This is a genomic window from Vibrio sp. TRT 29B02, from assembly GCF_050113655.1.
Classification (GTDB): domain Bacteria; phylum Pseudomonadota; class Gammaproteobacteria; order Enterobacterales; family Vibrionaceae; genus Vibrio.
In genome coordinates, this window is the sequence record NZ_JBNJOJ010000019.1 from 1 (window position 1) to 57,671 (window position 57,671).

Below are 57,671 nucleotides of genomic sequence, written 5' to 3' on the forward strand. Positions count from 1 at the left end.
ACTTAATCCACAGTACGATGCCGACCCGATGTCTCTATCGGTAGGGGATTCTCTGAATGTAGAAAAACAGCAACCGCTAAGCATTGAAAAAGAGCCTGTTTACGCGATACCGCCAGAGAGCCCCAAGCGATTTAATCAACCGTTAAACACTTTCTATAACTACACCGAGCGATGCTTAGTCGATACCTCAATCGCATCGATCAATCGTCCTGAGTTGATTGAAAAAGACATTCCCGTTGTAAACACCAAAATAATTTCTGATGTTGCAACAGAGTTTGAACTTGGCTTTACCCAAGTAGAGCAAACCCAACCGCTAAAGGATTTTTGGCAAAGCTTTTTCTCTTCAGATACAAACGAAGATATCCAAAAGCTATTAAAGAAATATAACGCACACTTGAACAACCCAGTAAGACAGGGAGAGATTGTAGTCGTCGTAAGCAAAGAACCAATCAACGAAGGGCAGAGAAGTAAACTCGATGCTCTAATCGAGGAAGCAGAAGCAGCCAGTGTCGAGTTAGCGAAACTGACTGAGGAACAAATTACTACCATTAATCGCCATTTTGAAGTACTAGATTATTATGCTGATGAAACAATAAAAAAAGTCGGCTCAGATGGTCTTCCTGGTGACTTATACGCTTATGCTTCATTGGGAGTCGGTGCTATAGCCACAGGTGTTGAGCAACATTTAAAAAACATCAATGGTGTGCTTCTTGAAATTAACCACCTTTACGTCTCTCAAGTTGCGATGGCAAGCCGTGTTGGTGGTGTTAACTATGGTTCTTTTGTCGCAGAACGTGCTGCGCTATTCAAAAAGCTAGATGGTAGCTTTGCTGCATTATCGAAACGTTCTGTTCAAATCCCAGTTTACACTCAGATTAGACGTAACTTAAAACTCTCTACTCATTCTATTATCCATAATGCTGATGAAATTATTGCAAAAGGTCTGGTACCGAATTTAGGTAAGCGTATAGCGAATGTGGCGATTGGTATCGCGACGTCTCGTGGAGTTGGTTACGTAGGGCTAGTGCTTGGTGCAGCAAGTGGTACGAAGAATATTTATGAAGCCTGTTCTATCGATGGTTCAGGAGAATGCGGCAAAGTGACGGCTCGTGAAATAACAGGATTTATTGGTGGTGTCGGTGGGGGAACCGTTGGTGGAAATGTGGCCGCCACTGGCACTATTTTGGTACTGGGAATTGTTGGTGTTACCTCTGCGCCTGTGTTATCAATTGCTTCAATTGGTGCTTTTGTTGCAGGAGGCGCTATTGGTGGAATCACTGGTACGGCTATTGGAAAAACCTTTGGTGATATCCTTTATGAAAAGGTCATCGACCTTAAAGAATCGAGTGAAGAGCTTGTAGAGGATTGGCTTTGAGTAATTTTTTTGAACATGCTTATACTATTATTACAGGCATACTAGCTGTATATGTGATCATATGGTCTGTTCCCGCAGTAATTATGAGTGCAATGGTCTCACTAGGAAGCATTGAAAGAATTGTATTTATTGACAAGCAATTAGCTAAGAATTTGGATAAATATTACGATGACCAAGGGTATATGAAATGGAACTACCAAATGTCCTATTCTATAGGGACTAGATTGTTTGGTTACTGGCTAGCCTACCCATTTATAAGACATAGAGTAACAACTAAATCTAAATGGTTCAGATTGTTTATGTGGATTAATAGTATTGGGATATGGAGCTGGCTTCTAGTTCCTTCCCTATCTTTTGTAGAAAAATTAATGTAACCGCAGTTGTGTGAAATCAACGTACATTCAGCAAAGTTACGATGCGTGTCCGTTTCAATATGTACGCCGATGAAAGTGGCAAGCAACAAATCGTTGGTATAAAAACGGGCGAAGGAAGTGCATACGGTGATCGCGTGGCGAAGCGTGAGGCGGTGCAGCAAGGGCAACACTTTATTGCTGAGTTGGATAACGGTATCACCATTACCTGGACACCTGACGGCTCAACCGATGTACTCACACCTGATACCGTCCTCCCCGAGAATGACCAACTGGATGTTCACAATATCTTGGTTCACCCAATTGAAGAGCATGAGCAAGAAATTGGCACGGTTCTCTACCCAGAAGAAGATCTAGCCGAGTATATTGTCACCTTCCCTGCGGATGCTGGGTTGCCTCCTCTTTACCTGATGTTCCAAAAAACGGCGCGTGATGAGTCTGGGGTGGTACGGGGAATGGCGAAGATATAACGGGCATATGGTTAGAGAAAGCCAGTGAGGGGTTAGGTTCACCAGTTCCATCGGAGGTTGCAAATAAGCTCAGAGGTAAAGAATTTAGTAATTTTGATGCGTTTAGGAAAGCCTTTTGGAAAGCGATTGGTGATACAGAATTAGTGTCCCAATTTACACCGAATAATCAAGAACTAATTCGCCAAGGTTTTGCCCCGTTCACTAGATTCAAAGATCAAGTTGGAGGACGGCAAAATATGAAATCCACCATAAGGTAGAGATTCAACATGGTGGTGGGGTCTATGAGTTAGATAACATGGGCATAATGACACCTAAAAATCATATTCGTATTCATTCAACGTCAGAGAGTTAAAATGAAAACCACAATAACAGAATATACAGAAGCAGATTTTTTAAAACTCGTAGTAGATATATGCAAAGTTAATGTTTCTAGCGAAAAAGAGCACAATGATTTTGTAATGCACTTCTGCGAAATAACACAACATCCAGACGGCTCAGATCTGATTTATTACCCAGAGAATCCTGAAGATGGAACGCCTGAAAATATTGTTAGAATCGTCAAAGAATGGCGCTTGTCTCAGGGCTTACCTGGTTTTAAAAAATGATATAAATGAGCCTGTCGATTAGATGGGGATCTTGAAATTAACCACCTTTACGTCTCTCAAGTTGCGATGGGAAGCCGTGTTGGTGGTGTTAACTATGGTTCTTTTGTCGCAGAACGTGCTGCGCTATTCAAAAAGCTAGATGGTAGCTTTGCTGCATTATCGAAACGTTCTGTTCAAATCCCAGTTTACACTCAGATTAGACGTAACTTAAAACTCTCTACTCATTCTATTATCCATAATGCTGATGAAATTATTGCAAAAGGTCTGGTACCGAATTTAGGTAAGCGTATAGCGAATGTGGCGATTGGTATCGCGACGTCTCGTGGAGTCGGTTACGTAGGGCTAGTGCTTGGTGCACCAAGTGGTACGAAGAATATTTATGAAGCCTGCTCTGTTGACGGCTCAGGAGAATGCGGCAAAGTGACGTCTCGTGAAATAACAGGATTTATTGGTGGTGTCGGTGGGGGAACCGTTGGTGGAAATGTGGCCGCCACACTTTGAAGTTGGCTCAAGGAAGTTCGTCAATCAATTAGTCTCTAAACCTAAGCCAGAAGCGACAAAGCTGTTTAACCGTTATATCGATTCGTACCGAACGTGCTACCAGCAAAACAAAGCGCAAGGTGCAGAGAAGGCTAGGGCTATGTGTGCTTATAAGACAACACGGCTCTTTGGTTAATAAATCTGTGAATAATGGTCGCAGGCTTAACGTGGACGTAAGTGCGACCATATAAGAGGTGTATGACTATAAACTATCAATAATGCTAAATGCACGGTATTCATCAAATGCGAATTGGTCTGTCATACCACTGAGATAATCTTGAATAAGGCGGACTCTAAAATAGAACTCCCAATTCTCGTTTGGTGACTCTATAGGTAGTTTGGAAAGGTGTTTTGCTTCTAATGCCTTTTTATATGCTTGAATGTGTTTCTGTGGTAGCTTTTTAAACAACCTAGATTCATACAATGGTGCTTTCTTATTAGCTGTGACGATTAAATCGAACTTTTCTTTATCTAATTCAAGTAGTGGCTTGTATGTATCAAGTAGTCCCTTGATTATTTGATAGCCCTGTAACTCGCGAGCCTCAACTTCTTTATGGCAAAAGGCGTACTTGGCAGCGACATTTTTTAGAGTTTTTAACAGTGCATGTAATTCGCTGTGATCTTCTAGTAATGCTCGATTAAACCGTCCACTATAGATATCTTCAATGTTTGCTATGAAAATGCGACTAGCATGAGGAACGAGTTGGCCACCGATGACTACGCGCATCATGACAAAAAACAAGGTGTCTGGGCTTCCCTTTGCTTTTTCTTCAGCCTCTTCAATAATAGAAGTCATCAAGTTCTCATGGCTATCGACACATAGAGCTTTTTGGGCTGACGGGTATTCATCTATTAAAGCAGATTTTAGGGTTTCAATATCCAAGATACCTTTCTCTACGGCATCTTCTAAGTCGGCTAAACCATAAGATATGTCATCTGCGGCCTCCATTATGTAAGAAAAGGGAGAGCGGCAATGCGTATCAATCTCTAGTGCTTGGCATAGGTCAGTGATATAGGGTTGCTCACTCAAATAATACCCAACTTTTTTTCTTAAGTAGCCTAGAGGGGCTGATTGAGATACAGGGGCTGCTTCGTCACCTCTACGTGTATATTTTAATATTCCGGACACTTGGCTATGTGTAAGGCAGAGATTGAGAATGGAATGAACAAGACGGATCGCTTGCGCATTCCCTTCAAAGCTAGATAAGTCTCTAAGCATTGATTCGTTTAAGTCTAATTCCAAGCTGGATAGAAGCTTAGGTAAGTTTTGTTCAAACCAATCATTAATAGCTTTTTCTCCAAAGTGGCCGAACGGAGGGTTGCCGATATCATGCATCAAACAAGACATCTCGACTATAGATTCAATATGCCTTTCTATACCGTCTAACCCAAATTCGATTAGTTCTTCAGGGGTTAATAGTTCGTAGACTTTTTGAATTATGTATCTGCCGTTTTGTTGAACTTCTAATGAGTGTGTCAGCCTACTTCTGACTGAAGCATTTCGCTCTAATGGGAAAACTTGCGTTTTTTGTTGCAATCTCCTTATTGCAGCAGAATTAATTATCCGGCCTCTATCACTTTCAAAGTTATATAAGTAACACTCTTCAGAAGCACTCCATGAGCCTATGTAATGGTAGCTTCTTAGAAAACGGACTTTCTTTTTAAAATTAACTGACATGTATAGAACCTCACTGGAGTGTGTGAGGTTGAAGGTATTCGTCAGAGTTAATTTATTGAAGTGCTGTGTATTATATTTGAGAAATGGAGCGTAATTGGTTTGTAATAAAGAAAACTATCATTCAGATAAAAGAGACTTAGTATACAAAAAGGGCGATAACTCAAAGAGTTATCGCCCTTTCCAAACGTTTGGTGGAGCTGGCGGGAGTTGAACCCGCGTCCAAAAATCATTCATCATTGGTACTACATGCTTAGTCGATCTTTAAATTCACCAAGTACCTGCGAACCGACACGCCAGTAAGTGACTATCCTGAATTATAATTCGCCGTTCATCTCTCAGGCGGGAGAATCCGGGCTAGCGCGTTTGGGTTTGATCCCTCGTTGGTCCCCGTCTTACGTGCGGAAGCTAGGGCGAGAGAGCTCTGAGCAGGGTATTAAGCTGCTAGTGCGTAGTTTTCGTCGTTTGCGACTATTTTTTTGCGGCTTTTTACGTGGCCAACCGCCCCACGGCATGCACCTCAGACTGCAAAATTCCTGTCGAATCCTAAATCAGCCCCAAGTGTTCTTCGCATAGTACCAGAAAAGTGTTACCTGTCTAGACCTGTGCGTTTAAGTGCTCAATATTAGCGCAGTGAGCTCTTCATTACGCGCGCTTTTTCGCGTGCCCAATCTTTTTCTTTAAGATCATCACGTTTGTCGTGCAGTTTCTTACCTTTGGCGACACCAATCTTCATCTTGACCCAAGAACGTGACCAATAGAGTGATAGTGCAGCCAGAGTCATACCTTCACGGTTAATACGACCCATTAGGTTGTCGAGTTCACGACGACTAAGCAGCAGTTTACGAACGCGAGTAGGGTTAGCCACCACGTGAGTAGACGCTTGGTTTAACGGAGTAATAGTCATGCCACTAACAAAGGCTTCACCATCGCGCATAAACACGTAGCTTTCTGCGATGTTAGTTTTGCCCTGACGAAGTGACTTAACTTCCCAGCCTTGAAGCTCCATACCTGCTTCTATTTCATCATCGATAAAATATTCGTGGCGAGCTTTCTTGTTGACAGCGATGGTATTGCTACCCGCTTTTTGTTTGGATTTTTTCTTTACCATAGTGGGTGCATTATACGGCTAGGATTTGACTTAGGAAATCCCTTTATTTGCGCTTAGTGCAAATAAAAGTAAAATTGCACCATGCTTGAGGTTCAGGCGGATGTTATGAGGAGTCAATATGAAGCAAGTCAGCCGTTCTGCGTTGGTATCATTTAGTGCAGAACAGATGTTCGATCTGGTGAATGATGTGGCGAGTTACCCAGAATTTTTGCCAGGGTGCTCGGGTTCACGTGTGATTGAATCGAGCACAGACGCGATGGTCGCTTCTGTTGATGTTGCAAAAGCAGGGATTAGTAAAACGTTCACGACTTCTAATGAGTTAGTTAAGGGTGAGGCTATCATCATGAATTTGGTTGATGGGCCATTTAAAACGCTGAAAGGCGGCTGGTTTTTTACCCCTTTAGATGAAAAAGCGTGCAAAGTTGAATTGAAGCTGGAATTTGAGTTTTCAAGCAAGATGATTGAAATGGCCTTTGGTAAGGTGTTTAACGAGCTGACCAACAATATGGTTAATGCATTTACCAAGCGCGCAAAACAGGTTTACGTAGCTTATGAGTATTGAGTCAGACATGATTCATGTTGAGGTGGTATACGCACTGCCTCATGAACAGCGTATATTTACGCTGGTGGTTAAAGGAGCGATGACAGTTGAAGAGATCATCGCACAGTCAGGTGTACTTGAGTTGTACCCAGAAATCGACTTAAGCAAGAACAAGGTCGGGGTGTTTAGTCGCAACGTTAAGTTGGATTCAACTGTTCAGGATAAAGATCGTATTGAGATTTATCGCCCGCTACTCGCTGATCCAAAAGAGATTCGTCGCAAAAGAGCTGAACAGGCGAAAGCGGCTGGAAGTGCTGACCCTGTTACTGGCGGTAAGAAAAATCCGCTCAGGAAAGAGGCTTAGGGAAACGAGCTTCGTACTCAAACGACTCCCTCAAAAACAAAAAGGGTTGGCACTGACTGCTAACCCTTCAAAAATTTTCCCGCTTTTTGCTAGTTGATGCTTTCGAAGAAGTCTGAGCTCGCAGGAAAGTCACCAGCAACGTCAACCAACTGACCGTTGTCATTGAAATTGACGATGAGATTTTTTTGTACTGAGTCGTTATGGCCTTCGGTGTGGTGGTAGATGTAATACCATGTATCTGGGTAGCCGTTCTCGACTAGCATTGGTGAACCCATAACGTAGCGTACTTGTTCTTTGGTCATACCAAACTTCAACTGTTCGACTGCACTTTGCTCAACATAGTTGCCTTGGTTGATATCAATACGGTATACCAGCTTTTCGAGAAGGGAGCAGCCTGTCAGCATTGTCATAGCGAGTGGTACAGCGATAAGCCACTTTTTAAATTGCATACTTAAAATTCTTGTAACAGATAAAATTTAAACTCAGCCGATAATAAACAAGCTAAGCGCCAAAGTAAAAAGCTGTGAGCATTTTGAATTGTTTCAGACCATGATTTTTGAATTTGGTTGCAAACTAGAGCCAAAATTTATCAAAAAAGATAAATCTGGCTCGTTAGAGGAGGGGTTATGCAGCGATCAAGAGTTCTTTGGCATTGGCGAGTGTAGAGTCAGTGATTTCACTTCCTCCAAGTAGTCGTGCTAGTTCGGTAACGCGTTGTTCATCATCTAGGCGGCGCATTTGAGTTTCTGTTTTACCTGCTTTGGTTTGTTTGGCCACAAATAGCTGCTGATGACCACAACCTGCCACTTGCGGTAAGTGGGTAACACATAGCACTTGGGTTGATTCCCCCAGTTTACGCAGCATTTTACCAACTACCGCGGCGGTTGGTCCGCTGATGCCAACGTCTACTTCATCAAAGATAAGACTTGGTGTATCCACCTTCTGTGCAGTGATGACCTGAATAGCCAAAGAAATTCGTGACAGTTCGCCACCTGAAGCAACTTTGGCGATAGGTTGCATTGGCTGACCTGGGTTTGTTGATACAACAAAACAAACACTGTCCATACCCAGTGGTGATGGGTGAGTTCCTTCGCTGCTGACTTCAATCTGGAACTGGGCTTTTTCCATGCTAAGTTCATGCATGCTAGCTGTGATCAGTTTGTTTAGCTCTTTGGCATAGCGGTTACGCGATTTATTTAACTTCTCTGAAGAGGTTAAAAATGACTGGTATTTATTGCTAACTTCTTGCTCAAGCTCTTCTAGACGTTCATCAGAACAATCTAATGCTTCAATCTGCGCTAGAAGGTCTTGATGGTGAGCGAACAGTTCTTCGGGTAATACATGATGTTTGCGAGCCATCGACATAACTTTAGAAAAACGTTCTTCAACGTAAGCCATACGTGCAGGGTCGACATCAATACAATCGAGGTAGTTTCGCAGCTCACTGTTCGCTTCTTCTAGCTGAATTATCGCTTCTGCAATCATATTTGGCAGCTCAGCCAGTTTTTCGTCCAGTTCCGCTAGTTGGATTAGGGAGTGATTGGCTGATTGCAAAATACCAAGCGCGTTAACTTCTTCACCTTCGTAAATAAGCTCGATAGCTTGCTGACAGGTTGAGGCAAGCTCGCCGCTGTTGGATAGGCGTTTGTGTTCTTGTTCGAGTTGTTCATATTCATCCTCGCCAAGAGAGAGTTCGTTTAGCTCTTTGATTTGGTATTCCAAGAGCTGTTTTTGCGCTAGGTTAGTAGCGCTGTTCTCTTTTAGTTGTTTGAGATTGTTGTCGGCTTGTCGCCATGCTTGGTAGGCATTGCGTGTGCTTTTCAGCAGCGCAGTGTGACCTGCATACTGATCAAGCATTGCCATCTGATACTCGCTCTTCATCAATTGATGGTGTGCATGTTGACCATGGATGTTGATCAATAACTGGCCCAAAGATTTGAGTTGCGAAAGAGGAACTGGGCTGCCATTGATGAACGCACGTGAACGACCTTCTTTACTGATAATACGGCGTAAAATGCAGTCGCTACCGTCGAGAAGATCATTGTCTTCCAACCAGCGCGTTGCGTTGATATTGTTCTCTAGGGAGAAAGCAGCACTGACTTCTGTTTTCTCTTCTCCCTGACGTACCATGCCGGCTTCAGCGCGCCCCCCTAAACATAACCCGAGAGCATCTATCGCGATGGACTTACCTGCGCCCGTTTCGCCAGTGATGGTTGTCATTCCTTTGGATAGCTCTAGCTGTAGAGACTTAACAATTGCGAAATTATTAACACTTAGATGAGCCAGCATTTTATGTACCTGTTTAAATGAACAATACTGTATAAGAAAACAGTATATACTGTTTCTTTATACAGTAAAGATGCTGGTGAAAATTTTTGTGAGCAAGCGCGAACTTCGCTGCCGGATATCTAGAAAGAATTTGTTTCGTAGGAGATGCAATAAATCCACCCGGCTAAACAAAAAAGGGCTGACGCGCTACGCCAACCCTCCAATATTGCTAGTTATTTAAAACAATCTGCTCGACCATCCAAGCTTGTTTCGTAACACATGATAGTAGCTATAGTCTTTTGGATGGATGAGTTTGAGAATATTGGGGCTTTGATAGATGTGTACTTCATCGCCAGGAGAGACTGGAAGTGAAACCTGACCATCACAGCCGACTTCTTGGGTTCCGCGGTTATCTGGCGCCACAACCAATTTGATTCGGCGGTTTCCGTCAACCACTAGTGGTCGGCTTGATAGTGTATGTGGGAACATCGGAACGAGTGAAATAGCATTCAAGCTTGGAGATAAGATTGGACCACCACCGGATAGAGAATAGGCCGTTGAACCAGTAGGGGTTGATACGATCAGACCATCAGCTCGAAGTGAGAAGGCAAAGCTATCATCAATGTAGACTTCAAACTCAATCATATGTGCCACTTGGCCGGGGTGGAGTACGGCTTCATTCAGTGCTGCGTTGTGGCTTTTTACTTGCCCGTGGCGATGGACTTCAGCTTCGAGTAAGAATCGTTGCTCTTCAATAAACTCACCAGCAAGCACTTTCTTTAGCGCCGCCTGGAAATCCTCTGGGTTGAGGTCGGTTAGGAAGCCGAGATTACCGCGGTTTACTCCGATCACTGAGATATCGAATCGTGATAGCACTCGTGCGGCGCCGAGCATGTTTCCGTCACCACCGACGACAATGGCAAGGTCGGCAATGCGGCCAAGTTGTATCAGACTGGCGAAGTCATCCTTAGGAATATCGTCGAGAATCTCGCAAAGACGGTCATCGATATACACCTTATAACCTTCAGCTTGAAGCCAGGTATAGAGCTCTTTATGCGTTGCTATTGCTTGCTGATCTCTGGGTTTACCAATGATGGCGATCACTTCAAAAGGTTTTTTCATAGGTTTTCCGCACCAAATAGGCTTGATTCGACAATCTTCATCCCCATAATAATGGCAAGTTAGCTATTTATGCGAGTTTTTGTGTATTCCGATACGATAAACGTGAAGTATTGGGTACCAATAAATATGAAGTCTGGAGATATCATGAGCAACGAAGAAAACAAGATCAAAGATGAAGAACTACAACAGCAAGCAGAGCTAGAAGCGGAAGTTGTAGGCACTGACGCTGATATCGAGTGGAACGAAGAGGAAACAGAACTAGACGAGCAAGAGGCAAAGATCGCTCAACTAGAAGCTGCGTTGCTTTCGAGTGAAGCTAAAGTTAAAGAGCAGCAAGATAGCGTTCTTCGTGCTAAAGCTGAAGTTGAAAACATGCGTCGTCGCACTGAAACTGAGATCGATAAGGCTCGTAAGTACGCACTAAACAAGTTTGCGGAAGAGTTACTCCCTGTTATCGATAACCTAGAGCGTGCGATTCAAGCCGCAGATACTGAAAATGAAGTGATTAAACCACTTCTTGAAGGTGTTGAGCTGACGCATAAAACGTTTGTCGATACCGTTTCTAAGTTTGGTTTGAAAGAGATCAATCCTGAAGGCGAAACGTTCAACCCAGAATTGCATCAAGCGATGTCGATTCAAGAAAGTCCAGATCATGAATCAAACACAGTCATGTTTGTAATGCAGAAAGGTTATGAACTGAACGGTCGTGTTGTGCGCCCTGCAATGGTAATGGTTGCTAAGTAAATTCTGACCTGTAGAACGACTTTTGTATCAAAAGAGAGGCGTAGCCTCTCTTTTTTTATGGTCAAAACCGGATTTCATACTGCCACACAAGGTGTTGATTTAGTGAATTATCCTTAGATAAAAGTGTAACCGAAAATTAATTTCTGATTAGAAACTTGTAACATTATCGTAAACAAAAGCTTTATTTTGTTACTTCTGTGTGTATTATGTGCGAACTCCACCATGAAAAGTGGCGGAATAATCTATAAAAACATAATTAATAAACACAACATTCTGGAGATGGATGATGGATAAATCGCTTTCAAGCAAGATTTTTGTAGGCTTGTTTGCTGGTCTTCTGATCGGTACGGCAATCCAGTACTTATTTAGTGGAATTGCTATTTTTGATACTTACCTTCTTGGTGCCGCTGAAGGCGCTGGTGGTATGTTTGTATCGTTGATCAAACTACTTGTAGTGCCTTTAGTATATGTGTCAATCGTATGTGGTATTGTCGATCTAAAAGACATCACCGCATTTGGTCGTCTTGGTGGTAAAACTTTTGCTCTTTACATTATCAACACCATTATCGCGATCGCAGCAGCTCTGACCGTTGGTATGATTTTCCAACCAGGTGCTGATGCCAACCTAGCTGGTACTATCTCAGAGAGCGTTAAGCTAACGACAACTGAAACACCAGATATTTTCTCTCTAGTCGTCAACATTGTACCAAGCAACCCTGTACAGGCTTTTGCTAACGGTGACATGCTACAAATCATCTTCATGGCGATTCTGACTGGACTTGCTATTCAAGCGCTTGATTCACGCGGTGGCCCTGCTATCCGTACCTTCAAGATGGCTAATGAAATTATGATGAAGCTTGTTGGTCTTGTCATGAGCCTAGCACCATACGGTGTATTTGCTCTGATGATTCAACTAGGCGCGACTCTAGACGCAAAAACGCTTATGTCTGTTGCGGGCTATGTAGCACTCGTTGTGACAATGCTAGTATTCTGGATTTTCATCTTCTACCCAATGGCGGTAGGCATTGCAACGGGGACGTCTCCAAAGGTATTCCTCCGTGCGACGCGTGAGCAGATTCTGTTCTCACTATCAACAGCAAGCTCTAACGCAACGATTCCAGTAACAATGCGCACCCTAACTGAGAAACTAAACGTTTCTAAATCGGTTGCAGGTTTTGGTGTACCACTAGGTGCAACGATGAACATGTCTGGTGTGTCTATTTACATCGCATTGGCAACTATCTTCGTCGCTAACGCATTTGGTCAGCCAATCAATACAGCTGATGTGTTTACTCTAGGTCTAACTATCCTGCTTCTATCGATTGGTGCGGGTGGTGTACCAGGTGGCGGTGTTGTTATGGTTGGTGTTCTACTTCACCAACTAGGTCTTCCACCAGAAGGTCTAGCAATTATCGCAGCGGTTGACCGTATCAACGATATGTTCTGTACCTCTTCAAACGTAGTAGGCGACACAGCGGTGAACACCATTGTTGCAAAAAGCGAAGGCGAAATCGGTAAAGACGAAGTTGAAACTGATGCAAAACCTGCTCAAGCAAACGCGTAATCTTAATTGATGAAAGTAGAGCGAGGCCAAGTGCCTCGCTTTTTTTATATTTCATTCTTGCTCCTGCTCATTTATCTAATCTTTTTCTATTTTTTTTTGTTTTGTCCCTTGAAAAGAGATTTGGCGCCCTTATCTATTGGGCATAAGAGAAGCAAACATAATTATTTTTGTTTGTGAGCAAGGGTTGAAACCCGATTCTCAGTCCCCACATAGGGGATATAGCAAAACGAAAATAGAAATTTATTCGGAGATAGCCTGATGGGTAAAATCATTGGTATTGACTTAGGTACTACAAACTCATGTGTTGCTGTACTAGACGGCGACAAACCACGCGTAATCGAAAACGCAGAGGGTGAGCGTACCACAGCGTCAGTAATTGCATACACAGATGGTGAGACGCTAGTAGGTCAACCTGCGAAACGTCAAGCAGTTACTAACCCAGAAAACACGCTATTTGCAATCAAGCGTTTGATCGGTCGTCGTTTTGAAGACGAAGAAGTACAACGTGACATCGAAATCATGCCATACAAAATTGTTAAGGCTGACAACGGTGATGCTTGGGTAGAAGCGAAAGGCCAAAAAATGGCAGCTCCTCAAGTTTCTGCTGAAGTACTTAAGAAAATGAAGAAAACGGCTGAAGACTTCCTAGGTGAGGAAGTAACTGGCGCAGTTATCACAGTACCTGCTTACTTTAACGATGCTCAGCGTCAAGCAACTAAAGATGCTGGCCGTATCGCAGGTCTAGAAGTTAAACGTATCATCAACGAACCAACAGCAGCAGCTCTAGCTTACGGTCTAGACAAGTCTGGCGGCGACCGCACTATCGCGGTATACGACCTTGGTGGTGGTACTTTCGATATCTCTATCATTGAGATTGATGAAGTTGAAGGCGAGAAAACATTCGAAGTTCTAGCAACTAACGGTGACACTCACCTAGGTGGTGAAGACTTTGATAACCGCATGATCAACTACCTAGTGGATGAGTTCAAGAAAGAGCAAGGTATCGATCTTAAGAAAGATCCTCTAGCAATGCAGCGTGTTAAAGAAGCGGCAGAAAAAGCGAAAATTGAGCTTTCTTCTACGACTCAAACTGACGTAAACCTACCTTACGTTACTGCGGATGCGACTGGTCCTAAGCACATGAACGTTAAAGTGACTCGTGCGAAACTAGAATCTCTAGTTGAAGACCTAGTACAACGCTCACTTGAGCCGCTAAAAGTTGCTCTAGCAGATGCTGACCTATCGGTTAACGATATCACTGACGTTATCCTAGTTGGTGGTCAGACTCGTATGCCTATGGTTCAAGCTAAGGTTGCTGAGTTCTTTGGTAAAGAAGCGCGTCGTGACGTTAACCCAGACGAAGCAGTGGCAATGGGTGCTGCAGTTCAGGGTGGTGTACTTGCTGGTGAAGTGAAAGACGTACTTCTACTAGACGTTACTCCTCTGTCTCTAGGTATTGAGACTATGGGCGGCGTAATGACTAAACTCGTTGAGAAGAACACGACTATCCCAACTAAAGCGAACCAAGTTTTCTCTACAGCAGAAGACAACCAGAACGCGGTAACTATTCACGTGCTTCAAGGTGAGCGTAAGCAAGCAATGTACAACAAGTCTCTAGGTCAATTTAACCTAGAAGGCATTCAGCCTGCGCCACGTGGCATGCCACAAATTGAAGTAACTTTCGACCTAGATGCGGATGGTATCCTTCACGTATCAGCGAAAGATAAGCAGACTGGTAAAGAACAGAAGATCACTATCCAAGCTTCTGGCGGTCTGAGCGATGAAGAAATCGAGAAAATGGTTCAAGAAGCAGAAGCTAACAAAGAAGCGGACAAGAAGTTCGAAGAACTAGCAAGTGCTCGTAACCAAGCTGACCAAATGATTCACGGTACTCGTAAGCAAGTAGAAGAAGCGGGTGACGCTCTACCAGCTGAAGAGAAAGAGAAGATTGAAGCAGCGATCTCTGAACTAGAAGACGCTCGTAAAGGCGAAGACAAAGAAGCGATTGATGCTAAAGTACAAGCGCTTATGGCTGCGGCTCAGAAGCTAATGGAAATTGCTCAACAGCAAGCACAAGCTCAACAAGCAGGTGACGCTGGTGAACAGTCTAAGCAAGATGACGACGTAGTTGACGCAGAGTTCGAAGAAGTGAAAGAAGACAAGAAGTAATTCTTGAATCTGATTTAACTTGAATATGATGCGGGCGTTTGAGGAAACTCATACGCCCGTATGTTTGTAAATTATGTCCATCTAACTAAAAGTGTCTTTTTAGCGCGAAGTCGTTAAAATTCAGAGCCATTAGTTAGATCGATATAACACCAAGCGGTGTTGACCGTTTGCAGTAATAAATTTGGTGACGAGAAACATGTCAAAACGTGATTTTTACGAAGTATTAGGCGTAAGCCGCGATGCATCAGAGCGTGATATTAAAAAGGCGTACAAGCGCCTAGCAATGAAGTTCCACCCGGATCGCAATCAGGGTGATGAGAGCGCCGCAGATAAGTTTAAAGAAGTAAAAGAAGCGTATGAAATCCTGCTCGATCCACAAAAGAAAGCAGCTTACGACCAGTATGGTCATGCGGCCTTTGAACAAGGTGGTATGGGCGGTGGCGGCTTTGGTGGCGGCGGCGCAGATTTCGGTGACATCTTTGGTGACGTATTTGGCGATATCTTTGGTGGTGGTCGTCGTGGCGGTGGTCAGCAACGTGCGCAGCGTGGTGCAGATCTACGCTACAACATGGAGTTGTCGCTAGAAGAAGCGGTTCGTGGTGTCTCGAAAGAAATTGATGTCCCTACACTTGTTCACTGTGACTCTTGTGAAGGTAGCGGTGCTAAGAAAGGCACTTCTGCTGAGACATGTGGTACCTGTCACGGCCACGGCCAAGTGCAAATGCGCCAAGGTTTCTTCGCGGTTCAACAAACCTGTCCTACCTGTCATGGTAAAGGTAAGATCATCAAAGACCCATGTAACGTATGTCATGGCCAAGGTCGCAAACAGAAAACCAAAACTCTTAATGTTAAGATTCCTGCTGGCGTGGATACAGGTGATCGCATCCGCTTGTCTGGTGAGGGTGAAGCTGGAGAAATGGGTGCACCAGCCGGTGATCTATACGTTCAGGTTCACGTGAAAGAGCACCATATCTTCGAACGTGACGGCAACAACTTGTACTGTGAAGTTCCGGTTAGCTTTGCTATGGCAGCGCTAGGCGGCGAGGTTGAAGTCCCTACACTGGATGGTCGTGTTAATCTGAAAGTACCGTCAGAAACTCAAACCGGTCGTATGTTCCGTATGCGTGGTAAAGGTGTTAAGGGTGTTCGCGGTGGCGGTATTGGTGATCTTATCGTTAAGCTTGTGGTGGAAACGCCAGTTAACCTAAGTTCTCGTCAAAAAGAGCTGCTTAAAGAGTTTGAAGAATCATGTGGTGGTGAAGCTGCGACAAAGCACAAGCCTAAGTCTGAAGGCTTCTTCAACGGCGTGAAAAAGTTCTTTGATGACCTAACCAGCTAATGGTTTTATTCAACTGTAAAAGCCTGCCTCCGCGCAGGCTTTTTTATTGCCAGCATTTTATTGGGCTGTACTCTCCAGCCTGATTTAGGCTGAGGAATTGGTACCTTTCTCCACCGCACTCGTCGCTCGTCTGAGAGTGAGTTGGGTGGGCTTTTATGATGTAGCGGTTTTCTGTTGCTGATATCGAGAAAGAAAACTGACGGGCATTGGTTTTACACCAAGCGCAGTCGCCATCTGGCAGCACATTTTCGGCTGCCAATGCGTAACTTCCCCGATACTGACGCTCCAGTTCGAGCTGAATTTTCGCCAAGTCGCTAATGGCTGCAGCGCGATGTGCCTTGAGAATTTGGCTCTGATAGTTTGGATAGAGAATCGAGGCAAAAATGGTTACTAGCATGACGACGACTAATAACTCGATCAATGTCATACCCCTTGGTCTAATGTTGCTCGTTTTTGAATACGTCATTTGAATCTGCTTCTAGTCTTATTATTTGTTTATTTTCATAATCTTATTGACTGTTAAGGTCACTTCAAGAATGGTTGTGCATAGACATTGATTTACATGATGAAGTGGAAAACGTCTCTCGGCTTTACTCTGCTTGAGCTACTCATTTGGCTGATTTTAATGGCCTTACTCATGTCAGCAGCAATTCCGAGTATGTTGCAGATGAGTCATGCTCTTCAGATGAAGCGTGTGGCGAATGAGCTAAAGGGGTTTATGATGCAGAGCCGTTCTGAGGCGATCGCAAGGAATCAAGATCTCTGGGTTCACATTACTGACCTCGGTTCTGAACAGCAAGCGGGGTTATGGCGAATAACCTTGACGGATTCACAGGTTGTCGACAGTGGGGAAACCATACTCTTAATTGACGGTCGCACGTTTGCTTCGATAAAACTGAGTTGGAATTACACTAGGGACAGAATCCGATTTTATGGGGTACGTGGTCGAGTTGAGAACGGCAGTTTTGAATTCTATGTCGAGGGGGAAAGCGATCATAAGTTGCGGCTAAAGAGTTCATTTTTTGCCAATAGGGTGGTGGTTTGCGCTGAAGGAGCTGAGCGTTTTGGTTATGCGGCTTGTTAGCAACAACACTCAGTATGGTTCGGCAATGATTGAAATACTGGTGGCGTCATTGATGGGCGTGATGACGTTAGGTGTCGTCGGCTCAATTCTTTTGGCAAGTCTGCAAATTACTGAGCATAGAGGTGAGCGTTTACTTCTTGTCGACAGTATAGAAAGTGTCATGCTGCACATTAAGCAGGATATAAAACGTGCAGGATTCAATGATGCACGAGGAGTATCGGTTAGGCTTGTTGGTAGTACCAAAACCATCTATGTGAATCCTGACAGTCAACAGCTTGGTTATGTCTATCGAGCGGCGTCTTCTGCTGAAGAGCTATTTCGCAATGTATTTTTTAAGTATTACGTTTCAACCACTTCGTTAGTCGGTCAGCTGAAAATATGCGAGAAGCATACGTCTGCACCTTTAGGTATCTCTTCAGCGGCTGACTCAGGTTTACTCGGTAACTGTTATAGCCTCTTCGATCCCAAACTTATCTCTGTCTCTGAATTCGAAGTCTCAACGGAAGTCACTAGTGAACACACAAGTGCTAGTCAGCTTGTTTCTGTTCGCTTAGCCGGTCAGCTAACTCAAGCGCCGGAGGTAAATTACTCCTCTCAGATAACTGTGCGAGTAAGGAACGATTAGTGAAGCAGAAAGGCATAGTGACATTAATTTTGAGTAGCGTGTTACTGACAGCGGCTTTAGGTGTGTCTATGGGGCTTTTTAGAGGGGTATTTTTTCACATTAAACAGGCACAGAATCAGATTAAATTAAGTCAAACACACTGGTTAGTTGAAGGGGGAATCGAGTGTGCCTTTGCCCGAATAAAGCGACACCCGAATGTGCTAGTTCTATCATCGCTTGTAGAAAGAGAGGAGCTGTTCAATGATTGTCTGACAGCGATGGAATTAGATGAGTTATTGATTGAGCCGCTAGGTAGCCAACGTTTTGTTATTCGGGCTACAAGGCGAAATTATGGTATCAGCAGGCGTTTTTATTATGGTGAGCAAACCACTGATGAGACCATACAGTCTGTAATAATCCATCCTAACGCGGAAAACACTGTGATTCGCTGGCTAAATGGAGGTTGGAATGCGGAATAGGCAAACTGGCTTTAGCCTTATCGAAGTTCTTATTACGATGTTGCTAAGTGGAATGACTTCATTGGCGTTGGTGCAACTTCAGGTATACATAGAGCAGAGAGCCGAGTTTGCGGTGGATAGCGTGACAGCATTAAGTCTCGCTGAGCAGAAAACCGAGCGGCTAAGACGTCACGCTGGTTTTCTAGGTGTGAGTTCATTAGCTAGCGGCACCGATTCCAGCTCACACTCAAAATTCCAATTGGCGTGGCAAATTCAGAGTATGTCGTGGTCATCTTCAGTAAACCTTAAACAAGTCGAAGTGTATGTTGAATGGCATGACCGACTAGGTCAGCCCCAAATGGTTACCCTGAAGACGATGTTTTCTGATTAACAATACGCATGCTGTATTAGTTTCATATCCATGTCGTATTAGCGCTCAAAACTCAAAAGCGAGATCTATGTTTTACGTTTTGGTTTCAAAATTGTTTCATGTCGTGATGGGTATTTGTATTGGCTTTGTTGCACGTTAATGGTGTTTTTGCAAAATATGTCTCCAATTATGGAAAAACACACAGAACCTTGTGCTTTTAGTAAGGCTATTTTATAGAATGACAGTCGAATCATAGGCTGACAAAACAATTACAAGAAGCCTTAGGCAACAACATCACATATGGAGTTACCATGAGTAACCAAGCAGTAAATAAGGCACCATCCTCGAAGCCGAGTGGGATGGATCGCTTCTTAAACTTTATCGAACGCGCAGGTAACAAGATCCCAGATCCTGCCATTTTATTTTTCTGGGCACTTGTTATTACTTGGGCTGCATCAGCGTTGCTCTCCAACGTTACATTTGACCTGATCAATCCACGTTCGGGTGAAGCTCTTGAAATTAAAAACCTTTTGACTGGCGAATCTTTAGCAAGCTTTCTCGCGAATATGGTGACAACCTTTACTGGTTTTGCACCACTAGGTATCGTGTTAGTCGCGATGTTAGGTGTTGGTGTTGCTGACTCTTCTGGCTTTATTACAACTGGCCTTAAGAAGATGCTTAACTTCACTCCAGCGAAGCTGCTGACTCCAATGCTAATTCTGGTTGCGATCGTTTCGCACACAGCGGCAGATGCGGGCTACGTTCTGGTTATTCCACTAGGTGGTATTATTTTCCACGCGGCAGGTCGTCACCCTCTAGCGGGTATCGCGGCAGCGTTTGCGGGTGTGTCGGGTGGCTTCTCAGCTAACTTCATTCCTTCAGGTATTGATCCGCTACTTGCTGGCTTTACACAGACTGCGGCTCAGGTTCTCGATCCAGAATATGTAGTAAACCCACTCGCAAACATCTTCTTTACTGGCCTATCTTCAGTGATCATTGTTGCTATCGGTTGGTACGTGACAGAGAAAATCATCGAACCTCGTCTAGCAAATACACCTATCGACGAAGATGCTGAAAAAGCACCAGATCTTGGTTCTTTCTCAGAGCTAGAATCAAAAGCGTTCCGTTACGCTGGTTGGGCTATGATGGCGGGCATCGCGCTACTTATCGCTGCGATCATTCCTGAGAATTCAGCACTACGTTCTCCAGCTGGTGAGATTACGGCGTTCTCTGCACCGCTGATGAAATCGATTGTTCCGCTGATCTTTATTCTGTTTATCATCCCAGGCTACGTATATGGCCGTATTTCAGGTACGTTCAAGACAAGTAACGACATCATTAAAGCGATGGCTGACACTATGTCTACAATGGGTGCGTACATTGTCATGTCGTTCTTCTGTGCACAGTTCCTATCGGCGTTCGCTCAGTCAAACATCGGTACTATGCTAGCGCTTTACGGTGCTCAAGGCCTAAAAGCCATGAACCTACCGGGTGAAGCAACAATCATTGGTATGATTCTACTGACTGCATCTGTAAACCTACTTATTGGTTCTGCGTCAGCGAAGTGGGCTCTGATTGGTCCAATCCTAGTTCCAATGCTAATGGCTGTCGGTATCTCTCCTGAGCTATCTCAAGCGGCTTACCGTGTTGGTGACTCGGTGTCTAACATCATTTCACCTCTGATGGTATTCTTCCCGCTAGTCGTGGTTTACTGTCAACGTTACGTGAAGTCGACAGGGATCGGTACACTTGCATCTCTAATGATGCCATTCTCGATTGCAATGCTGATCGGTTGGTCAATCTTCCTAGTTGTTTACTGGATGCTAGGTATCCCTCTAGGTATCCAAGCTCCATACACTTACAGCATGTAAGAACGCTGAGATTGTTTAGTAACATTTAATAAAGCGCTGGTTGAAAGACCGGCGCTTTTTCGTTGCGGCGATAAACCAGACAAATAGAGAGTTCTCCTTTCAGAACACTCACTCTTTGAGTAAAATCACCAGCCCACAGCCGCTATGCTAAATTTTGGAGTTCTCTGTGTCAGATTCTCAATTTACCCCTCAAGATGAACTGTTTATGCGCCGCGCTATCGAGCTTGCTGAGCTTGCCGAAGCAAAGGGAGAAGTGCCTGTTGGTGCGGTCTTAGTCAAAGAGGGTAAAGTTATTGCGGAAGGCTGGAATGAGTCTATTGGCCAGCATGATGCTACCGCGCACGCTGAGATGCAGACTATTCGTAAGGCGGGCCATGTGTTGCAGAACTATCGACTACTCGATACCACACTGTATGTAACGTTAGAGCCATGTCCTATGTGTGCGGGAGCGTTATTACATAGTCGCGTCAAGCGAATCGTTTTTGGTGCAGCTGATCTTAAGGCCGGTGCGGCAGGAACGGTTCTCAACTTGTTTGAGCATCAAGCCGCTTACCATTATGCAGATGTTGAACAAGGGTTGCTTGAAGAGGAGTGCCGGTCTCAGTTACAAGCGTTCTTTAAACGTCGACGCAAAGAGAAGAAACAGCAACGTCAGGCAATACGCTTAGAGCAAATGGACGAAACAAGCAGAGACAAAAAAGACTGAAGGAAAGCGGGTCATAAGCAAACATCTTGTGGTTAAGATGTTTGCTATGCGGGGTTATGCGGCAATAATTAATTGCATAAAGGCGCGGTGACGTGCGATCACCTTTTTCTTGTTGTTACTCAGCATGCGCTTACGGCGATTTGCAGCAACGGTCTTGTTAAGGCGTTTTGACTGCATTTTACGTCTAAGCATAAAACAACCTCCTGTTTTGGTTAATGTTTAATCAAAATCTCAAGTGCAGAGAAGCAATTGATTATGTGACGATAAACGTCTTATACCTCGCAATTGTTACAATTCCAAGAAACTTCGCAAGTGATCTTGAACACGATATTATCTCTGAGTGAGTAAATAATGATTAAGTGCGCAGAATTTAACCAAAACTGCGCACTCAAACATGGGGTGTCTACTGATTAGTTGATGGCTCGACGAGGGCTTCAGATTCCAGTGTTTCTAACTCATCTTCAGCGCTTAGGCTTTCTTCAGACTCTTCCATTTCAGGCAGTTGGATAACCGCGAGATCATCAATGCTGATGTCGCCATTTTCAACCGTCTGCTGTTCGACGTGTCCAATAATACTCTGGTAGTAGCGGCGAATATTCTCAACATAGCGGCGAGCTTCATCTCCACGAGCAAAACCGTAGCGAGTTTGGCTGTAGTATTTCTTCTGACGCAGCAGTGGCAGTCGATCTTTTACGTCAGACCAAGCATCTGGGTTTCCACCTTGCGTCTTGGTCAGTCTACGTGCATCCATCATGTGACCATAACCCACGTTATAGGAAGCCAGCGCAAACCAAATTTTTTCATGTTCATCGATCGAGTCTGGAATTCGAGCCACCATTCTGCGCAAGTACTCAACGCCCCCACGAACGGACTGCTCTGGGTCGAGACGATTGTTCACCCCCACACTTTTTGCCGTAGGGAGAGTCAACATCATCATGCCACGTACACCCGTTGGCGATTTAGCTTTAGGGTTCCAGTGTGACTCTTGATAAGCCAGAGCTGCTACAAGTCTCCAGTCAAACTCATCCGAATACTTTTTAAATAGTGGAGACCACTTCGGTAGTTTGGAGTCTAGCGCACGAATGAAAGCACGTGTATCAACATAGTCAAAACTGCCAATGTGACCAATGTATTTCTCTTCAAGCGATGCGAGATGACCAGACTGATTAACCGCCCCAAAGAACTCTATGACCAAGCCGTATAAGCTCTCATCTTGTGAACGACGCAAGAACCAAGAGATGGGTTGGTCTTCTGTCAGTTCAAAGGCGAGGGCAATATCTGGGTAGATTCGTTGTGAGAGCGAAATTTCTACCGAGTCCGCGACAGTAAAGCGCAGCTCTCCAGAGGAAACCTGCTTAAGCAGATCATTTACGTCGGCATTTGGGTCAATATCATAAGATAATTGTGGCTGTTCGGCCTGAATTGTTGCTAGTGTGCGGTTAAAATGAGAGTCGCTGACAATTCTCAGTACATCTTCACCACTATTGGCTTCAATAAGCTCAGCCTGCTTCTCAAGCAACTGCTCAAGGTTTCTTGGACGCCAGTTTCCTTTCTTGTATACAAGCTGTTGACTCACGTAGTAGTAGGCAGGCCCTGGGCGGAAGAGTTTTAGGCGTTCTGGAGATTGGCTCAAGCCCGCTGCTATTATATCAATTTCACCATTTTTCAGTGCCGGGTATAGGCTTGATATTCTGTATGCCGGTTTCATTTCAAGCTGGACGCCGAGTTCATTGGCAAACTCACGAGCAAGTTCGTAATCCAGTCCAGCAGGACCATCGGGTCCGATAAAGTAAGAAAGTTGATTGTTGAGTGTGCCAACACGCAATACACCACGTTCTTTAATTAAGTCCAACTCACTCTTTGGTTCGGATTCTATTTGGCAACCAGAAAGCACCAAGGCGCTGAATAGCAACGCGCACACAGACTTAAGTTGGTTTAGATAATGCTTTTTCATTAACGACATTCTCATACATCTAGTAGGGCATTTATATCAAAGTGTCATGACAAGGCAAGATAATCAGTCAGGCTTCGGGATAACTGTTCTGGTAATGAGGAATTTTGGTGTATCTCAAATTTGACAAAAAAAATGACGCAAACGGTTGCTTTTGGTGTTACATCACAAAAATAATTACTATATAATGCGCTCGCAACAGAGAGGTGCAATCGGCATAAGTTCGAAGTGATATGTCCTAACTTACTGAATTTATTCCAATATCACCTCAGGTCAATAGACCTTAACCAATTGCATAAGAGACCTAAGCACATGAGAATTTTTCGTGGCTCCCCAGCTCTATCTGAATTTCGTGTTAACAAGCTTCTAGAGCTTTGTCGTGAACTAAGTCTGCCAGTAACTGGCATCTACGCAGAGTTCGCTCACTTTACAGCACTATCAGCTGATCTTGATGAGTCTGAAGTTGAGAAACTTGAAAAACTACTGACTTACGGTCCTACAATTGAAGAGCATGAACCACAAGGTTTGCTTCTGCTTGTGACTCCTCGCCCAGGAACGATCTCTCCTTGGTCGTCAAAGTCGACGGATATCGCCAATAACTGTGGTCTGGACAAAGTGGTTCGCCTTGAGCGCGGTACGGCTTACTACATCGAATCCTCAACCGAACTTACAGAACTTCAACTGGTTGAGCTAAAAGCTATCCTTCATGATCGCATGATGGAAGTCATTTTCACTGATTTCGATTCTGCACAAGCTTTGTTCCAAGTTGCTGAGCCTGCGCCAGTCGCGGATGTTGACCTAATTGCAGGTGGTCGTGATGCGCTTGAAAAAGCAAACGTTACCCTAGGCCTAGCTTTGGCTGATGACGAAATTGAATATCTCTACGATGCGTTCGTCAACAAACTTGAACGCAACCCAACTGACATCGAACTGATGATGTTTGCACAAGCAAACTCAGAGCACTGTCGCCATAAGATCTTTAATGCAGACTGGACAATCGACGGCGTCAAGCAAGAGAAGTCTTTGTTTAAAATGATCAAAAATACTTATCAAGTGACACCAGATAACGTGCTGTCGGCTTACAAAGATAATGCAGCGGTTATGGTGGGTTCTGATGTTGGTCGTTTCTTCCCTAATCCAGAAACACGTCAATATGGCTACAACCATGAGAAAGCACACATTCTCATGAAGGTGGAAACACATAACCACCCAACGGCTATCTCTCCTTGGCCTGGTGCATCTACGGGCTCCGGTGGTGAAATCCGTGATGAAGGCGCAACCGGTATCGGTGGTAAACCAAAAGCAGGTCTAGTTGGTTTTACGACTTCTAACCTACGTATTCCAAACTTTGAGCAGCCTTGGGAAACCGATTTTGGCAAGCCTGGTCGTATCGTTAACGCTCTAGATATCATGCTAGAAGGTCCTCTAGGTGGTGCGGCGTTCAACAACGAATTTGGTCGTCCAAACCTACTTGGTTACTTCCGTACTTACGAAGAGAAAGTTAATTCTCACGCAGGTGAAGAGATCCGTGGATACCACAAGCCAATTATGATTGCTGGTGGTATGGGTAACATCCGTGAAGAGCATGTACAGAAGAAAGAAATCCCAGTAGGAGCAAGCCTAATTGTGCTTGGTGGCCCTGCAATGAATATCGGCCTTGGTGGCGGTGCTGCGTCTTCAATGGCATCTGGTCAATCAGCCGAAGATCTCGACTTCGCATCAGTTCAACGTGAAAACCCAGAAATGGAGCGTCGTTGTCAGGAAGTGATCGACCGTTGTTGGCAGCTAGGCGAAGCAAACCCAATCGCCTTTATTCATGATGTTGGTGCTGGCGGTATCTCAAACGCACTTCCAGAGCTTGTTGATGACGGTGAACGTGGTGGTATCTTCCAGCTACGTGACGTACCAAATGATGAACCGGGTATGAGCCCATTAGAGATTTGGTGTAATGAATCGCAAGAGCGTTATGTATTAGCGGTTGCACCAGAAAATATGGCAGCATTTGATGCTATCTGTAAGCGTGAGCGCGCACCATATGCTGTTGTTGGTATCGCGACAGAAGAACGTGAATTGAAGCTAGAGGATTCACACTTTGACAACACACCAATCGATATGCCAATGGATGTTCTTCTAGGTAAAACGCCGAAGATGCACCGTGACGCGAAAACGCTGAAGGTGAACAACCCAGCGATTGATCGTCAAGGTATTGAACTAAATGATGCGGTAGAGCGCGTTCTACGCTTACCAACAGTGGCTGAAAAAACGTTCCTTATCACGATTGGTGACCGCACCGTAACAGGTCTGGTAGCTCGTGACCAAATGGTTGGTCCATGGCAAGTTCCAGTTGCAAACTGCGCAGTAACGGCAGCAAGCTACGACACTTACCACGGTGAAGCAATGTCAATGGGTGAGCGCACTCCAGTTGCTCTACTAGATTTTGGTGCATCAGCTCGTCTTGCGGTGGGCGAAGCAATCACGAACATCGCTGCGACCAACATTGGTGACATCAAACATATTAAATTGTCTGCAAACTGGATGTCTCCAGCAGGCCACCCAGGTGAAGACGCGGGTCTTTACGAAGCGGTGAAGGCTGTTGGTGAAGAGTTATGTCCGGCGCTTGGACTGACTATCCCAGTTGGTAAAGATTCGATGTCAATGAAAACCAAGTGGGAAGAGAACGGTGAACAGAAAGAAGTGACGTCTCCACTGTCTCTAATTATCACTGCATTCGCGCGTGTTGAGGATATTCGTAAGACGATTACACCTCAGCTTCGCACTGACAAAGGCGACACTAGCCTGGTACTTATCGACTTGGGTAATGGTAAGAATCGTCTCGGCGCAACAGCGCTTGCACAGGTGTACAAGCAGCTTGGTGACAAACCTGCTGATGTAGACAATGCAGCACAACTTAAAGGTTTTTACGAGGGTATTCAGGCTCTTGTCGCAAATGATCAAGTTGTGGCTTACCACGATAAAGGCGACGGTGGTCTGTTCGTTACTTTGGCCGAAATGGCGTTCGCAGGTCACTGTGGTATCAATGCTGACATCGCTGCCTTGGGTGACGATACTCTTGCGGCTCTGTTCAACGAAGAACTTGGTGCCGTGATTCAGGTGAAAAATTCTGACCTAGACACAGTGCTTTCAACCTTGGCAGCAAATGGTCTAGAAACTTGTTCACATGTGATCGGTTCAGTCGATGTTTCTGATGAGCTTGTTATTAAGTCTGGTGATTCAGTCGTTCTTGAGCGTAATCGTACTGAACTGCGTACTATCTGGGCGGAAACTACCCATAAGATGCAGGCTCTGCGTGATAATCCAGTGTGTGCGGATCAAGAGTTTGAAGCGAAGAAAGATAACTCAGACCCAGGTCTCAACGTTAAATTGAGCTTCGATGTTAAAGAAGATATTGCAGCTCCGTACATCGCGACAGGCGCCAAGCCGAAAATGGCTATTCTGCGCGAGCAGGGCGTTAACTCTCATGTTGAAATGGCGGCTGCATTTGACCGTGCAGGTTTTGAAGCGACCGATATCCACATGAGCGATATCCTGACTGGTCAGGTTGTTCTGGACCAATACCAAGGTCTGGTTGCTTGTGGTGGTTTCTCTTACGGTGACGTATTGGGTGCAGGGGAAGGCTGGGCGAAGTCTATCTTGTTCAATGAACAAGCGCGCAATCAGTTTGAAGGTTTCTTCAACCGTGAAGATACCTTCTCTTTGGGGGTATGTAATGGCTGTCAAATGCTGTCTAACCTGAAAGAGTTGATCCCTGGTGCAGAACTTTGGCCAAGATTCGTACGCAATGAATCTGAGCGTTTTGAAGCGCGCTTTAGTTTAGTCGAAGTTCAGAAGTCAGATTCTGTGTTCTTCGATGGTATGGCGGGCTCGCGTCTGCCAATCGCTGTGTCTCATGGTGAAGGGCGTGTTGAAGTTCGTGGAGCGGAGCATCTAGCAGCGATTGAAGCGTCTGGTACTGTCGCTGTGCGTTACGTGGATAACCATGGCAATCCAACTCAGCAATACCCGAACAACCCGAATGGTTCTCCTAATGCGATTACAGGCCTGACAACGACGGATGGTCGTGTGACTATTATGATGCCTCACCCAGAGCGTGTGTTCCGTACGGTGGCAAACTCTTGGGCTCCTGAAGGTTGGGGTGAAAACGGTGCTTGGATGCGTATGTTCCAAAACGCACGTAAGAATGTGGGCTAATCACCAAAGGTGAGTCTGATCCAAATAGAAAAGCGCTGGTTGAGAGACCAGCGCTTTTTTTGGCTCGAGCTCTCCAGCTCGCTCGTAAAAAACTTGCAGCGTTATGCGGACTTTTGTGCTCTAATACCGCGCTTACCAAGGGATGGTGTTAAACAGCTCAGCTTAGATGGAGTTATCAAGTTGACCGAATCCCTGATTAATCCCTTAGGAAATGAATTAAATGTCTAAAAATCCAAAATTTGCTATTCGCACTTCTGAAAAACGTAACGGTTGGACTGCTGAAATCACTCGCCAAGTGACTTCTCGTAAAACTGTCGTTTCTAAGCGTGAAATGGCTTTTGAAAGTCAAGAACTTGCTCAAGCGTGGGCAGAGAAAGAACTTGCTGGTTTCGTTAAAAACCAAGCAGAGCGCAACGAACGTAAAGCGGTTCAACGTCAAGAGCGTTTAGAGCGTGAAGCACGCCTAGCTCGTGAAGCTGAAGAAAGAAAAGCACGTCGTTTAGCTCAACGCGCAGCTGATTCTGACGAAGAGTAAAGATTGCTTCTACAGATAAAAAAACCGCCAAACGGCGGTTTTTTTATCTCTGAATCTAGCGCGTTTACCGAAACTGACCTGCTTCTGGCAAAAAGTCAAAGCCAGCGGTTGATAACTTCGCTTCTAACGCGACTCTATCAATATCGAAAAACGCGACGAGTTTATCTAAGTCGCCAGCAAAATCGTCACGCAGCTTCATGTTGATGATACTCATCAGCATAATTGGGTCCATTGACTCAAAGTTCGCTAAGTTCATTACTTATCCTCGAAATCTGAAATAAGTAAGTTTGCCGCAGCAAATGCTGCTTTTTCTCGAGTATCCTTTGGTAAGGACTCATCAGCAGCGATATCATTTAACGCTCTAACTGCACATGAGATAGCTTGTGGGACATAAGCTTGATCTCCACTACCAATCTGGGCATAAAGTTCACGAATTAGATCACAACAGCCGTATACTTGCATGGCCTTCACTCCAATAAATAGTCACTGCTGTCAAATATACACAGTCGCTCAAAGAAACTCAAAGCAGGTGCTTGTCCTAGCTCAAGGGTTACCTTTGGCTGTTGAATATCTGTTCAATGTTATGCCCTGTTTAACTGTTGTTCTAACTGAAAGGTTACTTCTGGTGACAAGTTGAGTTGTTTAGCGAGTTCTTGGAGATAGGCCTTCTCCATAAAGTTTTGTTCATCAATCACGATCAGCGAAGCGAGATATATTTCAGATGCTTGCTGAGGTGAGCGCGCTAAACGCGCAATTTCAGTCGGAACGAGTGGCTTATTCAGCTCTGAATGAAGAAAACTTTGCAGTTGAAGATCTGCGCCTGCTTGTTTAAGTGTCAGTTCAATTCGTTCCATTTCTTGCTGATCCACATGACCATCGGCTTTCGCTGCTGCAATCATCGCCGTTAAGATCAGTTCGCTGTGGATGTTATCTTCAGCGTTGAAGGTATCTTGCTGAGTATTGTGGTTTGATATCGAGGCGTTTTTATCCTGATAGTCGTTATACACTTTGTACGCCAAAGCGCCTAACGCAGCGACACTGCCAATTTTAAGTGCATTTTTGCCGAGTTTTTTGCTCTTCTTTGAACCCATCAGTAGGGAAACCAAACCGCCTCCGACGGCGCCAGCTCCCAGTGATTTTAAAGTGCCTGAGCTGGATTGTTGTTTGATGTGTTGTTGGCCTTGTTTAACAAGGTCGGAGTTAAGTGCTTGATTGAGTAAACTTTTCAGATCCATCGCGTGCCTCCATTGGTTGTTAGCACCATAACAGGGGCAAGATGAATGGAAGATTAATATTAGGCGCGAGAATAAAAAAGACGAGCACTTGGCTCGCCTTTTTGACTTTGGTTCAGCAGATTACTCTTCTGCGTAGCCGTGAATGCTAAGTAGATTACCGTCTAGGTAAGCTTCTTTACCATCTTTCATGACCAAGCGCTCTTCGACTAACCACTTAACGACCATAGGGTAGATTCGGTGTTCTTGTGTTTGAACGCGCTCAGTCAATGTGTCTACGGTATCTTCATCGAAGATGGGTACTTTCGCTTGCAGAATCACAGGACCGCCATCCAGCTGTTCTGTGACAAAATGAACACTAGTCCCATGTTCTTCATCACCCGCGTGAATAGCACGTTGGTAAGTGTTCAACCCAGGGTATTTAGGCAGTAGTGAAGGGTGGATGTTGATCATTCGACCCATGTAGTGGCGAACAAACTCGCCACTGAGGATTCGCATGTAGCCAGCAAGTACGATGACATCAGGTTTGTACTCATCGATTTGCTTCATTAACTCATGATCGAAAGCATCACGGGTATCGAAGCTTTTTGGATCAAGAAAATGAGCCCCAGCCTCAGCCATTTTCGCACGTTCTAACGCGTACGCATCGGCCTTGTTTGAAAACACGGCTGTGACACGGCCACCAGTAATACTGGTATTACAAGCGTCAATGATTGCTTGTAAGTTCGAACCGTTTCCTGATACTAAAACAACGATACTTTTCATACTTGATTGAACTCTACTTGAATACTAGTTAATTTCTACTTGCTCTTCGCCTGATGCTGCGTTGGCAATCTCACCTATGATCCAAGCGTTTTCGCCTTCAGCTTTTAGCAGTTCAACAGCTGCGCTTGCTTGATCTTGAGGTAGAGCAACAATAAGGCCCACGCCACAGTTAAATGTGCGGTACATTTCGTGAGTGGTTACGTTGCCTTTTTCTTGTAGCCATTTAAAAATAACAGGCCATTCCCAACTGCTACCATCAACAACGGCTTTAGTACCTTCTGGTAGTACGCGAGGAATGTTTTCCCAGAAACCACCACCTGTAATGTGAGAAATCGCATGGATGTCGTGTTTCTCAATCATTTTTAGTGCTGATTTGATGTAAATCTTGGTCGGCTCTAATAGGTGTTCACCGATTGTGCGTCCAGCTAGCTCTTCATTTTTGTCTGCGCCAGATACTTCAAGGATCTTACGGATTAGTGAGTAACCGTTTGAGTGAGGGCCACTTGAACCAACGGCAATAAGGGCATCACCAGCGGCGACTTTAGTGCCATCAATGACGTCTTCTTTTTCTACAACGCCAACACAGAAACCTGCAACGTCGTAGTCTTCACCTTCGTACATGCCTGGCATTTCAGCGGTTTCGCCACCAATAAGAGCACAGCCCGCTTGAACACAGCCATCTGCAATACCTGAGACAACGTCAGCCGCAGTGTCGACGTCAAGCTTACCTGTTGCATAGTAGTCTAGGAAAAATAGTGGCTCAGCACCTTGAACGATAAGGTCGTTCACACACATAGCAACAAGGTCGATGCCGATTGTGTCATGCTTTTTCATATCCAAAGCAAGGCGCAGTTTTGTACCCACACCATCTGTACCAGATACTAGAACTGGTTGCTTATATTTAGTTGGTAGTTCACACAATGCGCCAAAACCACCAATTCCACCCATTACTTCTGGGCGACGTGTACGTTTTACAGCACCTTTAATACGGTCAACAAGCGCGTTGCCTGCATCGATATCTACGCCAGCGTCTTTATAGCTAAGAGATGTGTTATCAGCACTCACAGGGAAGTCCTCGGTTTTAAGTTGGATATGAAAACGGCGCTATTCTAACAGTGGATAAACCTATATAGCAAACGTTTGCGCAAGTTTTTTCTTTTGCGCTATGACAAGAAATTGAGAACGAAATCGTTTATAATCCTGAGGTTTGTTTAAATTTTACCTGATATCCGGAGATGGAAATGAAAGTTGTTGAAGTAAAACACCCTCTTGTGAAGCACAAACTTGGTCTAATGAGAGAAGGTGATATCAGCACTAAGCGCTTTCGTGAGCTAGCGACAGAAGTTGGCAGCCTATTAACTTATGAAGCGACAGCGGATTTTGAAACGGAAAAAGTAACCATTGAAGGTTGGAACGGTCCAGTTGAAGTGGACCAAATCAAAGGTAAAAAAGTAACAGTAGTGCCAATCCTACGTGCAGGTCTAGGCATGATGGATGGCGTTCTTGAGCATATGCCAAGTGCACGTATCAGTGTTGTTGGTATCTACCGTGATGAAGAGACGCTAGAGCCAGTACCGTACTTTAACAAGCTAGCGTCCAACATGGATGAGCGTATCGCTCTTGTTGTTGACCCAATGCTAGCAACTGGTGGTTCTATGATCGCAACTATTGACCTACTAAAAGAGAAAGGTTGTAAAGCTATCAAGGTTCTTGTTCTTGTCGCTGCTCCTGAAGGTATTGAAGCTTTAGAAAAAGCACACCCAGACGTAGAGCTATACACTGCGGCAATCGATGAGAAGCTAAATGACAAAGGCTACATCGTCCCAGGTCTTGGTGATGCGGGTGACAAGATCTTCGGTACACAATAAGCGAAGATTGTAATGATTGCGAAAGAGAGCCATAAGGCTCTCTTTTTTTGTCGTAATCTAGAGAATTCAGGGCAGAGCCCTATGGATAACGAGCGTGTCTGCGTGAGCAATTCTACTCGTTAGCTAATCGTCTCAAGTCTTACTTCTTCAAACTCAACGTGCCGCCTTGTGACTTAGCTGGGCGCTGCGCTTTTTCTGAAGTAGGTTTGTAGAAAGTCTTTTTAGCAGGCTTGCCTTTCGATTCTGCTTGTTGGTCACTATTGCGACCTTTCTTAGAGTTTGGAGCATGGCGGAACTCTTCGGCGTTGCGACCTTTAAAGGTACGTTGCTTTTGGTTGCGACGTGCTTTCGATTCTTGGTTCTCTTCACGGCTGTCAAATAGTTTCGCGTCAGTTGCTCGACGAATGCGTTTACCTTTCGCGTCCATCTTAGATGCTTCTTCTGTGCCACTTGAATCTTCACACATAGCAAGAATTTCAGAGACTTCTGCGTCGGTTAGGTAGCGCCATTGTCCATTTGGAATACCATCAAGCGAAATGTTCATGATGCGGACGCGGCGAAGTTTAAACACTTCGTAGCCGAGTGCTTCACACATACGACGTATTTGACGGTTGAGACCCTGAGTTAACACGATACGGAATGAGTATTTAGTCTCTCTTACAACTTTACAAGGTAAGGTTACGGTATCAAGAATGTTGACGCCGGAAGACATCTTGTTAATGAAGTCATCACTGATGGGCTTATCGACACGAACAACATACTCCTTCTCGTGGTTGTTACCAGCACGGAGGATCTTGTTAACGATGTCACCATCATTGGTCAGGAAGATAAGGCCGTCAGAAGGCTTGTCGAGACGACCAATTGGGAAGATACGTTTTTTATGGCCGACAAAGTCGACAATGTTGCCTGGTATATCACGTTCGGTGGTGCAAGTAATACCCGTTGGCTTATTCAGAGCGATATAAATCGGTTTGTCGACTGTGGCTGAAATCGGTTTGTCATCAACACGAACGTCGTCACCTGATTGAACCTTAGTTCCCATCTCAGGCACGAGGCCATTAATTGTTACGCGGCCCTGCTCAATCAGTCGGTCTGCTTCTCTTCGTGAACAGAATCCAGTCTCACTGATGAATTTATTCAGGCGTTTGCCAGTATCTTGTGTCATGTTGTTCTCCTAACGTTTCACAACGGCGGTTAATAAAATGTGCTGACCAAAATATCAACACAGAGAGGTCGCGCATTCTAGCACCGAGCGACAAGTTAACCCAGACGTTTTTGATGCCGTTCACGAGTTTCTATTTTTTTCTCAGCGCTTTTCCTGAGGAGCACATAAACTGCGCCAGTCCCGCCATGAAAGCGTTGGGCACTATGAACACACTGAACTTCTTTGATTTGCTTTAGCCACTGAGCAACGAAACTCTTCATTAGAGCTGGTGGATTTGAACGTTCCCCTTTGCCGTGAACAATGACAACGGTACGGATATCCATACGCATACATTGTTTTAGGAACTTAACCACTTCATCTCGAGCTTGTTCTAGTGTTCTTTTATGCAAGTCTAATCTAGCTTGAATAGGGTATTTGGCTAGACGCAGCTTTTTATACACGCCATCTTGGACACCATCACGTTTAAACTCGATGACGTCGTCTGGCTTGATCATTTCCGCGTGGTCAATAGACAGATATTCAGGATCATCTTCAGTCAGCCAAATTGCGGCTTCGCGTTTGGCGAGTTGAGCATCGGTTACTTGATGGTGTTTTTTATGTTCGGTTGTATCTTGCTTGAGAGGTTTTACATCCCCCATCATTTGTTGAAACAAACCGAATTCATCGTCTTGAGACATCACGAGATCTCAGCATGGGAAATTAATAACAGTATTATACTCAACAGACGAAGGGAGAGGTCAAAATTTTGTAGCGAGGAAATAAAAAACCGAAGCAGACAATGTATCTACTTCGGTGCATAGCGAATTATCTATTCCGAGAAATAGGGCTAAGCGATTCTAGTGAGGAGATTTGTCGTTCATCACTTTGTAGACGATGAAACCGCCATAGAATAGCATTAAACCTAAGGCTCCAAAGATAACAATCATTGAAGATAGTCCTACCGCATTACCAAATAGGAGATCAAGCCAAAAGTCCATAGTTCCTCCGTTGACTACAAAATGAGATGACAGGGCTTAAGGTAAACCTTGGTTAAATATGCAACACTGATCTGGATCAATTGTTGTTATTAGGTTGCTATTTTGTTTGTCTTGATGTGTTTTTGCTCACACTTTGTCGCCCGTCGATGATGTTTTAGTCAAACGAACTTAATTTTTCAAAAAGTTAGCTAAAATGGCTTGCGTATGTGCTGAGAATCCGTAATATACGCATCCGTTGACGGGCATAAGCCTGAAGAAACAACTCGGTGAATAGCGCAGCTTGGTAGCGCATCTGGTTTGGGACCAGAGGGTCGGGGGTTCGAATCCCTCTTCACCGACCACATTTAGAAAGCCGTAGCAGAAATGTTACGGCTTTTGTCGTTTAAGAGTGAATAGAAATAAGCTATCTAAGCAAGGATTGGAACCCGAGTGGGGTTCGCCTGAAGTTAGAATATGGCTCTTCACCGACCATATTTAGAAAGCCGTAGAAGAAATGTTACGGCTTTTGTCGTTTAAGAGTGAATAGAAATAAGCTATCTAAGCAAGGATTGGAACCCGAGTGGGGGTTCGCCTGAAGTTAGAATATGGCTCTTCACCGACCATATTTAGAAAGCCGTAGCAGAAATGTTACGGCTTTTGTCGTTTAAGAGTGAATAGAAATAAGCTATCTAAGCAAGGATTGGAACCCGAGTGGGGTTCGCCTGAAGTTAGAATATGACTCTTCATCGACCACATATAGAAAGCCGTAGCAGAAATGCTGCGGCTTTTGCCGTTTAAGGGCGGAGTAAGCACATTAGTACTTAAATTCACATTGAGCTTTGGTGCTTTGTGACAACTGAGATATTTTGAACCCATTATCTTTGAGTAATTGCAGGACGCTTTGCTCACCGAGTAAGTGCAGCGTACCGACCACAACAACATAGTTTCCTTTATTGTCAGGAAGCCAGTTTGGATTCGATAGTTTCTCAGCCCAGTCTAAGTTTCTATCGGTCAACAATGCAGACTCGAGTTCCTCGGACATTTCGGCCAGTGTCGCAAATTCATTAAGCTTATCTAAATCGCCTGCCTTCCAGCTGTCTATTAGGCAATGGGTAGAATCTTCAGAATGATCAAACTCCTCGATTGCACTGATTAGCATCTCTTTACCGGCTTGGTCTTGCCCAGTAAGAAGATCAATCTGGAACTGCAAAGACTCGAGACCGATAACGGGTATGTTCCATAGCGTCGCTTTGTTGGCTAAACGTATATCAACGCCATCGGTTGCCGAGTAACCAAGATACTCTATTTGCTTGAGCTGGATTGCCAGAGCGACGGCCCAAGGTGGTGAGAGGAGGAGTTCGTTGCCTTTAAGTTGTAGGAGAGTCGCAATGCCCAATAGCTCATCTTGCTGCTGTTTAGATAAAACATCCTTCGCCACTAAATCGATTGGAGGGTACTGAATTCCACTGGTTTGACGGATATCGGTTTCTACAATTAATCCCTTGCTGGCCTTTAGCTGTTTAAAGATTTTCTCGGGTAAGGGATACATGCTTTCATCGCCTACATGTACTGAACCAATGATGGTATAGGTCAATGGGCCTTTTTGAGCTTTCCAGTATAAAGGCTCAGCGTTAAGGCTAATTGAAGCAACCAGTAAACTCAGAACCATCAGTATTTTCATTTCAGCTCCTAATACCATGCGGAAAAATCGTTAAATTGCGTCTTTTTGACGTAGTTTAGCGAGAGAAAAATGCGTGTTAATTCACGTTTTTATATTTCCCGCTGTTGTTAATTTTAAGATAGAAACGGCATATTGTGATCTTAATTCACCTCTCATAGTAAGCTTTCCCCAGATAATGTGAATTGCCTCTCAGTAATCTCGTCAAAATAAGTCTGTCGATTTTGACGTTTAGTTTAAATGTCTGTTTTTATTGCGTTTTAAATGCTCATGAAATCTAAATTTTGAGCTTGGTCACTTTTGTGAATTATTAATTTCACGATGCAAAATAACTAGGGATATGTTGAGTTCATCTTGATTAAGAGCCGTCATTTTGAGCTCGATATTTTTCTGGGGTAAGTAAGATGTTTAAACAAAATCTGATTGCAGCGTCAGTATTGGTAACATTGGCTGGTTGTGCATCATTTCAATCAACGGAACAACGCGTGGTGAATTCACTGGCGGAGAATCTTGATGTTCAATATCAAGTACTCACTAACCACGGTGCGAATGAAGGTCTTGCATGTCAGGACTTAGGTGCGGAATGGGCATCATGTAATCAAGTCAATATGACATTGGTGAATCAAGGTGAAGCGATCGACTCAAAAGAGTGGGCTATCTATTTCCACAGCATTCGTCTAATTCTCGATGTAGACAATGAACAGTTCAAAATCACACGAGTGACAGGCGACTTACATAAGTTGGAGCCGACAGATAAATTTGATGGTTTTTCTGCTGGGGAAACTATCGTCCTTCCTCTGATCGGCGAATACTGGCAGTTATTCGAAACGGATTTCATGCCAGGCGCATTCGTTGCAGCACCCAATGCTGAGCCTAAAATGATCGCATCTCTAAATACGGAAGATGTTGCGTCGTTTGTTACTGGGCTTGAAGGGAATAACCTAAAACGAACACCGGATGACAACAACGTTTTTGCTAACGCTGTGTCTCGCTTCGAGAAGAACAAAGATCTAAACGTTCAAGACGTATCGACTACCTTGTTACCAACACCTATGCATGTAGAAGCGGCTGAAGGTTTGGTCAGCATTGAAAGGGGTATTGCGCTACCAAAGGGCGCATTTGATCAGGCTCAATTCGCCGCCATTCAAGAGCGCGCGGAAGTGTTAGGTGTTGATGTCGACGGAGCTTTACCAGTAAGCGTCGCGCTTGTTCCTGCGGACTTTTCGAATGAAATGGCGAAATCTGGTGCGTATGAAATGGTTATTAGCGGCAATGGTATTGCGATTAAAGCGTTTGACCAAGCGGGTGCATTCTACGCAGTACAATCTATTTTGGGTCTGATAGACAGTCAAAACCCTGATCATTTACCACAACTGTCTATTAAAGATGCTCCACGTTTCGATTATCGAGGCGTAATGGTGGATGTTGCTCGTAACTTCCACTCAAAAGAGGCGATTCTAGCCACTTTAGAGCAGATGGCTGCGTATAAGATGAACAAACTCCATCTTCACCTCACTGATGATGAAGGTTGGCGTATAGAAATCCCGGGTCTGCCTGAGCTGACTGAGATCGGAGCGAACCGTTGTTTTGATGAACAAGAGAAGAGCTGTTTACTGCCTCAGCTAGGCTCTGGCGCAACAACGGACAACTTCGGTTCTGGTTACTTCAGCAAAGCAGACTACGTGGAAATCTTGAAATACGCACAAGCGCGTAATATCGAAGTGATCCCAGAAATTGATATGCCAGCTCACGCTCGCGCAGCAGTGGTTTCTATGGAAGCTCGCTACGACCGTCTCATGGCAGAAGGGAATGAAGCATTAGCAAACGAATATCGTCTGATGGATCCACAAGACACTTCAAACGTTACCACGGTACAGTTCTACAACAAACAGAGCTTTATCAACCCATGTATGGAATCGTCTACTCGTTTTGTCGACAAAGTGATTTCTGAGGTTGCAGCGATGCACGCTGAAGCGGGTGCACCGTTAACAACATGGCACTTCGGTGGCGATGAAGCAAAAAATATTAAGTTGGGCGCTGGATTCCAAGATGTGAATGCGCAAGACAAAGTGAGCTGGAAAGGTTCGATCGATCTTTCTCAACAGGACAAACCATTTGCTCGTTCACCACAATGTCAGACATTAATCGAAGATGGCACGGTCAGTGATTATGGACATTTACCTAGCTACTTTGCTGAGCAGGTATCGAAAATTGTTGCAGAGAAGGGCATTCCTAGTTTCCAAGCATGGCAAGATGGCTTGAAATACAGTGAAGGCGCAGAGGCGTTTGCGACTCAAAACAAACGCGTTAATTTCTGGGACGTTCTTTACTGGGGTGGTACATCATCTGTTTATGAGTGGTCTAAGAAGGGCTACGACGTCATCGTTTCAAACCCAGATTACGTTTATATGGATATGCCATATGAGGTAGATCCTAAAGAGCGCGGATACTACTGGGCGACACGTGCTACGGACACTCGCAAGATGTTTGGCTTTGCACCAGAGAATATGCCGCAGAACGCAGAAACATCTCTAGATCGTGATGGCAATGGTTTTACTGGTAAAGGCGAGGTTGAAGCGAAGCCATTCTACGGTCTATCGGCACAGCTTTGGTCTGAGACGGTTCGTAATGATGAGCAGTATGAATACATGGTATTTCCACGCGTCCTCGCGGCAGCGGAACGCGCATGGCATCGCGCCGACTGGGAGAATGACTACAAAGTAGGAGTAGAATACTCTCAGAATACAAATCTCGTCGATAAAGCCGCGTTAAACCAAGACTACAACCGCTTTGCGAACGTACTTGGCCAACGTGAACTGGCGAAACTTGAAAAATCGGGTATCGACTATCGTTTACCTGTACCTGGTGCGAAATTGGAAAATGGTCAACTTACAATGAATGTCCAGTTTCCAGGCGTTGAGCTTCAATACTCTATTGATGGCGAGACGTGGATGACTTATTCAGACCAAGACCGCCCGATGGTAGCAGGGGAAGTATTTATTCGTTCAGTATCAGCAACGGGTGATAAAGCGAGTCGTGTTACTCGTGTGAAATAGCTTTGCATTGCCAGATAAGCAAAACGCCCAGCCAAAAAGGCTGGGCGTTTGTTATTAAGATAATAAGATAAGCGAGTTACGCTACTTGAGCTTGTTGCTCTTCGACCTGCTCTGCGTTGCTAATTGGTGTTTCTGCACCGTGCATCCAACGAACGAGCGTATTTGAGAACAGAAGTAAGACTACACCAGAAATCGTTGCTGCCACAGCGATGCCTCCGAAAATCGGCAGCGCACCTAGCTCGCCTACGTGTGAACCGATCAAACCTGCGACATAGTTGGCAATGGCATTGAAGCCGAACCACGCACCCATCATTAGCGATGCAAGACGAAGAGGTGCTAGCTTAGTGACAAGTGACAGACCAATTGGTGATAGGCAAAGTTCGCCAAGCGTATGGAAGAAGAACGCACCTACCAGCCACAGCATTGATGTCTTAACGCTAGTGTCACCGCCTTGCTCCATTACAGCGCCAACCATGCATAGGAAACCAAGTGCCAAGAAGAAAAGCGCTAGCGCAAATTTAACCGGAGAATTCGGTTCTTTTGGCCCCAGTTTTACCCATAGCGCAGCGAGTAGCGGGGCGAGAGTAATAATGAAGAATGGGTTGAGTGACTGGAACCAAGCCGCTGGAACTTCAAAACTGCCAATCATACGATCGGTATACTGCTGAGTGTAGATGTTCATCAATCCGCCTGCTTGTTCAAAGCCCGCCCAGAAAACGATAACAAACAGCCCCATTACTAGAATGACTTTTAAGCGATCAACTTCTTGTTTGGTTAACGGTTGTTTGGTCGCCGATTGTTTCTTTTCGAGATCACGAGCTGCCGCAGGTACAACGCCTATGTCACCCAGCCAAGACTTAGCTAATGTCATTTGCATGATTAAGCTGATGATCATACCTAGACCCGCGACCATAAATCCGGCCTTCCAGCCAAATTCATTGGTTACAGAACCTGATACGACACCGGCAATCAGAGCACCTAGGTTGATGCCCATGTAGAAGATAGTAAATGCGCCATCGCGACGGTTATCACCTTCTTGGTAAAGATCACCAACCATAGTGGAAATGTTTGGCTTGAACAGACCATTACCAAGGATCAGCAACGCAAGGCCAAGATAGAAGCTGTGAGTGACGCTCAACCCAAGCATATCGGCAGGCAGAGCGAGTGTGAACTGACCAACCGCCATCAAAGCACCACCAATCAGAATCGAACGGCGTTGACCTAAGTAGTTGTCGGCAAGATAGCCACCTATCATCGGTGTGATATAGACAAGTCCAGTATAGATGCCGTAGAGATCGAGGGCATCTTTAGTCGACCAACCCAATCCACCGTTGATAGTAGTATCGGTCAAATAAAGAACTAAGATCGCGCGCATCGCGTAGTAAGAGAAACGCTCCCAAAGCTCAGTACCAAAAAGTAGGAACAAGCCTTTAGGATGTCCAAAAAATTGTTGATGTTGGTTTGTCATAAGTTTTACTAATTTGAGTTATTACAGTTTTTTATTTGTCTCTACATATACTCCTTAGACTTACTCTCTGCAAATGGCGACTATCTTTGGAATTTAGCGAAACTAATTCTAACTAATTGAATTGAATGGTTTATTTTCTTGGTGGGTAAGGGGTATAGTCGTGCCACAAACTTAGTTTCCAAAACTGAGGTGTGTTTTCGAGATTGTTACATTTATGGGGAGTGTGAATGGTTTGCTGGGGGATAAATAAAAAAAGACACCTAAATAGGTGCCTTTGAATCAGTTGCAGCTGGCTTAGTAAGCGTCGTTATGTACGCTCTTAACCGCACGTCCTGAAGGGTCAGCCATATTTTTGAATGACTCATCCCATTCAATCGCTTTCGCTGAAGAACAGGCTACCGATGGACCGCCAGGAACACATTCTGCTGCTGATGGCAGAGGGAACAACTCTTCAAAGATCTCACGGTATACGTAGCCTTCTTTAGTTGTTGGTGTGTTGTATGGGAAGCGGTAAGACGCCGTTTCCATTTGTTGGTCTGTGATTTTCGCTTCAGCCACTTCTTTTAGTGTGTCAATCCAGCTGTAGCCAACGCCATCTGAGAACTGCTCTTTCTGACGCCATGCGATTGAGTCTGGTAGGTAATGTTCGAAACACTCACGCAGGATATGTTTTTCCATCTTACCATTGCCGCACATCTTGTCTGCTGGGTTGAGACGCATTGCGACATCAATGAACTCTTTGTCTAGGAAAGGTACACGGCCTTCGACACCCCAAGCCGCAAGAGACTTGTTGGCACGAGCACAGTCAAACATATTAAGTGCAAGCAGTTTACGTACTGTCTCTTCGTGGAACTCTTGAGCGTTTGGTGCTTTGTGGAAGTAGAGGTAGCCACCAAAGATTTCATCCGCGCCTTCACCTGATAGCACCATCTTGATGCCCATCGCTTTGATCTTACGTCCCATCAAGAACATTGGTGTCGATGCACGAATCGTCGTTACGTCGTATGTCTCGATATGGTAAATCACGTCACGAATGGCATCTAGACCTTCTTGGATGGTGTAAGTCATTTCGTGGTGAACGGTACCGATTTTTTCAGCCACTTCACGTGCAGCTTTAAGATCTGGTGCGCCTTCTAAGCCAACCGCAAATGAGTGTAGTTGAGGCCACCATGCTTCTGATTTCTCATCATCTTCGATACGCATAGCCGCAAAGCGCTTCGCGACCGCTGAAGTGATTGATGAATCGAGGCCACCAGAGAGTAGAACACCGTAAGGAACGTCGGTCATCAGTTGGCGTTTAACCGCGGCTTCCAACGCTTCTTTTAGTTCTTCTTTGCTGCTGCTGTTACCTTGAACGGCCGCGTACTCATTCCAGTCACGAATGTAGTAACGTTGTGGCTCAGAGTCTGTGCTGCTGTAGTAACTGCCTGGAGGAAATTCACTCACGGTTTTACATACAGGCACTAATGCTTTCATTTCTGAAGCGACATAGTAGTTACCATGCTCGTCGTAGCCCTGGTAAAGAGGAATGATACCGATGTGGTCACGACCAATCAGGTATTGATCTTTCTCTTCATCGTACAGTACGAACGCAAAGATACCGTTCAGTTCTTCAAGTAAATCAGCACCCATATCTTGGTACAGGGCTAAGATCACTTCACAGTCTGAGTCTGTTTGGAAGTCGTACTTGCCTTCATAACGAGCGCGGATCTCTTTGTGGTTGTAGATTTCGCCGTTAACCGCAAGGATGTGTTTCTTGTCTGGACTGTATAGAGGTTGCGCACCACTGTTTAGACCTACGATTGCAAGGCGCTCATGCGCAAGAATGGCTTTTGGTGATGAGTAGATACCAGACCAGTCTGGGCCACGATGGCGAAGCTTTTTAGACATTTCCAACGCGACTGGACGTAGCGCTTCTGCATCACTTTTGATGTCTAAAATACCAAAAATTGAACACATACAACTTCCCTTTAAATTTTATTTAATCTGTTAAGTTCAATTTGCCATTCTGATTAAAAAAATCAACCTTCAATGATAAAAAAAATCAATAAAAAGCCATTGTGTTAGATGGCGTTTAATTAAAGTTTGTTTTTGGTGAATAATTTTCACTAAAGGTCGTTTTTTGTTCGCTGGGCATAAAAAAGGCAGCGAAATTGCTGCCTTAGTTTTATTTATGCTTCGAGAACGAAGGTTGTAATTGTTCACAAACATGGCGGGCAAAACCGCTGCCTGCCTCATTGTAGATATTGAATGCCGCATCGACACCATCTTGAATGAGTGCGTCCAACTGATCGGGATACTCTGCAATCGCGGCAATTTGACCTTGGAAGTTACGGCGCTTTAACTGTTCGAGCGCGATTTGATTACCTTGGTGGTGCGGCATAGCTAATAGCACCAGCTTAACATTTGCGGTGTCTAAGATGCGCTCCCAGAAGTCCGGGTCGGTCGCATCGCCTGCAATAACGTTTCGACCATGGCTTTTATGAACGTGTGCAGCGTCTTCACGTACTTCAATACCTAAACTGATTTTTCCATAACGTTTACGCAGTTCATCGTAAGCACCTGTACCAATTCGACCCATGCCGAGGATAAGTACTTGAGCGTGTCCAGGGTTGATTAACTGGTCACGTGTGTTTAGCGTTTCTGCTGCGTGCTCGCGCAACCAACGACCAGAGCGTTGATACAATGCATGACCGTGCCGGTTGATAGGGGCGGATAAGACAAATGAAATTGATACAGATATCGCCAAGGCAACGAGAATGTCACTGCTCATCCAACCCATTTTATACGCCAGTCCCCCAACAATAAGGCCGAATTCACTGAAGTTAAACAGGCTTAATGATGCCAATAGAGACGTACGGACACGGAACTTAAAGCCGTTAAGTACCAGAAAATAGAGGATGCCCTTGAGAGGCAGTAGCATCAAGAAGAGTAACGCCAACGCAAGGCCTGATAGCGTTGGTTGAGCTGACAGGCCAATATTGAGGAAGAAACAGACTAAGAACAGCTCTTTGAGGTTGAAAAGCGATTTAGATAGCTCTGACGCTTTTTTATGCCCAGCAAGTAGCATTCCGAGGATCAGTGCGCCTAAATCTGGCTTCATTCCAACCAACTCGAATAACCCCGCGCCTGCGACGAGTGCAAAGAAGATTCCAAGTAGAACCAACATCTCACCATGGCCTACCCAGTCAAGCATCTTGTAAAACAGAGGTCTGAGAAGTGGTAACGCGAATAGACCAATAGCATACCACTCGGGGAGTTTACCCGTTGATGCAGTTAAGAAGACAACAGCAAAAATATCCTGCATGACTAAGATACCAATGGCGATGGTACCGTAGGTCGCGTTCATTTCCCCTTTCTCTTGCAGCGATTTCACTGCAAATACGGTACTTGAGAAAGAGAGCGCAAAGCCAAGTAGCAGCAGTTGGTCCATTGACATTGCTGCTAATGAACTTACGCCAAGAAACTTAAAGCAGAACAGAACAACGCTGAAGAGGGCAGTAGAGAGTAGGTTATGAACCGTTGCCCCTGCCCATATTTCTTTGGAGAGTAGGGTTTTGATATCGAGCTTTAAGCCAATGGTAAACAGAAGTAGCGTGACTCCTAAATCGGCCAAAGTGATGATGGTTTCATTAGATTGATAGCCAAATGCATGTAAAGCAAAGCCTGCTAACAAAAAACCGACCAGTGGAGGTAGGTTACATTTGAGCGCAATAAAGCCAGCTAGGAAAGCGGCTGAAATTAAAATGAGTTCCATATAGTTGCGATTTCGTCCTAAAAAAACGGGCTACATATTCGTAGCCCGTTATTCTAACTCAATTAGTTGCTTACTGGTGCAGAAGATTAATCTTCTAACAATTTTTGTAACAAAACGCCATTTAACATGGCACGCTTAACCATAGCAAACGCACCTAAGGTCGGTTTCTTGTCGATTTGAGAGGCTACAATCGGTAATCCGCTATGGAATGTGGTCAAAGATTGATTTTCGACATTACGGCGGATGGCTGGGAAGACGATCTCTTCACACTGAGTGATATCACCCGCGATAACGACTTTTTGTGGGTTGAATAAGTTAATGGTAATTGCAATTGCTTTACCAAGTTGATTACCCACGCGAACCAGACTCTGTTTTGCTAACTCATCACCTAGGTTGGCGTGTTCGCAGACATCAGATATACGGATAGTTTCAAGCGCAGTCAGACTGGACTCATAGCCTTGTTTAATCAGCTTGTTTACGCGCTCAACGATGGCAGGGTTAGCTGCAACCGTTTCAAGACAGCCAAAATTACCACATTGGCATTGCTCGCCCAGTGGGTCGATCTGGATGTGACCAATCTCACCTACGTTGCGATTATAGCCAAGGAATACCTGACCATTAACGATGATACCTGCACCGGTTCCTCGGTGAACACTGACTAAGATTGAATCCTGACAATCTTTACTCGCACCAAAGTAATGTTCTGCCAATGCCATACCACGCACGTCGTTGCCGACAAAACATTGGACATGGAAAGTCTTTTCAATCACATCCGATAGTGCAAGGTTATCAATAGTGATGTTTGGCATGTATTCAACAACACCGGTTTCTGGATTCACCAGACCCGGTAGAATGACGCCAATAGCGATCAATTGATTGATGCTTGTTTGATGGGTTTGAATAAAAGTCTTTAAGTGAGACAGCAAACCTTCAACCAACTCTTCCTCGGTGGTGTAGAAGAATTCGTTGTAGTCTGAAGCAAGCTCTTTGGCACCTAAATCATAAAGGCTGAACTGAATGTAATCTCGCCCTAGACGAATCGCGACAGAGTGAAATGGCTCTACTTCTGTTGTGAGTGATATCGCGCGACGTCCACCGGTAGAAGCTTGTTGCGCGACCTCTTTGATTAGGCCGCGCTCGAGGAGTTGGCGGGTGATTTTTGTAACACTGGCAGGAGCCAGTTGACTGACGTCTGCAACTTGGATCCTAGAAATAGGGCCCTGCTGGTCAATCAGTCTATAAACTGCTGCACTATTTAGTTGTTTTACTAAATCTACGTTACCTATTTGTCCGCCATTCATTCTTAATTTTGCTCGTATTGTCCGTTAACAACCGTCGCTTGGACGTTGAAGTCACGGTCAAAAACAGTCAGGTTGGCAATCATACCTTTTTTGACAAGGCCAAGTTTGTCTGCCATACCGATTGCTTTTGCAGGATACAGAGTAGCCATACGCAGTGCTTCGTCCAGAGCGATACCGACGTGCTCAACAGTATTTTGTACTGCTTCAATCATAGTGAGTGCTGAGCCGCCTAGTGTGCCATTTTCATCAACACACTTACCATCTCGGTAATATACTTTCTTACCAACAAAAATAAAGTAATCCATGTCAGCGCCTGCAGGAGCTGTGGCATCGGTCACTAATACTAATTTTTCGCCCTTAATTTTGTGAGCGATTCGAATGTTTGCATAGTCGACATGGAACCCATCAGCAATGATACCTGCATAGACATCTGGTGTGTCGTAAATGGCACCGACGACACCTGGTTCACGACCAACCATAGGTGTCATCGCGTTGAATAGGTGTGTTGCAAAGGTAATACCAGCCTCAAACCCACGTCGTGCTTCAGCATACGTCGCATTGGTATGACCGATAGACACAACAATACCTGCTTGTTTAAGGCGCTCGATATGAGCCAAGTCGTTGTGTTCCGGTGCTAACGTGACTTTTGCAATGACATCTGCGTTGTCACACATGAAGTCAATCATATTGTTATCTGAAGGGCGAATGTAGTCGACGCTATGAATCCCTTTCTTCATGACGTTAAGGTACGGTCCTTCAAGATGAAGACCTAGAGACTGGTTTTGGTATTTTGTGTGGTATTCACGCGCTGCTGCAACCGCTTGACGCATATCTTCGTCAGAAGAGGTGATAAGAGTCGGGAGGAAGCTTGTACAGCCTGACTTTAGGTTAGCTTGATGCATGATTTGCATTGTTTCAGCAGTGATTTCGTCATTGAGCATCACACCGCCGCAGCCGTTTAACTGTAGATCAATAAAGCCTGGGCTGACATTAGCACCATTTAGGTCGCGAGTTTCGATACCTTGAGGAAGTTCAGATACAGGGCATACTGAATCAATAACATCGTTGTTAATGATGACAGCATGGTCAACGAGCACATCGCTGCCAGTATAGATTTTACAGTTAGTTAGCGCATACATAGTTAGCTAATCCTTATAGGTTAGATTCTTAATACTTTTAGGTGACTAATTGAGCCCTTCTCGTCACAAGGTGGCACTTTATTCGTACGCTTCAATTAGATCGCAAAATATCTTTAGCAAACGGACAATTGGGTCTTCTAAATCACGTCAGTCACCGTGGTCGATGCTGGTGGAACATACGTGTCATATTGGCTCGATAAATGTAGGCGGTGCCTTATATAACAGTAATCGTAGCTCTTATCTATAATGTAAGAATACCGCGAATATCGGGTAATGAATGCTATTTTTTTGGATTGTAAAATAAGTTTTATGATCTCGCTAGCAAAAACCTTGGATATTGGCTGTTTCTGGTGATTATGATCACAAATGATGAGGTTTTAATTTGCGGAGCAAAATTAATGTCATAAACTGAGCAGGACTAAATTGAGCGACTAAAAAAAGTGGCTCAGCCAAAAACAAAATCCTATAGGGGGAACTTAAGGTGAATATTCTTGGATATGCGCAAAAGTTAGGTAAAGCTCTTATGCTTCCTATCGCAACGCTTCCAGTTGCGGCGCTCTTACTACGTTTAGGTCAAGGCGACCTACTAGATATTCCATTCATGGCGCAAGCGGGTGGAGCAATCTTCAGTCAATTACCACTTCTATTTGGTCTTGGTATCGCAATTGGTCTATCTAAAGATGGTCAAGGCGCTGCTGGCCTAGCTGGTGCCGTTGCATACTTCGTGCTAACAGCAACAGCAACAACAATTAATGCTGACATCAACATGTCATTCTTCGGTGGTATCATCGGCGGTATTATTGCGGGTCACTCATACAACGCTTTCCATGCAACCCGTCTTCCTGAGTGGTTGGCATTCTTCTCTGGTAAACGTCTAGTCCCTATCATGGCAGGTCTATTCGCTCTAGTTGCAGGTGCAATCGCAGGTGTTGTATGGCCAAGCATTCAAAGTGGTCTTGACGCTCTTGCACACGCAGTTTCGACTTCTGGCGCAATTGGTCAGTTCGTTTACGGTACTCTTAACCGTGCGCTAATCCCTGTAGGTCTTCACCACGTTCTTAACTCATACTTCTGGTTCGGTATGGGTACGTGTCAAGAAGTTCTAGTTACTGGTGCTCAAGCTGCTGGTCAGGCTCTACCTGCACTACAACAGCTTTGTGTTGACCCAGCTCTAGCTAAGACTCTTGTTGCTGGTCAAACTCACACATTTGAATTTGCTAACGCTGTAACTCCAGAAATCACTGCAACTGTTAAAGAAGTAACTGAAACAGTTAAATCTGGTGACCTACACCGTTACTTCGGTGGCGATAAAGCTGCTGGCGTATTCATGAACGGCTTCTTCCCTGTAATGATGTTCGGTCTACCAGGTGCGGCTCTAGCTATGTACTTCGCAGCTCCAGCTGAAAAACGTAGCCAAGTTGGTGGTGCACTATTCTCAGTAGGTTTCTGTTCATTCCTAACTGGTATCACAGAGCCGCTAGAATTCATGTTCGTGTTCCTAGCTCCAGCTCTATACGCAATGCACGCTGTATTCACTGGTCTATCTCTAGTTGTTGCTAACATGTTTGGTACGCTACACGGCTTTGGTTTCTCTGCTGGTCTAATCGACTTCGTACTGAACTGGGGTCTAGCAACTAAACCGTTCACTCTACTGCTAATCGGTCTAGGCTTCGGTGCTCTATACTTCTTCACTTTCACGTTCGCTATCCGCGCATTCAACCTGAAATCTCCAGGTCGTGAAGATGACGACGAAGAAGCGTCAGCTGCTCCAGCAGGCGATGCTAAAAACGGCGACCTAGCACGTCAGTACCTGAAAGCTCTAGGTGGTCATGACAACCTAACTTCAATTGACGCTTGTATCACTCGTCTACGTCTTACTCTAAAAGACCGCTCTGTAGCTGACGAAGTTGTACTTAAGAAGCTTGGTGCTAAGGGTGTTGTGAAACTAGGTGAGAACAACCTTCAAGTTATCCTTGGTCCTCTAGCTGAAATCGTTGCTGGCGAAATGAAAGCAATCGGTGCTAACGAAGACCTATCTGATGTAAAACTTCCATAATAACCTCTGGTTAATTGGTAAGTGACGAAAGCCTCCTTTGGGAGGCTTTCTTGCGTTTGAAGCTAAACAAAACGGATTCGCTGAAAAGCTAACCAGCTTTTGACTGTTATCAATATAAAACAGGGATTATTTGCGAATAAAGCTTCGGTTGTAGTTGTGTATTGATTAAGAATTGTGGATCATTAGTCGTTATATGCTTTGAACATGCTCACGCCTGTTCGAAGATCAATTTCTCTGACAATACTACAACAATTGAGGTGCTATAGATGAGTGAAGCTGAAGCTCGTCCATCGAATTTCATTCGCCAGATCATCGATAAAGATTTAGCGGATGGTACACACACAAGCGTGCATACTCGTTTCCCGCCAGAGCCAAATGGCTATCTGCATATCGGTCACGCTAAGTCAATTTGCTTGAACTTCGGTATTGCTCAGGACTATCAGGGTAAATGTAACCTTCGTTTTGATGATACAAACCCAGAAAAAGAAGACGTTGAATACGTTGAGTCAATTAAGAATGATGTGAGCTGGTTAGGCTTCGAGTGGGATGGTGAAGTATGTTATTCATCAGACTATTTCGACAAGCTTTACGGCTACGCAGTGGAATTAATTAACAAAGGCTTAGCGTACGTTGAAGAGCTAAGTCCTGAGCAGATCCGAGAGTACCGTGGCACACTTACTCAGCCAGGTAAGCCAAGCCCGTACCGTGACCGTACTCCTGAAGAAAACTTAGCGCTATTTGAAAAGATGCGAGACGGCGGTTTCGAGGAAGGTAAGGCGTGTCTACGAGCTAAGATTGACCTAGCGTCTTCTTTCATCGTACTGCGCGATCCTGTGCTTTACCGTGTTCGTTTTGCTGAACATCACCAAACAGGCAATAAATGGTGCATTTACCCAATGTACGATTTCACGCACTGTATTTCTGATGCGTTAGAAGGCATTACACACTCAATCTGTACGTTAGAGTTCCAAGACAACCGCCGTCTGTATGACTGGGTTCTTGAGAACATCACTATTGATTGCCAACCTCGTCAGTACGAGTTCAGCCGTCTGAATCTTGAATACACAGTAATGTCTAAGCGTAAGCTGAACCAACTAGTCACAGAAAAACTGGTTGATGGTTGGGATGACCCGCGTATGCCGACAATCTCAGGTCTACGTCGTCGTGGCTTCACGCCTGCTTCAATCCGTGAGTTCTGTAAACGTATCGGTGTAACTAAGCAAGAAAACATGATCGAAATGGGCTCACTAGAGTCTTGTATTCGTGATGATCTGAATGAGAACGCACCACGCGCGATGGCGGTGCTAGATCCTGTTAAGATTGTTATTGAAAACTTTGAAGAAGGTAACATTGAGTCACTGACTGTCGCGAACCATCCAAACAAACCTGAAATGGGCGAGCGTGAAGTGCCATTTACTCGTGAACTTTGGATCGAACGTGAAGACTTCCGTGAAGAAGGTAACAAAAAGTACAAGCGTCTAGTTCTTGGTAAAGAAGTTCGTTTGCGCGGTGCTTACGTGATCAAAGCGGAACGCGTAGAGAAAGATTCAGAAGGTAACATCACAACTATCTTCTGTAGCTACGACAATGAAACGCTAGGTAAGAACCCTGCGGATGGTCGTAAAGTGAAAGGTGTTATTCACTGGGTATCAGCAGATAAAGGCCTATCAGCTGAAATTCGTCTGTATGATCGTCTATTTACCGTGCCAAACCCAGCAGCAGCAGATAACTTCGCTGAGACAATTAACCCAGACTCATTGGTAAAACTAAACGGCTTTGTTGAGCCTAGCCTAGCGGATGCAGAGGGCGAGAAAGGTTACCAGTTTGAGCGTATGGGTTACTTCTGCGCCGATGCTAAAGACTCTAAAGCCGATGCGTTGGTCTTTAACCGCACCGTTGGTTTGCGTGATACTTGGGCGAAGATCGAAGCTCAGTAATCACAACCAAAGTGACCACAAATGCCAGTCTTGAGACTGGCATTTTTTTCGCTTCAGAGATGAGCACTATGCTTGTTAAAAAAGCACCCTAGGGTGCTTTTTTATTATTTAGCTTTGTGCGCGTCTGGATTGCCTTTGCACGTACCATCACTGCACTTACCGTACAAGTATAGGCTGTGGTTGGTTAGCGTCACGTTGTATTTGGCAGCAATTTCCTTCTGACGCTCTTCAATTACGTCGTCCGAAAATTCGATAACCTCACCGCAATCAAGACACACTAAGTGGTCATGATGGTGCTGTGTAGACAGTTCAAACACAGATTTACCACCTTCGAAGTGGTGGCGAGTTACGATACCTGCATCATCAAATTGGTTTAATACGCGGTAAACGGTAGCTAGACCGATCTCTTCCCCTAGATCAATCAGCTTCTTATATAAATCTTCAGCGCTAATATGTTGGCAGTCTGGCTGCTGTAGGACTTCTAAAATCTTAAGTCTAGGAAGGGTTACCTTTAGACCAGCATCCTTGAGCGCTTGGTTATTGTCTGACATATACTTTCCTGTTGATGATCTGCAGTAATTAACAGAATTCAATATTCCTATCATTATAGGGTAGTAGACATCAACAATAAACCACGAACTTCAAGGGGTTACTAGTATTTTTCTATAAACTAGTGCAAAGTCACTGATAAAGGACATCCGACCAGTTACAATCAGTTAACAATTCGCAATTAGACACAGTTAGGGAAGAACAATGAATAAGTCTTTGGCGAAAATCTATAAGCCAGGTGTGGTTAAATTTGCTCTCAACTCATGGCCTCCGTTTTGGGGGGCTGGCATTAAAATCCTATCGATCAGTGATGACTTTCGTGAAGTTAAAATGAAATTGAAGCTGCGTTGGTGGAACAAAAATGCCAACAGAACCCAATATGGTGGCAGTATTTTTTCTTTAACCGATCCAACTTACTCTCTGATGCTGATGGGGATTCTGGGTGAACGGTATTACGTTTGGGATAAGGAAGCCAGTATCAACTTCATTAAGCCCGGCCAGAGTGATCTGTTTGCCGAATTTCGAGTGACAGACGATCAATTGCAAAACATTCTGTCGCAGACGGCGGAAGGTGAGAAATGTTTCCCCGAGTTTGTTATCTATGTCAAAGATAAACAGGGCAACATTGTTTCTGAAGTGCAGCGCAAGCTATACGTGAGGAAGAAACCCCAATTCAGGGATGAGGGTGAACAACAGACAGCATAAAAAAACCTCCCAATGGGAGGTTTTAAACAACTTGAATTGCGATTAGTCTTCTAGCTCTGCTAAGCACATCTCTTCGTGGATTTGCTTACACCAGTTGATGACGCGCTGTTCAGTCAGTTCTGGTTGACGATCTTCATCAATACATAGACCAACGAATAGGCTGTCGTCGCCTTCGACTAGACCTTTTGATGCTTCGAATTCGTAGCCTTCAGTAGAAGTATGGCCAAGGATAGTGCCGCCTTTCGCTTCAACAATGTCACGTACTGTACCCATTGCATCACAGAAGTACTCTGCGTAGTCTTCCTGATCACCACAACCAAAGATCGCAACTAGCTTAGTTGAGAAATCAATTTGCTCTAGCTCTGGGAAGAAGTCGTCCCAGTCACATTGCGCTTCGCCGTAGTACCATGTTGGGATACCAAGAAGAAGAAGGTCGAAGTTATCGATGTCTTCTTTGCTACTTTTCGCAATATCTTGAACATGAACCAGTTGTTTACCTAGTTGCTTTTGAATCATCTTTGCAACAGCTTCAGTGTTACCTGTGTCGCTACCAAAGAAGATGCCTACACTTGCCATAGATTCGTTACCTTTAACTATTATCTGTTGTGACCCGACTTGATCAGCCTAGACCACCACCTTCCCAACTTAGCTGGATAATGCCTTTAGCAATAAACCCAGCACAGCCAAGAAATAGGACTAACCATACAATGCGACGACCGAAAGGGGGAACATTACCCGCTTTTAAGACATCTTTTATCGCCATACCAATCAAGAAAAAGATAGACGCGAAAAGTAGATCGAGACCAATAGACTCGAGCATATTCATGTAGTCGTAAAGCATGGAATCCCTTTGTGCCAAATTACTTGCGCCGCACTATACCATTGTTGCTCACTAAAGTTAACGGTCAGAGCACAACTGACCTCTCATTCTGTTTTAAGCAATAAATTTACGTATTGCACGCAGCACTTCAGTTGGCTTTTCTGCATGAAGCCAGTGACCAGTATTCGCGATCACATGAGCTTTGGCGTGACGAAATTGCTGCTGGACGAGCGGTTGATGTTCACCAGTGAGGTAATCTGAATCTCCTCCTTTGATAAAGAGGGTCGGAGTGTCAATGGATTCGATAGGTTGCCAGCCGAGTATTTCCGTATAGTTAGCCAATAAGCTCTCTACATTGAAACGCCACGCGAGATGAGTGCCGTTGTTGTATAAGGACTTGCCAAGAAATTGTCGCACGCCTTCGAGTTCAATATGTTGTGCGAGGATATCGAGAGCTTGCTTGCGGTTAGCTGGTTTCTCTGCAATAACTGCCTGTAATCCATGGAAAACATTGTCGTGACGGTTTTGCGTGTATTTCACTGGCGCCATGTCTAAAACGATCAGTTTTTCAACTCGATCTGCTGCCATTTCAGCTACCTTCATGGCCACTTTTCCACCCATTGAATGACCAATAAGCGTGTAGGACTCAAACTCCAGTGATGTCAGTAATTGGTAGACATCCTCCGCCATGAGCGGATAACTGTGCTCTTCGCTCTGAAACGATTGACCATGGTTTCTTAGATCGACACTAACCACTTGATGATCTTGGCGCAAATCTCGAGCCAATAGCCCAAGGTTGTCCAAATTACCAAACAAACCGTGGATCAAAACTATGGTGTGACCCTCACCTTCGACTTTGTAGTTGAGCAGATGTGACATTTTATTTTATTCGTTACCGGTTAACCGTAGAGTCTCTTTAAAGATCTCGCTATAATCCCCCAGAGTTTAAACATAGAGATTGTGAAAAGCGAATGAAAACAATTGAGGTTGATGAGGATCTATACCGTTACATCGCAAGTCAAACCCAGCATATTGGCGAGAGTGCTTCGGATATCTTACGCCGTCTATTGATGACGGATGTACAGAGCTCGGTAGCAAGCCAACCGCAGGTAGCGACGCAACCAAAGGGTGTAGTGGTTAGCAAAGATGCAATTAAAGAAGAGACAGTAGACAGTGTCAAAGAGATGCGTTCTCTGCTTATTTCCGATGAGTTTGCTGGTCTTAAAAAAGCGATTGATCGCTTCATGCTTGTTTTATCTACGCTGCATCACATTAATCCAAATGGTTTCTCTGAAGCAACGCAAGTTAAAGGCCGTAAGCGAGTTTACTTCGCGGATAACGAGCAGACCCTACTTGCCAACGGTAATACGACTAAGCCAAAAGCGATTCCAGGTTCACCTTTCTGGGTTATTACCAATAATAATACCAGTCGAAAAAGACAGATGGTTGAGCAACTCATGACGCGAATGAGTTTCCCATCAGATCTCATCGAGAAAGTGACAAACTCGATTTAAAAATCAAAATTATCTGATTCAAACCTCATAATGCGTTATATAGTTCACGTATTATGAGGTTTTTTTATTTCTCTGTATTTTAGAAAGGATGTCAAAATGGCGATGCACCCACGAGCGGGACAAAAAGCTCAGCAGCAAGATCTACACAATATTCCAGCGTTAGTTTCAAATTACTTCCTTCTCCAACCTAATCCTTCAAACCCAGCTCACAAAGTTGAATTTGGTACTTCTGGTCATCGCGGTACGGCGGATAAAGTGACCTTTAACGAGCACCATATTCTGGCGATTGCTCAAGCTGTTGCTGAAGTACGTGCTGAAAAAGGAACGACAGGACCACTTTTTGTGGGTAAAGATACTCACGCACTTTCTGAGCCTGCGTTTTCGACAGTGGTAGAAGTGCTAGTCGCCAATGGTGTGCAAGTGATTGTACAGGAAAATAACGGCTATACCCCGACACCTGGTGTCTCTCATGCAATCCTGACGCACAATTTAGTAAACCAAGATAAAGCCGATGGTATCGTTATTACGCCTTCCCATAACCCACCACAAGATGGTGGTATTAAGTACAACCCGACACATGGTGGCCCTGCCGAAGGTGAATTGACTCAGGCTATCCAAGATCGTGCGAATGCACTGATTGCTGAAGGGCTTCAAGGCGTGAAACGCATGCCGTTAGCACAAGCAAAAGCGTCAGAGCTATTGATTCAAAAAGATCTTGTGAAACCATACATTGATGACTTAGTGAATGTGATCGACATGGAAGCGATTCAAAAATCGAATCTTAAAATTGGTGTCGATCCATTAGGGGGGAGTGGCATTGATTACTGGCGTCAGATCGCAACAGCGTACAATCTAGATTTAACCTTGGTCAGTGAAGCGATTGATCCTTCGTTCCAGTTCATGTCTCTAGATAAAGATGGCGTGGTACGTATGGACTGCTCGTCGCCTTACGCGATGGCTGGCCTATTAGCACTTAAAGATGAGTATGATTTAGCGTTTGGTAATGACCCAGATTACGACCGCCACGGTATTGTTACACCGAAAGGCCTAATGAACCCGAACCACTTCTTAGCCGTGTGTATTGACTACCTATATCGTCATCGTGAAGGCTGGGGTAAAGATGTCGCGGTAGGCAAGACGCTAGTATCAAGTGCCTTGATTGACCGAGTTGTCGCGGACTTAGGTCGCGAACTATGCGAAGTACCTGTGGGCTTTAAGTGGTTTGTAGATGGCCTTTACGAAGGTAAGTTTGGCTTTGGTGGTGAAGAGAGTGCAGGGGCGTCTTTCTTACGTAAGGACGGTACGCCTTGGTCAACCGACAAAGATGGCATTATTTTATGTCTGCTAGCCGCTGAAATTACCGCAGTAACTGGCAAAAATCCTCAGCAATACTATGAAGAGCTTGCAGCTAAGCACGGCACTTCTGAATACAGCCGTATTCAAGCTGTGGCGAACGGCCCGCAAAAAGAGGTACTGAAGAAGCTTTCAGCTGAAATGGTGACGGCGGAGACTTTAGCGGGTGATGCTATCACAGCGCGTCTGACTCATGCTCCGGGCAATGGCGCAGCGATTGGCGGTCTTAAAGTAACGACTGAAAACGGCTGGTTTGCAGCGCGTCCGTCAGGTACTGAAGATATTTACAAAATCTATTGCGAGAGCTTTAAAGGTGCAGAACACCTGAAACAGATCGAAGCCGAAGCGCAAGAGATTGTGAATCAGGTTTTCGCTAAAGCTGGGCTTTAAAGCGAAGGTGCCTCTTAGGCTACGCTTCGTCCTTCTAGAAGGCGAGCAATGGTCTGAAGTTGCAGTTTCAGTATCAAGAAAGGGTTGACGCCGAGCGTCAGCCCTTTAATTTTTCGCTACTCGCTACTCGCTACTCGCTACTCGCTACTCGCTACTCGCTACTCGCTACTCGCTACTCGCTACTCGCTACTCGCCCCTGGCCAACTATCCGGCACAACAAACCAAAACTGTCCTTCTTTACTCTGTGCATGCACAAAGCGCCCGTTCGGTTTATCTATCGGGGTGTCAAATAGCTCCGTCCCCGTGGCCCACTGTGGTTTTTCAAGTGGGTAGAGTGGCTCTCCAATCTGCTCCCACTGACTTTGATAACACCAATAGCCACTAATCTGACTGTGATTCAATCGATAGCCTAAACACTGTTGAGGAACCTCTTCAGGGGAAAAAGGATTGATATAAAGTCGACCTTGCAGGAGTAAGTGCTCTGACAGATCTTCATATTGTGGGTACTGTGTTAAGAACTCAGGACGAGCGCTCATCTTGAGTTGATGAGATAACATTCTATTGAGTTTGATATCGAGTTGGTCGTGAGCATTCGGCCCATACCATGTACCTTGGTGCAATAGGTAGAACTTTATGGCGACTTCCCAATGCTCCAATCGTTGCTCAATAGTGTTGCTTAAAATGAGATCAATGGCACCAAGCGTCTGACCTGACGGCTGGTTGACCTGAATCTCTTCGGCTTCTAACTGATAGTGACCGCTATGCTTGAGTAGTTCTGTACACAAATATTGATAGAGAAAACCGAGTCTAGGATTACCACGATATTCACTCGCTTCCAGTGGGGGAGGTATCAAGTGTTCAAGGCTCTCGAAAGGGGCTTTTAATTCAAATAGTGAAGGCGCAGCCGCTATCCAGTGATAGAAACGTTCGAGTTGGCTCATCCAAAGACCTGATAATTTGGGTTTGGCACTATTGTAACGGGCTGCTGGTATCGTTGCTATGGTTGGAATACACTTTGAAGCAACTAAGTAAACAGTCATCGATCGGACAAGAGAATGAACAACTTAAAACTAGAAAAGATTCTGAATGAGAAGCTGTCTCCGCAGTTGATCAAGGACTATGCGCCAAACGGGCTCCAAATTGAAGGCAAAGAGACCATTGAGAAAGTCGTGACGGGCGTAACCGCTTCACAGGCATTGATTGATAAAGCGATCGAACTCAATGCGGATGCAATTATTGTCCATCACGGTTATTTCTGGAAAGGCGAACCTGAACCAATTCGTGGCATGAAAGGGAAACGCATTCGTAGCCTGATAAAAAATGATATCAACTTACTGGGTTACCATCTGCCTTTAGATATTCACCCTGAATTAGGTAACAACTCGGAACTTGCACGCCTGCTCGACATTGAGGTCGAAGGGGGAATGGAAGGTCATGAACAATCTGTCGCAATGTTTGGTCGCCTAAACCCGCCTATGTCTGGTGGTGAGTTCGCCCATAAAATTGATAAAGTGCTTAATCGCCAACCTCTCCACATCGCACCTGAAGATGACAGTAAACTCATTGAGACCATCGGCTGGTGCACCGGTGGTGGTCAGGACTACATTGAATTGGCAGTTCGTCTCGGACTTGATGCGTTTATTTCGGGTGAGATATCTGAACGTACGACCTACACGGCTCGTGAAATGGGGGTACACTACTTTGCTGCCGGCCACCATGCCACTGAACGTTACGGGATCAAAGCTCTGGGTGAATGGTTGGCACAGGAGCACGGATTAGATGTGACATTTATCGACATTGATAATCCAGTTTAGGAAAAGGATGGGCTGTGCCCTTCTAGATACTAAAACGCTTCGCTTCGAGACCGGACTTCGTCCTGCGAGAATTTAGAACGGGCTGCGCCCTTCGAGATTTTC

At 44.7% G+C, this 57,671-nt stretch carries 51 protein-coding genes, 1 tRNA gene, 1 other RNA gene and 3 pseudogenes; 28 read left to right on the forward strand and 28 right to left on the reverse strand.

Annotation, left to right across the window (positions count from 1 at the left end):
• Window positions 1-28: 28 nt before the first annotated feature.
• The 5 genes and pseudogenes from ACQEXT_RS12665 to ACQEXT_RS12685 form a co-directional block, all read left to right on the forward strand.
• On the forward strand, window positions 29-1,375 hold the full coding sequence (locus ACQEXT_RS12665; protein WP_426952418.1) for a hypothetical protein: 1,347 nt from the start codon (window positions 29-31) through the stop codon (window positions 1,373-1,375).
• A 397-nt stretch (window positions 1,376-1,772) separates the two neighbouring features.
• Window positions 1,773-2,568 (forward strand): annotated as a pseudogene (locus tag ACQEXT_RS12670) (S-type pyocin domain-containing protein); the annotation flags it as partial.
• Between the two features lies 1 nt (window position 2,569).
• Window positions 2,570-2,821, forward strand: a complete 252-nt coding sequence (locus tag ACQEXT_RS12675) for a bacteriocin immunity protein (protein WP_426952341.1) — start codon at window positions 2,570-2,572, stop codon at window positions 2,819-2,821.
• Window positions 2,822-2,851: 30 nt separating this feature from the next.
• Window positions 2,852-3,316: pseudogene (locus tag ACQEXT_RS12680) on the forward strand (hypothetical protein); the annotation flags it as partial.
• A pseudogene (locus ACQEXT_RS12685) lies at window positions 3,315-3,497 on the forward strand (M15 family metallopeptidase); the annotation flags it as partial. The pseudogenes ACQEXT_RS12680 and ACQEXT_RS12685, both read left to right, overlap by 2 nt.
• Window positions 3,498-3,563: 66 nt before the next feature.
• On the opposite strand, the gene dgt reads toward ACQEXT_RS12685, so the two are convergent.
• The 3 genes from dgt to smpB form a co-directional block, all read right to left on the reverse strand.
• Window positions 3,564-5,039 (reverse strand): dGTPase, encoded by a 1,476-nt coding sequence (dgt, locus tag ACQEXT_RS12690; RefSeq protein ID WP_426952343.1) that lies wholly within the window; start codon window positions 5,037-5,039, stop codon window positions 3,564-3,566.
• A gap of 189 nt (window positions 5,040-5,228) precedes the next feature.
• Window positions 5,229-5,595: a transfer-messenger RNA gene (ssrA, locus tag ACQEXT_RS12695) on the reverse strand.
• 66 nt (window positions 5,596-5,661) lie between these two features.
• Window positions 5,662-6,147: an SsrA-binding protein SmpB gene (gene smpB / locus ACQEXT_RS12700; protein WP_269378159.1), complete on the reverse strand. Its 486-nt coding sequence runs from the start codon at window positions 6,145-6,147 to the stop codon at window positions 5,662-5,664.
• Window positions 6,148-6,265: 118 nt separating this feature from the next.
• Between smpB and ACQEXT_RS12705 the strand changes: the two genes are divergently transcribed.
• Both ACQEXT_RS12705 and ACQEXT_RS12710 read left to right on the forward strand, forming a co-directional pair.
• Window positions 6,266-6,709, forward strand: a complete 444-nt coding sequence (locus tag ACQEXT_RS12705) for an SRPBCC family protein (RefSeq protein WP_426952346.1) — start codon at window positions 6,266-6,268, stop codon at window positions 6,707-6,709.
• Window positions 6,699-7,052 carry an RnfH family protein gene (locus tag ACQEXT_RS12710; protein ID WP_138971745.1) on the forward strand — a complete coding sequence of 118 codons (354 nt, stop codon included), beginning with the start codon at window positions 6,699-6,701 and terminating at the stop codon, window positions 7,050-7,052. The genes ACQEXT_RS12705 and ACQEXT_RS12710 overlap by 11 nt, the downstream gene beginning before the upstream one ends.
• A gap of 89 nt (window positions 7,053-7,141) precedes the next feature.
• Here the strand turns inward: ACQEXT_RS12710 and bamE are convergent, their stop codons facing one another.
• From bamE to nadK, 3 genes are all read right to left on the reverse strand, one after another.
• A complete protein-coding gene (gene bamE, locus ACQEXT_RS12715) occupies window positions 7,142-7,501 on the reverse strand; it encodes an outer membrane protein assembly factor BamE (RefSeq protein ID WP_138971746.1) in 360 nt (119 codons plus the stop codon).
• Window positions 7,502-7,676: 175 nt separating this feature from the next.
• A complete protein-coding gene (gene recN, locus ACQEXT_RS12720) occupies window positions 7,677-9,341 on the reverse strand; it encodes a DNA repair protein RecN (protein ID WP_426952347.1) in 1,665 nt (554 codons plus the stop codon).
• Window positions 9,342-9,557: 216 nt separating this feature from the next.
• Window positions 9,558-10,442, reverse strand: coding sequence for an NAD(+) kinase (nadK, locus tag ACQEXT_RS12725; protein WP_269378163.1), 885 nt, complete (start codon window positions 10,440-10,442; stop codon window positions 9,558-9,560).
• A gap of 144 nt (window positions 10,443-10,586) precedes the next feature.
• Here nadK and grpE point away from each other — a divergent pair, with 144 nt between their 5' ends.
• From grpE to dnaJ, 4 genes are all read left to right on the forward strand, one after another.
• Complete coding sequence (gene grpE, locus ACQEXT_RS12730; protein WP_138971749.1) at window positions 10,587-11,186, forward strand: nucleotide exchange factor GrpE; 600 nt, start codon at window positions 10,587-10,589, stop codon at window positions 11,184-11,186.
• A 286-nt stretch (window positions 11,187-11,472) separates the two neighbouring features.
• Window positions 11,473-12,750, forward strand: a complete 1,278-nt coding sequence (locus ACQEXT_RS12735) for a dicarboxylate/amino acid:cation symporter (RefSeq protein ID WP_426952419.1) — start codon at window positions 11,473-11,475, stop codon at window positions 12,748-12,750.
• A gap of 258 nt (window positions 12,751-13,008) precedes the next feature.
• Complete coding sequence (dnaK, locus tag ACQEXT_RS12740) at window positions 13,009-14,919, forward strand: molecular chaperone DnaK (protein ID WP_269378165.1); 1,911 nt, start codon at window positions 13,009-13,011, stop codon at window positions 14,917-14,919.
• 196 nt (window positions 14,920-15,115) lie between these two features.
• Window positions 15,116-16,258 (forward strand): molecular chaperone DnaJ, encoded by a 1,143-nt coding sequence (dnaJ, locus tag ACQEXT_RS12745; protein ID WP_331428359.1) that lies wholly within the window; start codon window positions 15,116-15,118, stop codon window positions 16,256-16,258.
• A gap of 43 nt (window positions 16,259-16,301) precedes the next feature.
• Here dnaJ and ACQEXT_RS12750 read toward each other — a convergent pair whose 3' ends face one another.
• Entirely contained in the window at window positions 16,302-16,724 is a 423-nt protein-coding gene (locus ACQEXT_RS12750; protein WP_426952350.1) for a type IV pilin protein, read from the reverse strand.
• Window positions 16,725-16,820: 96 nt separating this feature from the next.
• On the opposite strand from ACQEXT_RS12750, the gene ACQEXT_RS12755 reads away from it, so the two are divergent.
• The 6 genes from ACQEXT_RS12755 to tadA all read left to right on the forward strand — a co-directional run bounded on the left by ACQEXT_RS12755 (window position 16,821) and on the right by tadA (window position 21,351).
• Window positions 16,821-17,342: a GspH/FimT family pseudopilin gene (locus ACQEXT_RS12755; RefSeq protein WP_426952352.1), complete on the forward strand. Its 522-nt coding sequence runs from the start codon at window positions 16,821-16,823 to the stop codon at window positions 17,340-17,342.
• A gap of 25 nt (window positions 17,343-17,367) precedes the next feature.
• Window positions 17,368-17,967 carry a PilW family protein gene (locus ACQEXT_RS12760; RefSeq protein ID WP_426952354.1) on the forward strand — a complete coding sequence of 200 codons (600 nt, stop codon included), beginning with the start codon at window positions 17,368-17,370 and terminating at the stop codon, window positions 17,965-17,967.
• Window positions 17,967-18,425 (forward strand): hypothetical protein, encoded by a 459-nt coding sequence (locus tag ACQEXT_RS12765; protein WP_426952356.1) that lies wholly within the window; start codon window positions 17,967-17,969, stop codon window positions 18,423-18,425. The genes ACQEXT_RS12760 and ACQEXT_RS12765 overlap by 1 nt, the downstream gene beginning before the upstream one ends.
• Window positions 18,415-18,795, forward strand: a complete 381-nt coding sequence (locus ACQEXT_RS12770) for a type IV pilus modification PilV family protein (protein ID WP_426952358.1) — start codon at window positions 18,415-18,417, stop codon at window positions 18,793-18,795. The genes ACQEXT_RS12765 and ACQEXT_RS12770 overlap by 11 nt, the downstream gene beginning before the upstream one ends.
• A gap of 290 nt (window positions 18,796-19,085) precedes the next feature.
• Complete coding sequence (locus ACQEXT_RS12775; protein ID WP_426952360.1) at window positions 19,086-20,645, forward strand: AbgT family transporter; 1,560 nt, start codon at window positions 19,086-19,088, stop codon at window positions 20,643-20,645.
• A 166-nt stretch (window positions 20,646-20,811) separates the two neighbouring features.
• A complete protein-coding gene (gene tadA / locus ACQEXT_RS12780; protein WP_426952362.1) occupies window positions 20,812-21,351 on the forward strand; it encodes a tRNA adenosine(34) deaminase TadA in 540 nt (179 codons plus the stop codon).
• 54 nt (window positions 21,352-21,405) lie between these two features.
• Here tadA and ACQEXT_RS12785 read toward each other — a convergent pair whose 3' ends face one another.
• Entirely contained in the window at window positions 21,406-21,543 is a 138-nt protein-coding gene (locus ACQEXT_RS12785; RefSeq protein WP_171052184.1) for a hypothetical protein, read from the reverse strand.
• Between the two features lie 211 nt (window positions 21,544-21,754).
• The gene (gene mltF, locus ACQEXT_RS12790; protein WP_426952364.1) at window positions 21,755-23,305 is read right to left on the reverse strand and encodes a membrane-bound lytic murein transglycosylase MltF; all 1,551 of its coding nucleotides are present in this window, start codon (window positions 23,303-23,305) and stop codon (window positions 21,755-21,757) included.
• 309 nt (window positions 23,306-23,614) lie between these two features.
• Between mltF and purL the strand changes: the two genes are divergently transcribed.
• Both purL and ACQEXT_RS12800 read left to right on the forward strand, forming a co-directional pair.
• Window positions 23,615-27,511, forward strand: coding sequence for a phosphoribosylformylglycinamidine synthase (purL, locus tag ACQEXT_RS12795; RefSeq protein WP_426952366.1), 3,897 nt, complete (start codon window positions 23,615-23,617; stop codon window positions 27,509-27,511).
• Between the two features lie 220 nt (window positions 27,512-27,731).
• Window positions 27,732-28,046, forward strand: coding sequence for a DUF3622 domain-containing protein (locus ACQEXT_RS12800; RefSeq protein ID WP_426952368.1), 315 nt, complete (start codon window positions 27,732-27,734; stop codon window positions 28,044-28,046).
• Between the two features lie 64 nt (window positions 28,047-28,110).
• On the opposite strand, the gene ACQEXT_RS12805 is transcribed toward ACQEXT_RS12800, so the two are convergent.
• The 5 genes from ACQEXT_RS12805 to purM all read right to left on the reverse strand — a co-directional run bounded on the left by ACQEXT_RS12805 (window position 28,111) and on the right by purM (window position 31,108).
• Window positions 28,111-28,302: a DUF4250 domain-containing protein gene (locus ACQEXT_RS12805; protein WP_331427736.1), complete on the reverse strand. Its 192-nt coding sequence runs from the start codon at window positions 28,300-28,302 to the stop codon at window positions 28,111-28,113.
• A complete protein-coding gene (locus ACQEXT_RS12810) occupies window positions 28,302-28,508 on the reverse strand; it encodes a YaeP family protein (RefSeq protein ID WP_138971762.1) in 207 nt (68 codons plus the stop codon). Before ACQEXT_RS12810 ends, ACQEXT_RS12805 begins: the two co-directional genes overlap by 1 nt.
• Window positions 28,509-28,627: 119 nt before the next feature.
• Window positions 28,628-29,281: a tellurite resistance TerB family protein gene (locus ACQEXT_RS12815; protein ID WP_426952370.1), complete on the reverse strand. Its 654-nt coding sequence runs from the start codon at window positions 29,279-29,281 to the stop codon at window positions 28,628-28,630.
• A 120-nt stretch (window positions 29,282-29,401) separates the two neighbouring features.
• On the reverse strand, window positions 29,402-30,043 hold the full coding sequence (gene purN, locus ACQEXT_RS12820) for a phosphoribosylglycinamide formyltransferase (RefSeq protein ID WP_331417701.1): 642 nt from the start codon (window positions 30,041-30,043) through the stop codon (window positions 29,402-29,404).
• 24 nt (window positions 30,044-30,067) lie between these two features.
• Complete coding sequence (gene purM / locus ACQEXT_RS12825) at window positions 30,068-31,108, reverse strand: phosphoribosylformylglycinamidine cyclo-ligase (protein ID WP_331417700.1); 1,041 nt, start codon at window positions 31,106-31,108, stop codon at window positions 30,068-30,070.
• A 176-nt stretch (window positions 31,109-31,284) separates the two neighbouring features.
• Between purM and upp the strand changes: the two genes are divergently transcribed.
• A complete protein-coding gene (gene upp / locus ACQEXT_RS12830) occupies window positions 31,285-31,911 on the forward strand; it encodes a uracil phosphoribosyltransferase (protein ID WP_426952372.1) in 627 nt (208 codons plus the stop codon).
• A 139-nt stretch (window positions 31,912-32,050) separates the two neighbouring features.
• Here the strand turns inward: upp and rluF are convergent, their stop codons facing one another.
• The 3 genes from rluF to ACQEXT_RS12845 all read right to left on the reverse strand — a co-directional run bounded on the left by rluF (window position 32,051) and on the right by ACQEXT_RS12845 (window position 34,053).
• Window positions 32,051-33,076, reverse strand: a complete 1,026-nt coding sequence (rluF, locus tag ACQEXT_RS12835; protein WP_331417699.1) for a 23S rRNA pseudouridine(2604) synthase RluF — start codon at window positions 33,074-33,076, stop codon at window positions 32,051-32,053.
• A gap of 95 nt (window positions 33,077-33,171) precedes the next feature.
• Complete coding sequence (gene smrA / locus ACQEXT_RS12840; protein WP_138971768.1) at window positions 33,172-33,753, reverse strand: DNA endonuclease SmrA; 582 nt, start codon at window positions 33,751-33,753, stop codon at window positions 33,172-33,174.
• Between the two features lie 159 nt (window positions 33,754-33,912).
• Window positions 33,913-34,053 (reverse strand): DUF3149 domain-containing protein, encoded by a 141-nt coding sequence (locus ACQEXT_RS12845; protein ID WP_011078358.1) that lies wholly within the window; start codon window positions 34,051-34,053, stop codon window positions 33,913-33,915.
• A gap of 264 nt (window positions 34,054-34,317) precedes the next feature.
• Between ACQEXT_RS12845 and ACQEXT_RS12850 the strand changes: the two genes are divergently transcribed.
• Window positions 34,318-34,394, forward strand: a tRNA-Pro gene (locus ACQEXT_RS12850).
• Between the two features lie 452 nt (window positions 34,395-34,846).
• Here ACQEXT_RS12850 and ACQEXT_RS12855 read toward each other — a convergent pair.
• The gene (locus tag ACQEXT_RS12855; RefSeq protein WP_426952375.1) at window positions 34,847-35,713 is read right to left on the reverse strand and encodes a TraB/GumN family protein; all 867 of its coding nucleotides are present in this window, start codon (window positions 35,711-35,713) and stop codon (window positions 34,847-34,849) included.
• A gap of 401 nt (window positions 35,714-36,114) precedes the next feature.
• Between ACQEXT_RS12855 and ACQEXT_RS12860 the strand changes: the two genes are divergently transcribed.
• Window positions 36,115-38,766: a beta-N-acetylhexosaminidase gene (locus ACQEXT_RS12860; protein ID WP_426952376.1), complete on the forward strand. Its 2,652-nt coding sequence runs from the start codon at window positions 36,115-36,117 to the stop codon at window positions 38,764-38,766.
• 76 nt (window positions 38,767-38,842) lie between these two features.
• Here ACQEXT_RS12860 and ACQEXT_RS12865 read toward each other — a convergent pair whose 3' ends face one another.
• From ACQEXT_RS12865 to nagA, 5 genes are all read right to left on the reverse strand, one after another.
• Complete coding sequence (locus ACQEXT_RS12865; protein WP_426952378.1) at window positions 38,843-40,234, reverse strand: peptide MFS transporter; 1,392 nt, start codon at window positions 40,232-40,234, stop codon at window positions 38,843-38,845.
• A gap of 294 nt (window positions 40,235-40,528) precedes the next feature.
• A complete protein-coding gene (gene asnB, locus ACQEXT_RS12870; RefSeq protein WP_269378188.1) occupies window positions 40,529-42,193 on the reverse strand; it encodes an asparagine synthase B in 1,665 nt (554 codons plus the stop codon).
• A gap of 208 nt (window positions 42,194-42,401) precedes the next feature.
• Window positions 42,402-43,991: a cation:proton antiporter gene (locus ACQEXT_RS12875; RefSeq protein ID WP_426952380.1), complete on the reverse strand. Its 1,590-nt coding sequence runs from the start codon at window positions 43,989-43,991 to the stop codon at window positions 42,402-42,404.
• Between the two features lie 86 nt (window positions 43,992-44,077).
• Window positions 44,078-45,292 (reverse strand): DNA-binding transcriptional regulator NagC, encoded by a 1,215-nt coding sequence (nagC, locus tag ACQEXT_RS12880; RefSeq protein ID WP_138971774.1) that lies wholly within the window; start codon window positions 45,290-45,292, stop codon window positions 44,078-44,080.
• A 2-nt stretch (window positions 45,293-45,294) separates the two neighbouring features.
• The gene (gene nagA, locus ACQEXT_RS12885; protein ID WP_426952383.1) at window positions 45,295-46,431 is read right to left on the reverse strand and encodes an N-acetylglucosamine-6-phosphate deacetylase; all 1,137 of its coding nucleotides are present in this window, start codon (window positions 46,429-46,431) and stop codon (window positions 45,295-45,297) included.
• A 481-nt stretch (window positions 46,432-46,912) separates the two neighbouring features.
• Here nagA and nagE point away from each other — a divergent pair, with 481 nt between their 5' ends.
• Window positions 46,913-48,487, forward strand: a complete 1,575-nt coding sequence (nagE, locus tag ACQEXT_RS12890) for an N-acetylglucosamine-specific PTS transporter subunit IIBC (protein ID WP_426952385.1) — start codon at window positions 46,913-46,915, stop codon at window positions 48,485-48,487.
• A gap of 266 nt (window positions 48,488-48,753) precedes the next feature.
• Window positions 48,754-50,424, forward strand: a complete 1,671-nt coding sequence (glnS, locus tag ACQEXT_RS12895) for a glutamine--tRNA ligase (RefSeq protein WP_426952387.1) — start codon at window positions 48,754-48,756, stop codon at window positions 50,422-50,424.
• Between the two features lie 104 nt (window positions 50,425-50,528).
• On the opposite strand, the gene fcrX is transcribed toward glnS, so the two are convergent.
• A complete protein-coding gene (gene fcrX / locus ACQEXT_RS12900) occupies window positions 50,529-50,975 on the reverse strand; it encodes a ferric iron uptake transcriptional regulator FcrX (RefSeq protein ID WP_138971777.1) in 447 nt (148 codons plus the stop codon).
• Between the two features lie 202 nt (window positions 50,976-51,177).
• On the opposite strand from fcrX, the gene ACQEXT_RS12905 reads away from it, so the two are divergent.
• On the forward strand, window positions 51,178-51,678 hold the full coding sequence (locus tag ACQEXT_RS12905; protein WP_331417974.1) for a DUF4442 domain-containing protein: 501 nt from the start codon (window positions 51,178-51,180) through the stop codon (window positions 51,676-51,678).
• A gap of 42 nt (window positions 51,679-51,720) precedes the next feature.
• Here the strand turns inward: ACQEXT_RS12905 and fldA are convergent, their stop codons facing one another.
• From fldA to ACQEXT_RS12920, 3 genes are all read right to left on the reverse strand, one after another.
• Window positions 51,721-52,254 (reverse strand): flavodoxin FldA, encoded by a 534-nt coding sequence (gene fldA / locus ACQEXT_RS12910; RefSeq protein WP_138971779.1) that lies wholly within the window; start codon window positions 52,252-52,254, stop codon window positions 51,721-51,723.
• A gap of 43 nt (window positions 52,255-52,297) precedes the next feature.
• A complete protein-coding gene (locus ACQEXT_RS12915; protein ID WP_053440537.1) occupies window positions 52,298-52,519 on the reverse strand; it encodes a DUF2788 domain-containing protein in 222 nt (73 codons plus the stop codon).
• Window positions 52,520-52,612: 93 nt separating this feature from the next.
• Window positions 52,613-53,377 (reverse strand): alpha/beta fold hydrolase, encoded by a 765-nt coding sequence (locus tag ACQEXT_RS12920; protein ID WP_426952389.1) that lies wholly within the window; start codon window positions 53,375-53,377, stop codon window positions 52,613-52,615.
• A 92-nt stretch (window positions 53,378-53,469) separates the two neighbouring features.
• Between ACQEXT_RS12920 and seqA the strand changes: the two genes are divergently transcribed.
• Both seqA and pgm read left to right on the forward strand, forming a co-directional pair.
• Window positions 53,470-54,012, forward strand: coding sequence for a replication initiation negative regulator SeqA (seqA, locus tag ACQEXT_RS12925; protein WP_138971782.1), 543 nt, complete (start codon window positions 53,470-53,472; stop codon window positions 54,010-54,012).
• 96 nt (window positions 54,013-54,108) lie between these two features.
• Entirely contained in the window at window positions 54,109-55,755 is a 1,647-nt protein-coding gene (gene pgm, locus ACQEXT_RS12930) for a phosphoglucomutase (alpha-D-glucose-1,6-bisphosphate-dependent) (protein ID WP_426952391.1), read from the forward strand.
• A 179-nt stretch (window positions 55,756-55,934) separates the two neighbouring features.
• On the opposite strand, the gene ACQEXT_RS12935 is transcribed toward pgm, so the two are convergent.
• Complete coding sequence (locus tag ACQEXT_RS12935) at window positions 55,935-56,696, reverse strand: DUF1853 family protein (RefSeq protein WP_426952392.1); 762 nt, start codon at window positions 56,694-56,696, stop codon at window positions 55,935-55,937.
• A gap of 114 nt (window positions 56,697-56,810) precedes the next feature.
• Here ACQEXT_RS12935 and ACQEXT_RS12940 point away from each other — a divergent pair, with 114 nt between their 5' ends.
• The gene (locus ACQEXT_RS12940) at window positions 56,811-57,569 is read left to right on the forward strand and encodes a Nif3-like dinuclear metal center hexameric protein (protein WP_331417969.1); all 759 of its coding nucleotides are present in this window, start codon (window positions 56,811-56,813) and stop codon (window positions 57,567-57,569) included.
• The last annotated feature ends 102 nt before the right edge of the window (window positions 57,570-57,671 follow it).

Bases quoted from the DNA above. Each gene is read 5' to 3' on its own strand.
- ACQEXT_RS12750 (WP_426952350.1), bottom strand. From the start codon at position 16,724: ATGACGTATTCAAAAACGAGCAACATTAGACCAAGGGGTATGACATTG.
- bamE (WP_138971746.1), bottom strand. From the start codon at position 7,501: ATGCAATTTAAAAAGTGGCTTATCGCTGTACCACTCGCTATGACAATG.
- purN (WP_331417701.1), bottom strand. From the start codon at position 30,043: ATGAAAAGTATCGTTGTTTTAGTATCAGGAAACGGTTCGAACTTACAA.
- ACQEXT_RS12935 (WP_426952392.1), bottom strand. From the start codon at position 56,696: ATGAGCCAACTCGAACGTTTCTATCACTGGATAGCGGCTGCGCCTTCA.
- dnaJ (WP_331428359.1), top strand. From the start codon at position 15,116: ATGTCAAAACGTGATTTTTACGAAGTATTAGGCGTAAGCCGCGATGCA.
- ACQEXT_RS12915 (WP_053440537.1), bottom strand. From the start codon at position 52,519: ATGCTTTACGACTACATGAATATGCTCGAGTCTATTGGTCTCGATCTA.
- purL (WP_426952366.1), top strand. From the start codon at position 23,615: ATGAGAATTTTTCGTGGCTCCCCAGCTCTATCTGAATTTCGTGTTAAC.
- nagC (WP_138971774.1), bottom strand. From the start codon at position 45,292: ATGAATGGCGGACAAATAGGTAACGTAGATTTAGTAAAACAACTAAAT.
- fldA (WP_138971779.1), bottom strand. From the start codon at position 52,254: ATGGCAAGTGTAGGCATCTTCTTTGGTAGCGACACAGGTAACACTGAA.
- ACQEXT_RS12770 (WP_426952358.1), top strand. From the start codon at position 18,415: ATGCGGAATAGGCAAACTGGCTTTAGCCTTATCGAAGTTCTTATTACG.
- ACQEXT_RS12940 (WP_331417969.1), top strand. From the start codon at position 56,811: ATGAACAACTTAAAACTAGAAAAGATTCTGAATGAGAAGCTGTCTCCG.
- grpE (WP_138971749.1), top strand. From the start codon at position 10,587: ATGAGCAACGAAGAAAACAAGATCAAAGATGAAGAACTACAACAGCAA.
- ACQEXT_RS12785 (WP_171052184.1), bottom strand. From the start codon at position 21,543: ATGCTTAGACGTAAAATGCAGTCAAAACGCCTTAACAAGACCGTTGCT.
- ACQEXT_RS12920 (WP_426952389.1), bottom strand. From the start codon at position 53,377: ATGTCACATCTGCTCAACTACAAAGTCGAAGGTGAGGGTCACACCATA.
- ACQEXT_RS12845 (WP_011078358.1), bottom strand. From the start codon at position 34,053: ATGGACTTTTGGCTTGATCTCCTATTTGGTAATGCGGTAGGACTATCT.
- ACQEXT_RS12775 (WP_426952360.1), top strand. From the start codon at position 19,086: ATGAGTAACCAAGCAGTAAATAAGGCACCATCCTCGAAGCCGAGTGGG.
- smpB (WP_269378159.1), bottom strand. From the start codon at position 6,147: ATGGTAAAGAAAAAATCCAAACAAAAAGCGGGTAGCAATACCATCGCT.
- ACQEXT_RS12810 (WP_138971762.1), bottom strand. From the start codon at position 28,508: ATGCAAGTATACGGCTGTTGTGATCTAATTCGTGAACTTTATGCCCAG.
- ACQEXT_RS12755 (WP_426952352.1), top strand. From the start codon at position 16,821: ATGATGAAGTGGAAAACGTCTCTCGGCTTTACTCTGCTTGAGCTACTC.
- fcrX (WP_138971777.1), bottom strand. From the start codon at position 50,975: ATGTCAGACAATAACCAAGCGCTCAAGGATGCTGGTCTAAAGGTAACC.
- ACQEXT_RS12805 (WP_331427736.1), bottom strand. From the start codon at position 28,302: ATGAACTTAGCGAACTTTGAGTCAATGGACCCAATTATGCTGATGAGT.
- asnB (WP_269378188.1), bottom strand. From the start codon at position 42,193: ATGTGTTCAATTTTTGGTATTTTAGACATCAAAAGTGATGCAGAAGCG.
- mltF (WP_426952364.1), bottom strand. From the start codon at position 23,305: ATGAAAAAGCATTATCTAAACCAACTTAAGTCTGTGTGCGCGTTGCTA.
- dnaK (WP_269378165.1), top strand. From the start codon at position 13,009: ATGGGTAAAATCATTGGTATTGACTTAGGTACTACAAACTCATGTGTT.
- recN (WP_426952347.1), bottom strand. From the start codon at position 9,341: ATGCTGGCTCATCTAAGTGTTAATAATTTCGCAATTGTTAAGTCTCTA.
- ACQEXT_RS12815 (WP_426952370.1), bottom strand. From the start codon at position 29,281: ATGGATCTGAAAAGTTTACTCAATCAAGCACTTAACTCCGACCTTGTT.
- seqA (WP_138971782.1), top strand. From the start codon at position 53,470: ATGAAAACAATTGAGGTTGATGAGGATCTATACCGTTACATCGCAAGT.
- ACQEXT_RS12760 (WP_426952354.1), top strand. From the start codon at position 17,368: ATGATTGAAATACTGGTGGCGTCATTGATGGGCGTGATGACGTTAGGT.
- ACQEXT_RS12705 (WP_426952346.1), top strand. From the start codon at position 6,266: ATGAAGCAAGTCAGCCGTTCTGCGTTGGTATCATTTAGTGCAGAACAG.
- ACQEXT_RS12800 (WP_426952368.1), top strand. From the start codon at position 27,732: ATGTCTAAAAATCCAAAATTTGCTATTCGCACTTCTGAAAAACGTAAC.
- pgm (WP_426952391.1), top strand. From the start codon at position 54,109: ATGGCGATGCACCCACGAGCGGGACAAAAAGCTCAGCAGCAAGATCTA.
- glnS (WP_426952387.1), top strand. From the start codon at position 48,754: ATGAGTGAAGCTGAAGCTCGTCCATCGAATTTCATTCGCCAGATCATC.
- nagA (WP_426952383.1), bottom strand. From the start codon at position 46,431: ATGTATGCGCTAACTAACTGTAAAATCTATACTGGCAGCGATGTGCTC.
- upp (WP_426952372.1), top strand. From the start codon at position 31,285: ATGAAAGTTGTTGAAGTAAAACACCCTCTTGTGAAGCACAAACTTGGT.
- rluF (WP_331417699.1), bottom strand. From the start codon at position 33,076: ATGACACAAGATACTGGCAAACGCCTGAATAAATTCATCAGTGAGACT.
- ACQEXT_RS12875 (WP_426952380.1), bottom strand. From the start codon at position 43,991: ATGGAACTCATTTTAATTTCAGCCGCTTTCCTAGCTGGCTTTATTGCG.
- ACQEXT_RS12865 (WP_426952378.1), bottom strand. From the start codon at position 40,234: ATGACAAACCAACATCAACAATTTTTTGGACATCCTAAAGGCTTGTTC.
- ACQEXT_RS12665 (WP_426952418.1), top strand. From the start codon at position 29: ATGTCTCTATCGGTAGGGGATTCTCTGAATGTAGAAAAACAGCAACCG.
- ACQEXT_RS12860 (WP_426952376.1), top strand. From the start codon at position 36,115: ATGTTTAAACAAAATCTGATTGCAGCGTCAGTATTGGTAACATTGGCT.
- ACQEXT_RS12905 (WP_331417974.1), top strand. From the start codon at position 51,178: ATGAATAAGTCTTTGGCGAAAATCTATAAGCCAGGTGTGGTTAAATTT.
- ACQEXT_RS12675 (WP_426952341.1), top strand. From the start codon at position 2,570: ATGAAAACCACAATAACAGAATATACAGAAGCAGATTTTTTAAAACTC.
- nadK (WP_269378163.1), bottom strand. From the start codon at position 10,442: ATGAAAAAACCTTTTGAAGTGATCGCCATCATTGGTAAACCCAGAGAT.
- ACQEXT_RS12735 (WP_426952419.1), top strand. From the start codon at position 11,473: ATGGATAAATCGCTTTCAAGCAAGATTTTTGTAGGCTTGTTTGCTGGT.
- ACQEXT_RS12855 (WP_426952375.1), bottom strand. From the start codon at position 35,713: ATGAAAATACTGATGGTTCTGAGTTTACTGGTTGCTTCAATTAGCCTT.
- dgt (WP_426952343.1), bottom strand. From the start codon at position 5,039: ATGTCAGTTAATTTTAAAAAGAAAGTCCGTTTTCTAAGAAGCTACCAT.
- ACQEXT_RS12710 (WP_138971745.1), top strand. From the start codon at position 6,699: ATGAGTATTGAGTCAGACATGATTCATGTTGAGGTGGTATACGCACTG.
- smrA (WP_138971768.1), bottom strand. From the start codon at position 33,753: ATGTCTCAAGACGATGAATTCGGTTTGTTTCAACAAATGATGGGGGAT.